The organism is Acinetobacter sp. C15 (assembly GCF_013420645.1).
Lineage (GTDB): Bacteria > Pseudomonadota > Gammaproteobacteria > Pseudomonadales > Moraxellaceae > Acinetobacter > Acinetobacter indicus.
Map to the genome: position 1 here is coordinate 57672 of NZ_VOXR01000005.1, position 57671 is coordinate 115342.

The window sequence follows — 57671 nt, forward strand, 5'->3', positions numbered from 1 at the left end:
AAACGTTCATGTTCCATTTCCGGATCAACCGGTTCAAACATGAGCGCATACGCCAGTTGGGGACTGTTCATGGCACGCTTCACAAAAGTTGTAACAGATTTTTGCAATTTCTGTTTTGGCGATAAATCCGAGCCGGCAATGTGGTTCAAAATTTCAACCTCATGCTGAATCGCATTCGACAACACTTCAATTAAAATCTGGCTTTTGTTTTCGAAATATCGATAGACCAGACCGGTAGATACACCGGCACGTTCCGCAATGGCCTGAATCGACGCCTCTTTAAAGCCCCCTTGAGCAATTAGTTCACGAGCGGACTGCAAAATCGACAGGCGATTCTGTTCCATTCGTTCCTGCATCAATGATGATCTTTTATAACTCATATCTTATTCTCAACCAGATAAAATGAATTGTAAATCATTTTGTGAATTTTAGTTCACTTTTTTAAATTTTCGATGTATGTTAAAAACCAAGCACAACAAAAATGCTTTTTTGGAAACAACAAATATAACCGCAGGATGGATGAAGAAATGAATTTACAAAGCTTGGATTTCGGTTTGGATGAAACACTGATCGCCCTTCGTGATTCAGTTGCTGCATTTTGTGCAAAAGAGATCGCACCCATTGCTCAACAGGTCGACCGTGACAACGAATTCCCTGCTCATCTTTGGAAAAAGTTTGGGGACATGGGTTTACTCGGTCTAACCGTAAGTGAGGAATATGGTGGCACCAACCTCGGTTATCTGGCACATATTATTGCCATGCAGGAAATTTCACGTGCCTCAGCATCTATTGGCCTTTCCTACGGGGCACATTCTAACCTATGTGTGAACCAAATTAAGCGTAATGGTAACGAAGAACAGAAACAGCGCTATTTACCGAAACTGATTTCAGGTGAATATGTCGGCGCATTGGCCATGTCAGAACCGAATGCCGGCTCCGATGTGGTCAGCATGAAACTCAAAGCTGAAGATCAGGGCGATCATTATCTGCTAAACGGTTCAAAAATGTGGATCACCAACGGTGGCGATGCAGATGTGCTGGTGGTCTATGCCAAAACTGATACCCAAGCCGGCGCCAAAGGCATGACCGCTTTCCTGATTGAAAAAACCATGCCGGGCTTTAGCCACGGTACGCACCTGGACAAACTGGGCATGCGCGGCTCGAATACCTATCCACTGTTCTTTGACAACGTGCGCGTACCGAAAGAAAACGTCCTCGGCGGTGTCGGCAATGGTGTAAAAGTGCTGATGAGTGGTCTGGACTATGAACGTGCTGTATTAAGCGCAGGCCCACTGGGCATTATGGATGCCTGCCTAGACACCGTGATTCCGTATATCCACGAGCGTAAACAGTTTGGTCAGGCACTGGGCGAATTCCAGCTGATGCAAGGCAAAATTGCTGATATGTATTCGACCTGGTTGGCATGTAAGGCACTGGTCTATGCCGTAGGTGCAGAATGTGACAAAGCCGAGCATAGCCGCAGCCTGCGTAAAGATGCTGCCAGCGCAATTTTATATGCAGCCGAAAAAGCCACCTGGATGGCCGGTGAAACCATTCAGACGCTAGGTGGGAACGGTTATATCAATGAATTTTCTGCTGGACGTTTATGGCGTGATGCCAAACTCTATGAAATTGGTGCAGGCACCTCGGAAATTCGCCGTATGCTGATTGGCCGCGAACTGTTTAACGAAACTGCCTAAAAAATAAATCACAAGAATAGACAAGGATGTTGGCATGAATCAATTACAGAGCAAAATCAATATTCGCAGCGAAGAGTTCAAAAACAACCACGCAGCGATGCAAACCCTGGTCGATGACCTGAAACAGAAAGTCCAGAAAATTGCCCTCGGCGGCGGTGAAACTGCACGTCAGAAACATCTGGATCGCGGTAAATTATTACCACGTGAACGGATTGACCACCTGATTGATCCGGGTACGGCTTTTATTGAAATTGGTCAGCTGGCTGCCTATCAGGTGTATCAGGATGATGTGCCTGCTGCCGGTGTGGTGGCCGGTGTCGGTCAGGTCAATGGCGTGACCTGTATGATCATTGCCAATGATGCGACAGTCAAAGGCGGAACGTATTATCCGCTGACTGTGAAAAAGCATTTACGCGCTCAGGAAATTGCCGAGCAGAACCATCTGACCTGTATCTATCTGGTCGATTCTGGCGGTGCCTATTTACCGCTGCAAGATGAAGTATTCCCGGACCGTGATCACTTCGGCCGTATTTTCTACAATCAGGCGCGTATGTCGAGCATGGGCATTGCCCAGATCGCCGTGGTGATGGGCAGCTGTACAGCCGGCGGTGCTTATGTCCCTGCCATGTCGGATGAAACCATTATTGTGCGGAATCAGGGTACGATTTTCCTGGGTGGCCCGCCACTGGTGAAAGCTGCCACCGGTGAAGTGGTCAGCAGTGAAGATCTGGGCGGTGGCGATGTGCACACTCGCCTTTCAGGTGTGGCCGATCATCTGGCAGAAAATGACGAACATGCTTTGGCCATTGCCCGCAACATCGTCGCCAATTTAAATAAAAAACCAAATCCGCAGCCGGAAAATGTCGAAGCACCATTATTCGATGCGTCCGAGCTGTACGGCATTGTCCCGACTGATGCACGTAAACCGTTTGATGTGCGTGAAGTAATTGCCCGTATTGTCGATGGTTCACGTTTTGACGAGTTCAAGGCACGTTTTGGGACCACGCTGGTCACCGGCTTTGCCAAACTGTACGGTATGCCAGTCGGCATTATTGCCAATAACGGAATTCTGTTTTCCGAGTCGGCACAAAAAGGCGCACACTTTATTGAACTGTGTACCCAGCGCAATATTCCCCTGCTCTTCATTCAGAACATCACCGGCTTTATGGTTGGCCGTCAGTATGAAAATGAAGGTATTGCCAAAAATGGTGCCAAACTGGTGATGGCGGTGGCGACAGCCAATGTACCGAAACTGACCCTGGTGATTGGCGGTTCTTTTGGTGCCGGCAACTACGGTATGTGTGGCCGTGCCTATTCACCACGCTTTATGTGGACCTGGCCAAACTCGCGTATTTCGGTGATGGGCGGTGAGCAGGCTTCGAGTGTACTCTCGACCTTAAAACGCGACCAGATTGAAAGCAAAGGCGGCAGCTGGTCAGCGGAAGAAGAAGATCAGTTTAAACAGCCTATTCGTGACCAGTATGAGCGTCAGGGTCATCCATATTATGCTTCTGCGCGTTTATGGGATGATGGTGTTATTGATCCAGCACAATCACGTGAAGTATTGGCGCTCAGTCTGGCGGCGGCATTAAATGCCCCAATCCAGCCAACCAAATTCGGCGTGTTCCGCATGTAAGAGGTGACAAAAATGGATTATCAATTTTTACAACTCGAACAGCAAGATCAGGTGGCCACGGTGTGGATTAACCGTGCCGAACTGCACAATGCCTTTAATACGCAGGTCATTGAAGAATTACACGCCTGCTTTCAGCAACTGAATACCCGCGCTGATGTACGTGTGGTGATTCTGGCCGGTCGTGGCAAAAGCTTTTCTGCCGGTGCCGACCTGAACTGGATGAAACAGGCCGGTCAGGCCTCACAAGCCGACAATGAAGCCGATGCCCTGAAACTGGCCAAAATGCTGCAAAGTCTGGCCACCTTGAAACAGCCGACTATCGCTCGCGTACATGGCATTGCCTTTGGTGGTGGTATGGGTCTGGCCTCGGCCTGTGATATTTGTGTGGCCAGCACCGATGCCAAATTTGCCACCTCTGAGGTACGTTTAGGCCTGGCGCCATCCACCATCAGCCCTTATGTCATTCGTGCCATTGGCGCACGTCAGGCATCACGTTACTTTTTAACTGCTGAACGGATTTCTGCAGCACAGGCACACGCTATTGGTCTGGCACATGAAGTGACCGCACCGGAACAGCTGGACAGCAAAATTGATGAAATTGTGCAGGCCTTATTACTCGGTGGACCAGAAGCACAGAACGCCTCAAAACAACTGATTCAACTCGTCGATCAACAGGTCCTGACTGAAGATCTGCTGCTTAAAACCGCACAGCATATTGCCCATGTTCGCCAGGGAGATGAGGCGAAAAACGGCTTAAATGCTTTCCTTAACAAACAAAGCCCGGCCTGGATCAAGACCACGGCATAACAACTAGAAGGATCCTAACGATGTTTGAAAAGATTTTAATTGCCAACCGTGGTGAAATTGCCTGCCGTGTCATTCGTACTGCCCAAAAACTGGGGATTGCAACTGTTGCAGTCTATTCAGATGCAGATGCTCAGGCCCAGCATGTCAAAATGGCCGATGAAGCCGTCTATATTGGTGAATCACCAGCAGCACAAAGCTATTTACAGATTGAACGGATTATCGAAGCCGCAAAAAGCACCGGCGCACAAGCCATTCACCCGGGTTATGGCTTCCTGTCTGAAAATGACCAGTTTGCTTTTGCCTGCCAGGACAACAACATTGTCTTTATTGGCCCGCCAGTTGACGCCATTCTGGCGATGGGTTTAAAAGCCACCTCTAAAGCCTTGATGGAAAAAGCCGGCGTACCACTAACACCGGGTTATCATGGCACCAATCAGGATGCTGCGTTCTTAAAACAGCAGGCGGATGACATTGGCTATCCAGTGCTGATTAAAGCCAGCGCCGGCGGTGGTGGTAAAGGTATGCGTCTGGTTGAGCGCAGTGAAGATTTCCTTAGCGCCCTGGCCTCCTGTAAGAGTGAAGCCCGTTCCAGCTTTGGCAATGAAGATGTGCTGATTGAACGCTATGTGGTGCAGCCGCGTCATATTGAAGTGCAAGTGTTTGGCGATACCCATGGCAATTATGTGCATCTGTTTGAGCGTGATTGCTCGGTACAGCGCCGCCATCAGAAAGTACTGGAAGAAGCACCAGCACCGAAAATGCCGGAAGATAAACTGGAAGCCATGCGTCAAGCCGCAATTGATGCCGCGCGTGCCGTGAATTATGTTGGTGCCGGTACGGTCGAGTTTATTGTCGAGCAAGATGGTACTGCCTACTTCATGGAAATGAACACCCGTCTGCAGGTTGAACACCCGGTGACTGAAATGATTACCGGTCAGGATCTGGTCGAGTGGCAATTACGCGTCGCCTTTGGTGAGCCTTTACCAAAACAGCAGCACGAATTGCAGATTCACGGCCATGCTTTAGAAGCACGTGTTTATGCCGAAGAACCTGAAAAAGGCTTTATTCCGGCGATTGGTCAAATCAGCTATCTGCATTATCCAGCACAAAATGAAGCGGTACGCGTCGACAGCGGTATTGTTGAAGGCGATGAAATTAGCACCTACTACGACCCAATGATTGCCAAACTGATTGTCTGGGGCAAAAACCGTGAAGCGGCATTAACGCAAATGCACCATGCTTTAGGTCAGTTCCATGTTGATGGTCTGGGCAACAACATTGCCTTCCTGGATCGTCTGGTGCTGTGCGATTCTTTCAAAAATGCCAATTTAGATACCGGCCTGATTCAACGCGAAGAAGAGTTCCTGCTAAAACCAGCCACAGAACTGAACAGCACGCTGGTGGTCAGCGCGGCCTTCATCGAATTACTGTCACGTTTGGCACAAAACCCGAGTGCCAGCAATCCGGTGTGGCAGACCAATGCTTTCTGGCGTTTAAATCTGCAATCGGGTCAGACAATCAAATTTCAATGTAATGACAAAACCTTAAATATCCAGTTTGCAGCACAAGAACATGGTTTTGTCGCACAGTATGATGGTCAGACTTTTGAGCTTGAAGGCCAGTTACTGGATGCGCATACCCTGCAATTCAAGCTGGCCGGTAAACAGCAAAAACTGGCCTTTAGCCAGACTGAACATGGCATTACCCTGTTCCAGAATGGTCAGAGCTATAAATTTGCCTATCTAAAACCGGTATTTAACCAGGATGATGAACAAGGTGCTGAAAACAACCTGACTGCGCCAATGCCAGGTGTCATCACTCAGGTACTGGTGGCGGCCAATGACAAAGTCAAAAAAGACGATGTCCTGATGACCCTCGAAGCCATGAAAATCGAATACTCGATTCGTGCGCCACATGACGGCATTGTGGCCAGCTCTTACTTCCAGGCCGGTGATCAGGTTAAAGCTGGCGATGAGCTGGTGGAATTCCAGCCGCTGGCGGAGGAAGTCGCATGAGAGAATTTGTCAAAATTGTTGAAGTCGGGCCACGCGATGGCCTGCAAAATGAAAAAACGCCCTTAACCCTGGATGACCGCAGACAGCTGATTCTGGATTTAATGCAAACCGGATTACAGGCCATTGAAGTTGGTTCCTGTGTATCGGCCAAATGGGTACCACAAATGGCAGACAGCGATGTGCTGTTTGCCGGCTTGCCCAAAGATCCAAACATTCAGTTCAGCCTGCTCACGCCAAATCTGAAAGGTTTTGAATCTGCGCTGGCAGTGGGTTGTACAGAAGTTGCGGTCTTTACCGCAGCCTCTGAAAGTTTTACCCGTAAAAATATCAACTGCTCAATTGATGAAAGTTTTGAAAAATTCAGCGATGTGATGCGTGAAGCCAAAGCGCACAACATTCGTGTGCGTGGTTATGTGTCCTGTATGGTCGATTGTCCGTACGAAGGCGCGATTGATCCACAGCAGGTGGCAAAAGTTTCGCAGCGCCTGCTGGATATGGGCTGCTATGAAGTGTCTTTAGGTGAAACCATTGGCACCGCCACACCCGACCGGGTGAAAAAAGTCTGGGATGCCTGTCTAGCTGAACTGGATACGACGGTGCTGGCCGGTCATTTCCATAATACCTATGGCATGGCCATCGCCAATATTTACCAGTCACTGCTGCAAGGTATTCGCGTTTTTGACTCGTCAATTGCCGGTTTAGGCGGCTGTCCTTATGCCAAAGGCGCATCCGGCAATGTCTCAACCGAAGATCTGTATTATCTGCTGTCCAACATGGGCTATGAAACCGGCATTCAGCTGGATGCCTTGATGCAGGCCAGCCGTAACATCAGCAATGTTTTACAGCGCAATAATCCATCCAATTATGCCAATGCCTACTGGCAAAAAGCCTGCGCTTAATAACCGAATAAAACCCGGCTTGAGCAATGCCCTCAAGCCACTCAAGGATGTAACAGCAGCAATCTGCTGAAAAAAGGATAAAAATAGAGGTGACACATGGCAAATAAAGTCTATGACAGCGCACAAGCCGCCTTAAATGGCGTGGTTCAGGATGGTCAAACCCTGGCCGTGGGTGGTTTTGGCCTGTGCGGGATTCCTGAAGCATTAATTGCCGCGCTAAAAGACACCGGTGCCAAACAGCTGACCTGTATTTCCAACAATGCCGGTGTTGATGGTTTTGGTCTGGGGCTGCTGCTTGAAACCAAACAGATTAAAAAAATGATTTCATCCTATGTCGGTGAAAACAAGGAATTTGAACGCCAGTTCCTGAGTGGTGAACTGGAAGTTGAACTGACCCCGCAAGGTACGCTGGCAGAAAAATTACGTGCCGGCGGTGCAGGTATTCCAGCCTTCTTTACCGCCACCGGTGTCGGTACCGTCATCGCGGAAGGCAAAGAAGTGCGCCAGTTTAAAGGTCAGGATTATATCTTAGAAGAATCTTTAACTGCCGATGTTGCCCTGGTCAAAGCCTATAAAGCCGACAAGGCCGGCAACCTGATTTTCCGTAAAACTGCACAAAACTTTAATCCGGTCTGTGCCATGGCGGGCAAAATCACCATTGCCGAAGTCGAAGAAATTGTAGAGATTGGCGCGCTCGATCCAGATGAAATTCATCTGCCGGGGATTTATGTCAACCGCATTGTGTTAAATGCACATCCTGAAAAACGTATTGAACAAATGACTTTAAAGGCGGAGGCTTAAACCATGGCTTGGACGCGTAATCAAATGGCGCAGCGCGCCGCACAAGAACTGGAAGATGGTTTCTATGTCAATTTAGGGATTGGTTTACCAACTTTAGTCGCTAACTATATTCCAGAAAATATCAACGTTTGGCTACAGTCAGAAAACGGCCTGCTCGGGATTGGGGAATTCCCAACTGAAGCCACGGTCGATGCTGACCTGATTAATGCCGGCAAACAGACGGTCACAGCTCGTCAAGGTGCTTCGTTTTTCTCTAGCGCAGACTCTTTTGCCATGATCCGTGGCGGCCATGTCAATATTGCCATTCTGGGGGCCATGGAAGTCTCTGAACAGGGCGATCTGGCCAACTGGATGATTCCGGGCAAAAAAGTCAAAGGTATGGGCGGTGCCATGGACCTGGTCGCAGGTGTGCAAAAAGTGGTGGTGTTGATGGAACACTGCGCCAAAGATGGGACACCTAAAATCGTTTCACAGTGTAGCCTGCCGCTGACCGGTAAAGCCGTGGTTCATCGCGTAATTACCGATTTGGGCGTTCTGGATATTACCCCAACCGGCGTGCAGCTGGTGGAACTGGCACCGGAGGTCAGTTTTGATGAAATCCAGAAAGTCACCGGGGTGCCTTTAATACGTAATGCAGCTTAATGGCTGGTTTTAAAAGCGGGCATCGGATGGTCGTGAATACATCCCCACCGCTACCTCCGCTTTTCAACTAAACCAAAAAGGACGACTTGACGTCGTCCTTTTCTATTTCCTTAACTCAATCCTTACTCTGCTTTTTTCTCGACAATACCTTGGTCATCGACCGCACGTACCACCCCGGTTTCTGTATTTAATACTTCAAACTCAATACGACGGTTCTGGAACTGCCCTTCTGGGGTTGCATTTGGTTCCATCGGCTGTTGCTGGCCATACCCCACGGCCTGTAACTGGGAAGGATCAACCCCGCGTTGTACCAGATAATCACGTACCGCTTCAGCACGGCGTAAGGACAACAGATTATTGGCTTCATTACTGCCTACTGCATCGGTATGGCCTTTAATGGTCAAATTTACATGCGGCGCACGCTGGATTAAGGCCGCAGCCTGATCCAGAATTGGCTGATTGGCTTCCGGTACAGTCGAAGATGCCGACTCAAAATGAATCGCCTCCAGATTTAAGGCTGTGGCGACATCCAGCGCCTGAATATTATCCGGGTTAATCACGGCCAAGGCTTGTGCTGCGGTCGTGGTCGCTGGTGTGACGGTCTGTACATCGAGATCCTGCTGCACCGTAATGGTCATATTCTTGGCCAAAGGACGCAGCTGATTGGCCACACGCTGCGCATCTGCCGGATTGGTGGACTGAATCGCAATCTGCTCACCCATCCAGGTCATATTGGTATTCGGCACATCTTTCAGGATTTTCAGTGCCGTTGGAATCACATCCTGATCAATAAATTCACTATGATAATTACTGGCGCTATTCACCCCACAACCTGTCGGATGGTTAAAAATCCGTTTAACTTCTGTTTGCAGAATGTCGGTATAAGCCGGATTGTTCAGATACAACTGACAGGTGACCAGATCGCCATTGGAACCGGTATTGACCTGCAAATAGGCCGGTTCCGTCGCTGCTGCCTGGGTAACAGGCACCTCTTCTTCATTACGGTCAGAACAGGCTTTAAATAAAAAGGCCAGTAACAATGCCAGAATAATAAAAATCAGAATCGGCACCCACGGCGAGCGCTTCTGCTCTGGCACCTCTTCATATAACTCAGGCGCCTGATGAATAGTCTGCCCGGCAGTGGCATTGACGCCCAAACCGGCCAGCAGCGCAGCGGCCCATTCCGGCAAAGCAGCCTGAATGTCCGGCATATGCTGATCAAGCAAATGCACAATCGCCTCAGGATCGGTCGAGCCGGCCTCGCTTTCTAAAAAACCTAAGGTTGGTACGATGGCCCGGTTCAGGGTGGATTCAATTTCATCTGCCGGCGCCTGACCGCGGCTAAATTCCAGAAACTGCTGTTTCAGGTTCAGGTTGGTACCAAAAATTTCAGCCAGCCGCGGATTAAGCTGATTTCTCAGGCTGTCAATGAGGGATGGCCGGTGTCTTAACACCGATAAAAATACCGGATAAAAATCATTTAAGGCACGGTTTTTCTCAATGAGGTAATCCGTTTCCCCGTCTAGCACAATGGATGACACGCTATTTTTCAATAATTCTATCAATCTGGTTTGCATGATATGGCCTCATTTTTGTCATTGTTCTACTCGCATTTTTTAGTGTATCTGGTCATTTTTTAGACGTTGTAAATAATTGTATTTTTCTTTATGTACTTAAATTAAAACATAAAAAAGCCAGCAAATGCTGGCTCTTGAACAAGTGAATTTAGGCCAGGAAAGTCTGAATTACCTTGCCTTTCACGGTTTGCTGAATCAGCGGTGTATTCTTGCCTTGGGACAGAATACTGTCTTTGTCCAGCGTCCACTCCAGTTCAGGATCAATCAGAATCCAGCCGGCTTCCTGCATCCAGCGATCTGCCATTTGCGCAACCGTCGCCGGTGCCAGTGTCACGGTATGCACCCATTCCAATGGACTGAACAGACCTTCCTCAACCAGTTGCACACCCAAGGGCACAAAGGTATCAAAAGCGGTAAAGCCCGGTAAGGTTTCAGCAAACGGTGCCATTTTGGCCGAACTGCTTAAGGGTTCATGATGGGTACAGATCGCATCAATTACGCCATCTTTTAAGCCCTGACGCAGCAATTCTTTGTCTTTTTCAGCACGTAGCGGTGGACGTACATGCGCCAGCGAGTTAAAACCATCAATCACCTGATCGGTTAAATGCAGCTGATGCATTGCCACATCACAGGTTACTGGCAGGCCTTTTTCTTTGGCAATTTTAATCAGCTCGACCGAAGCGCCACAGGACAGTAAACCGAAATGCGCACGGACTTTGGTCGCTTCAATCATCAACAGGTATTTGGCAATGGCTACGGTTTCGGCCAGCGCCGGAATCATAGGCAAGCCCTGACGTGAAGCAATAAAGCCTTCATGCACACAGCCATCTTTGGCAATTTGCGGTTCTTCAGCATAGAACACCACGGTCAGGTCCAGACCGGCTGCATATTCCAGCGTGCGAATCACGACATCATCATCAGCAAAGGATGCATTGGCATTGGAAACTGCAGTACAGCCGCCCTTTTTCAGACCGGCCATATTGGCAGGCTGTTTGCCTTGCAAGCCTTGGGTTTGTGCGCCAATCACCTGTAAATAAATACCACCATCCAGCATGGCTTTTTCGACCAGACCGTGAATCAAAGCACCATTGTCCTGCACAATCGGCTTGGAATCTGGTGGGGTAAACACGTGCAGAATGCCGTTTTCACGTGCCGCCTTGCCTTCTGATTTTAAAGTGCCGTGCTGCTGCTGACCCGGCTCACGCATCCGCGCGCACAGATCAACCATGGTTGGCATCAGCCATTTGCCTTGTCCATCAATGGTTTCAGTCACATCTGCTGTTTCTGCAACCAGCTTGCCATTTTCCAGATATACCGTTTGCACGCGATCAGTCTTTTGCATTGGATCAAGAACGCGGACATTTTCAATTTTTATAATACGCATGACTGATTCCTTATACCGCAATCGCTTCAATTAAACCTTGTTCCTGCAGCTGACCCTGCATCGCCAGTGCCAGCACCGCCATACGCACCGCAATACCATTGGTCACCTGATTTAAAATCACCGATTGCGGGCCATCGGCAATGCTGGAATCAATTTCCACACCACGGTTCATCGGTCCCGGGTGCATCACGATACAATCCGGTTTGGCCAGCGCCAGACGCTCTTTGTTCAGGCCATACATTTTGTAGAATTCTGCCGGTGAGGACAGCGCCGGTGAATCAATCCGTTCATTCTGGATACGCAAGGTAATAATCACATCACAGTCACGGATGCCATCTTCCATTTTATTAAACAGGCGTACATCGGCTCCGTATTCTCCAAAACCAAATGGCAGCAAGGTATTGGGTGCAATCACGCGAATATCTTTACAGCCTAAAGTTTGCAACGCCGCCACATCAGAACGTGCCACGCGTGAATGTTTAATATCACCAATAATGGCAATGCTCATGTCAGCAAAGTCTTTTTTGGTTTCACGGCGAATGGTCAGCATATCCAGCATCGCTTGAGTCGGATGGGCATGACGGCCATCTCCGGCATTAATAATTGCGATATTTGGACAGACATCCTTGGCAATAAAATGCGCTGCACCTGAAGAGGAATGACGCACCACAAAAATATCGGCGGCCATGGCTTCTAAATTCCACAGCGTATCGCGCAGGGTTTCGCCTTTAGAGGTACTGGAACGGGCAATGTCAATGTTAAGCACGTTGGCCGAAAGACGTTTGGCTGCAGCTTCAAAGGTGGTGCGGGTACGGGTTGAATTCTCAAAAAACAGGTTCATAACTGTACGACCTTCCAGCAGGTTGTTGGTGATGAGCTGATTTTGGTCATTAAAAAAGGACTGCGCGGTGTCCAAAATTTTGGTGAGGGTTTGTTTGGAAAGCCCTTCGATGGTGATGAAATGTTTTAGATTTCCATCTTTATTGAGTTGAATCTGGCTCGGAGTATGCAATGCCGCCAAGTGCATGAGAGATTCCTTATACGTTAAGTCAACGTATTATACAGAGATTCCCCTAAGATGGCGCTGAAGATTTCAACATTTAAAGCCCTTTTCCTGCCAGTGAATCAAGTTTTCTTCAATCATTACCATAAATTCAACAGGATAATTCAACCGGTTTTGATCAATATTGCTTAGGCTATTTTTGCAGATAGATAAAAAAAGCCCTCAGAATCGAGAGCTTGTTGATGCGGATGATGGCGGTTTTAACGCAAGGCGCCAATATAATGATGCGACACCTGTGCCCGGTAAATTTCCTCCTCGGTAATTTCTGGTTCAACCTGCTCGTCGATGATTTCATCTAGCGGGTTTAGCAACGGTGCATTTAAATCCAGTAGCCTGGTCAGCCGTTCGGCATAACGGCTTAATTCAGCATCTCCCGTGGCTAAGGCCAGCTCAATCACATCTTTGGCATAGCCCGGATGATCGACCAGATACAAGGCATCAATTACCCTGCCGCTGACCCGGCGTAAACGTGTATACAATAAGGTGGCCACTGAAAAGGCTTCATTGTGGGCAATTAACTGATCACTGCTTTCGACTCGCATATTTTCCCCGTTCTCCAATTTTAAAATTAAGGTCATTTTTCGTTATCATTATTTATTGTGCAAAATATATACCAACCGTTGGGAGGCATAGAAAATGGATCAAATTTAAGTGGGTTTTAGTACAAATAAATCTTGTATATCTTCAGCACAACATCCGCCCAAAGCCGTGAAAATACGTTAAAATATCAGATTGCTTTGTTGCTTTTGGAAATTTACATGCATTCGAAACCGCGTCTTTCTACATACTGGGTCACCTGTGCAGATGGACTTGAAACCTTGCTTCAAGAGGAATTAGAAGGTTTAGGGGTTCAAAATATTGAACGTTTACCGGGTCGTTTAATTTTCAAAGGCAGCTTGGAACAGGCGTATCGCATTTGTATGTGGTCACGTTTGGCTTCCCGTGTCTTAATGCCAATTCACACTTATGAGCTGGAACGCCATCACGACGCACGTGATGTAGCTGAAGAGCTTTATGAAGGTGCAATCAGCTTCGACTGGTCACTGATTTTTGCACCACAAAGCACCTTTGCCATTCGCCTGCATGTGGAACGTGAAATCAAGGTCAATACCCAGTTTGCCACCTTACGCACCAAAGATGGTGTGGTCGATTCCTTTATGGAAGCGGTAGGCCGCCGTCCAAGTATTGACACCAAGCAACCGGAAATTACCCTCTATATTCTGACCGGTAAAACCGAGCATACCTATTGCCTAGACTTGTCCGGGGATTCGCTACATAAACGTGGCTACCGCCGTTTTATGACCGATGCGCCAATTAAAGAAAACCTGGCCGCGGCAATTTTGCAAAAAGCCAAACTCAAAGAAAAAAATCCGGACATTATTCTGGACCCAATGTGTGGTTCAGGCACCTTTATTATTGAATCCCTGCTGATTTTAACCGACCGTGCACCGGGTCTGGTACGCCGTTTCGGCTTTAATGGCTGGAATGGCCATGACCATGAACTGTGGATGTCATTAAAGGCAGAAGCGGCTGAGCGTCATCAACAGGCACTGGAACAACCACTGCCAAAATTTTATGCTTTTGATGCCGACTGGGAAGCAGTCAAAGCCACCAAACAGAATATTATTGCCGCCGGTTTTGAACGTCTGCTCGATCATATCCAGATTGAAGAACGCACCTTGTCAGACTGGCCAGATTTTCAGGCCGAAGGCAAAACTGCCTTTGTGGTGACCAACCCGCCGTATGGTGAACGTCTGGGGGATAAAGCCTCAAACCGTGCCTTGTATTTAGGTCTGTCTGCCCTGCTACAAAAACATTTCCCGAACCAATCTGCTGCTGTCATTGCAGCCCAGGTGGAACAGGCCGATGTGCTGGCATTTAATGAGCCGCAAACCTTGCGTTTAATGAATGGTAAGCTGCCAATTTACATTCGTTTTGGTACGGTCAAACCATCGGCAGTAGTAAAACCATTCCTGGCTGACTGGCAGCCACAGCAGTTTGAACCGATTGAAGGTGCCGAAGACTTTACCAACCGTCTGCAAAAAAACATGCAGGCCTTAAAGAAATGGGCGGTTAAAGAAAACGTCTATTGTCTGCGTTTATACGATGCCGATTTACCGGACTTTAATGTCGCGGTCGATTTATATGGTGATCGTCTGCATGTGCAGGAATATGCACCACCGAAGAAAATTGATCCTGAAAAAGCCAAAAAACGCTTTAACCTGGCGCTGCAAGCGATTCGTGCCGTGACCGGTTTAGGCCGTGATGCCGTGTTTATTAAAACCCGTGCCCGTCAGGAAGGTAAAAACCAGTACACCAAACAAAGTACCGCATCGAAACGCTTTATTGTGCAGGAGGGTCAGGCCAAGATTCTGGTTAACCTCACCGACTATCTGGATACCGGCCTATTCCTGGACCATCGCCAGATTCGTTTACGTATTGCCAAAGAAGCTAAAGGCAAGCATTTCCTCAATCTGTACAGCTATACATCGACGGCGAGTTTGCATGCTGCTTTAGGCGGCGCAGCCAGCACCACCAGTGTGGACTTGTCCAACACCTATTTGAACTGGTCCAAAGAAAACTTTGTCTTAAACGGCTTAACCGTCGACCATGCCGATGAACAACACCAGTTCTTTGCCAGCGACTGTTTTGAGTGGCTAAAAGAAGGTCATGAGCAATATGACCTGATCTTTATTGATCCGCCCACCTTCTCCAACTCGAAAAAATTCTACGGCACTTTTGATGTACAACGTGACCATGTTTCGCTAATTAAACGCGCCATGAACCGTTTAACCACAGAAGGCACCCTGTACTTCTCGAATAACTATCGCGGTTTTGAAATGGATGAAACCTTGCCAGCGCTGTTTGATATCCAGGAAATCAGCCATGAAACCATTGGTCCAGATTTCAAGCGTAACCAGAAGATTCACCGCGCCTGGAAAATCCAGCATCCACAAATCTAAAATGTGAATGGTAAAGGATGATTTAATCCTTTTCTATTCACAGTTCATTCGATTAGCAATAAAAAGCCTGCTACCCCATAGCAGGCTTTTTTTACATCGGAAACTTTACGCTGTTATTCATCATCCAGCGTGGACTTACTTTGCAGAGTGAATCGCTACATCTGCCCGGCTTTTTGCTGCAGATACCTCCATAAAAAAACCCGGCCGAAGCCAGGTCTTTGATTAAACAGTTTAGATGAACCGTGTGCGGATTAGTTCAGTTTCAGCTTCTGGAAATCCAGTTGGCCTGCATCTGCCGTAATCACAATGGTATCTCCCGGCTGGAAGTCACCGGCCAGAATTTTCTGCGCCAGATTATTTTCTACCTGTTGCTGGATGGCACGTTTTAATGGACGCGCACCGTAAACTGGGTCAAAACCGGCTTCAATCAGCTGGTCAAAGGCAGAATCATCTACCGTTAACTTGATATCGCGGTCGGCCAGACGGGCACGTAAACGGTCCAGCTGGATATCGGCAATACCACGAATCTGCGCTTTTTCCAGGGCATGGAACACTACCAGCTCATCAATACGGTTGATAAACTCCGGACGGAAATGCTCAGACACGGCCGCCATCACTACATTGCGTACATCATCACGGCTTGGATTATCGCCCAGTTCACGCACATCGCTTGAACCCAGGTTCGAGGTCATTACAATCACGGTGTTTTTAAAGTCCACCACACGGCCCTGCGAGTCGGTCAAGCGACCATCATCCAGCACCTGCAGCAAGATGTTAAATACATCCGGATGGGCTTTCTCCACCTCATCAAACAGCACCACGCTATATGGTTTACGGCGTACGGCTTCGGTTAATACCCCGCCTTCTTCATAGCCGACATAGCCCGGAGGCGCACCGACCAGACGACTGACTGAATGTTTTTCCATAAATTCGGACATATCAATCCGGATCATGGCGTCATCGCTGTCAAACAGGAAATTGGCCAAGGCTTTGGTTAACTCGGTCTTACCGACACCGGTTGGCCCCAGGAACAGGAAAGAACCACTTGGACGGTTCGGATCCGACAACCCGGCACGTGAACGGCGCACCGCATTGGATACCGCAATCACCGCTTCATCCTGCCCTACCACACGCTGATGCAGGAAGCTTTCCATTTTCAGCAGTTTTTCACGCTCGCCTTGCAGCATTTTCGCAACCGGAATACCGGTGGCTGCGCTGACCACTTCCGCAATTTCGTTATCGGTGACTTTATTGCGCAATAACTTCGGTTCTTCTTTCTCTTCCACCAGCTCATCTTGGGCCAGCTGTTTTTCCAGTTCCGGAATCACGCCATATTGCAGACGCGACATCTCGCCCAGATCATTTTCACGCTGTGCTTTTTGCAAGGCAATACGCGCCTGATCCAGCTGCGCCTGAATCTGCTTAGTGCCTTCGACCAGAGTTTTTTCAGACTTCCACACTTCTTCCAGATCGTTATAGTCTTTTTGGACGTCTTCGATCTGTTTTTCCAGATGACTGACTTCTGCACGGCTGCCGGCATCTTCATCTTTTTTCACAGCTTCAAGTTGCAGCTTTAACTGAATCAGACGGCGTTCCAGCTTATCCAGCGCTTCCGGTTTAGAGTCCAGCTCCATCTTGATGCGCGATGCTGCTTCATCAATCAGGTCAATGGCTTTATCGGGCAACTGACGGTCAGTGATATAACGATGTGACATTTTCGCTGCAGCAATAATCGCCGAGTCGAGAATTTTCACCCCGTGGTGGACTTCATAACGCTCTTTCAGACCACGTAAAATGGCAATGGTGTCTTCGACACTTGGCTCATCGACCAGCACTTTCTGGAAACGGCGCTCAAGGGCGGCATCTTTTTCAATGTACTGACGATATTCATCGAGCGTGGTTGCCCCCACGCAGCGTAATTCACCGCGTGCCAGCGCCGGTTTCAGCATGTTGCCGGCATCCATCGCGCCATCACCTTTACCTGCGCCAACCAGGGTATGCAACTCATCAATAAACAGGATGATTTCGCCTTCATGCTTGGCCAGATCTTTCAGGACAGCTTTTAAACGCTCCTCAAACTCGCCGCGATATTTGGCACCGGCCAGCAATGAACCCAGGTCCAGCGATAACACGCGTTTGCCTTTTAAGCTTTCTGGCACTTCACCATTCACAATACGCTGTGCCAGACCTTCTACAATTGCGGTTTTACCGACCCCAGGCTCACCAATCAGTACCGGGTTATTTTTGGTCCGACGTGACAAGACCTGTACGGTACGGCGGATTTCATCATCACGACCAATCACCGGATCGAGCTTGCCAGCCAGCGCACGTTCGGTTAAATCTACAGTGTATTTATTGAGTGAATCACGTTGATCTTCATGATTATTACTCATCACTTTTTCATCACCTCGAATTTTTAAAATCACCTGACGCAGACTGTCTGCGCTGACACCGATACTGTTCAATAAGCTTTTAGTGGCCCCAACTTCGCTCAGGCCCAGTAATACCCAGTCGGTAGACAGGAATTCATCGCCCGCTTTCTGGGCATAGCTATCGGCCAAGTTTAAGGCTTTAACCGCTTCCGGACTTAAATTAATGTCGCCAGTCGGATTGGCTAGCGTTGGCGCATCATTCAGTGCCTGCTGCAACTTGCTCTGCAAATCACGCAACTGGGCACCGGCCTGCTGTAACAAGCTGACATTGGATGCTTCTTCTAACAGAGTGGCCAAGACATGAATGCCGTCAATGGCGGTATGGTCTTTGCCCATCGCCAGCGATTGCGCATCGGAGAGAGCTTGCTGTAAGCGATTTGTAAATTTTTCAAAACGCATTCTTGTTATTCCTCACAACAATTTTTTCACTTGAAACATATATGGGAGTACTTTTGGCAATTTCAAATGATTTTTCATATATTTTTCAAAGTGTTATTTTAATGCAACAGATATAACTCAATTATAATATTGGTCTGTGACCGGCCAATTTCAAGTCAGCATCAGGATTATTTTTATACAGTAATGCAGCTGCGACCTATGTAATAGGAAACACATATTTTGAGAGCTCTGCCCATTGCGGCCAATTTTTTGCGAGGTCTAAAACCATGGAAAAATAAAAAAGCCGGTAATTAACCGACTTTTTACATGACTTTATAGTCATGATTATTCTGCTTCGATAATCTCGAAATCGTGGCTAATTTCAACACCACCATCTGACAGCATTTTGCTGGCTGAACAGTATTTTTCTGCGGATAATTCAACTGCCTTGGCGACCTGCTTTTCCTTGACTGCCTTGCCTGTCACCACAAAATGCAGATGAATTTTGGTGAACACCGCCGGAATCGAATCGGCACGTTCTGCTTTCAGCTGACAAACCACACCAGTCACATCCTGACGTGATTTCTTTAAAATGGTCACAATATCAAACGATGCACAACCACCAAGTCCCATTAAAATGAGCTCCATGGGACGTGGTCCACGGTTTTCTCCACCATACTCGGCAGAACCATCCATCACCACGCTATGGCCACTTTCCGATTTTGCTTCAAAAGCAACATTCTCTAGCCAATGAACACTCGTTTGCATTGCAAGTCCTTCAAAAAAACTATAAATTTACAAGGTGCCTGTACACTAACATAATTTGAGTTGATAAGGAATTTCATCTCTACTGTGTGACAAGTTCATACTAGGTCTTGTGCGATCTATTATTTATCCATTTTCGGAACCGTTAGCATGACTTCAAACTTTTCACAATTAAGCACCGATGCCCTGTCTCCTGGTCAATTACCAGATTCAGTCAAGGCATTATTAAAACGTGCATATATCAACCGTTATCCGAAACGGACCACAATTGTTGATGCGGGGTCTGAATCAAAATCACTTTATTTGATTCTGAAAGGATCTGTTTCCATCATTCTGCGTGAAGATGATGATCGCGAAATTGTTGTGGCGTATTTGAATCCGGGTGACTTCTTTGGGGAAATGGGTCTATTCGAAGCAAATCCACAACGTACTGCAGAAGTACGCACACGTGACGTTTGTGAAATTGCCGAAGTGACTTATGAAAACTTCCACGAGCTCAGCAAGCAATATCCAGATTTAAGCTATGCGGTATTTGCCCAACTGGTGCGCCGTTTAAAAAATACCACGCGTAAAGTGACCGATCTGGCCTTCATTGATGTTTCAGGCCGTATTGCGCGTTGTCTGATTGACCTGTCTGCGCAGCCTGAAGCCATGATTTTGCCAAATGGCCGTCAAATCCGCATTACCCGTCAGGAAATTGGCCGCATTGTTGGCTGTTCACGTGAAATGGTCGGCCGTGTTCTGAAAACCCTGGAAGAACAAGGCATGATCGAAACTGATGGTAAAGCCATTCTGATTTTTGATGCCTCTTTAGAGCAAAATGATGCAGCAGATGAACAGTTTGATGATGAATAAGTCTTAAACTGCTATATGCTTAAGGCAAATCTTCGGATTTGCCTTTTTTATGCCTGTTCGCTATGTGAAAAATATTTACAAACTAACCTAAAATATTGATTTAACAGTCTGCCTGCGATGGTTTAGCCTAGTCCCTATTCGCTTGATGATATTTTGAATAAGGACATCTTATGCAGTTCAATCCCCTTGCTGATACCGGTATTTTATTGCCTGAAATCTGTCTAGGCACCATGACCTTTGGTGAACAAAATACCCAGGATGAAGCCTTTGCCCAGCTGGATTATGCGCTGGAACGTGGCCTGTATTTCTGGGATACCGCCGAAATGTATCCGGTGCCACCGAAACCAGAAACTCAAGGTGCCACCGAAGTCATGATTGGCAACTGGCTCAAGACGCGCGGTGGACGGGACAAGCTGTTTTTAGCCTCAAAAATTGCCGGACCGGCTCAAGGCGGCAGCCATATTCGTGATGGTCAAACCCGTTACAACGCTACCGATATTCGCACTGCCCTGGATGGCAACCTGAAACGCCTGCAAACCGACTATATTGACTTATACCAACTGCACTGGCCACAGCGCCCGACCAACTTCTTTGGCAAACTGGGTTATGGCAATACCGAAGCCCATGCACAGCAGCATGTCACCGACCTTGAAGAAACCCTGACCGCCTTGCAGCAGGAAATCCAAAACGGACGGATTCGCTATATTGGGCTCTCCAATGAAACCCCATGGGGCACCATGAAGTTTTTGCATCTGGCGGAAAAACTCGGTTTAAGCAAATTTGTCAGCGTACAAAACCCGTATAACCTGCTGAATCGCACCTATGAAATTGGCATGTCGGAAATTGCCAAATATGAAGGCGTCGGCTTACTGGCTTACTCTCCTCTGGCCTTTGGTTATTTAACCGGGAAATTCCGGCATGGTGCCCGTCCGACCAATGCGCGTGTTACCCTGTATTCACGCTTTAGCCGCTACAGCAATCCAGAAAGTGAATGGGCCACTGAACAATATGCGCAACTGGCCGAGCAACATGGCCTCAGCTTAACCCAACTGGCTTTGGCTTTTATTAAGCAGCAGTTCTTTGTCACCAGTACCATTATTGGTGCGACTTCGCTGGAACAGCTAAAAGAAAATATTGATGCCTTTGAAGTCAATCTGTCCGATGACATTTTACAAGGCATTGAAGCGATTCACCGTCAGCAGCCCAACCCGGCACCTTGATGACAGGTATTAACAAAACCTCATGCATAAAAAAATGCCTCATCATATGAGGCATTTTTAAATCTATTTTAAACCCAGAAGCTTAACGACGGTTCTGGTTATAAATGGCCTGAGCAGCCGGCAAGTTCTCACGCATCGCTGCAATACGCTGGCTGTTCGATGGGTGAGTCGACAGGAACGATGCCCCGCCACCACCTTCTAAGCGGTTCATTTTTTCCCATAAGGTAATTGCCGCTTGCGGGTTATAGCCACCACGCGCCATCAGCATTAAACCGCCTTCATCGGCACGACTTTCCAGATTACGTGAATATGGCAAGCCCACACCCACCTGTGCACCCAATTGTGCCGCTGCAGCGCCTAACTGGCCAACGTTACTGCCTGCAGCGCTTAAACCGATATTTAAAGCCAGGTTGGTCAGTGCCTGCGCGCCAATTTTACTCTTGGCATGTTCTTCTAGAGCATGCACCATTTCATGGCCCATAATCGCAGCAATTTCGGCATCGGTCAGATTCAGTTTATTGACGATACCGGTATAGAACACCACTTTACCGCCCGGCGCGACAAAGGCATTAATCTGGTCAGATTTTAATACTGCCAGCTGCCAGCTAAATGGCTGACCGGTCTGGTTCATCTGGTTGGCAACCGGTGTTAAACGCTGGAACACCGTGTTAATACGTTTATAGGTACTTGAACTGGTGTCCAGCTGCCCCTTGTTACGCGCATCTTGCACCATCTGGCTATAACTTTGCGCCGCGGTTGCATTTAGGGTTGCGGTATCTGCACCGGCCATATCGGCCACGGTGGTACAGCCTGAAAAAGTGATTGCACTTGCGGCACAAAAACTCAATACCAATTTTTTGTTCATTATAATAATCTCCGCCATTCGGCTATACACATACTCATGAATTATATGAAATCATTTCAATGCTTTAAATCTGAAATGGCTTCATAATCATATCATTTATATAAACAATGGCAGTGCTGTGTAAACTGTAGCTACATCAGCAGCAACGAGCGGAATACGGCCTTAATAGGCAAACTGATAGAAAATCCAGAATACCAGACAGAAAATATTCAGGCCCAGATACATCTGCGAAACCACTTCCATTTTCTCTTCCAGTGCCGGATTTTTACGTTTATAGAATAAATAGGCGTTTTGAATCAGCACCAGTGGCACCAAAATACAGGCAAAAATCACACTCAGACCAATAAAGGCCTGATACATAATATTCGGATCATGCTTTTGTAACAGAATCAGCAACATCGCAATGGTCGGTGCACCGCCCATGGCAAATAATAACGAATAGAAAATGGTGCTTGAAATATTTTTATGCATCCTGCCTGACCCAATGTTTTTGCTGTGTTTTATTCTAGCAAGCACCATCTGAATAGACAGTGCTGATCTGTGCAACTTTAGTCTTGAATTACTTCGCAGCACGGTAATACTGCATTGCTTCCGGCATCATCTGCTGTAACGCGGCAATACGGTCATTATTACTTGGATGGGTCGACATAAACTTGGCCATGGCGCTATTTCCACGGGCATCGTTGGCATTCATTTTCTGCCAGAGCGTAATTGCTGCATTCGGATCATAACCGGCTTTGGCCATTAACAGTAAACCGCCTTTGTCGGCGCGGCTTTCCAGATTACGCGAATAAGGCAACCCTACCCCAAACTGGCTACCCAAATCCAGCAGTAAACCACCATAACCACCTACCGACTGGCCCACATATTGCGAGCCAATACTAACCGCCAGATTGGTCAGGGTCTGGGCACCAATTTTACTTTTGGCATGTTCTTCCAGTGCATGTACCATTTCATGGCCCATGATCGCCGCGACTTCATTGTCAGTCAGTTTCAGGTTTTCAACAATGCCTGTATAGAACACTACTTTGCCACCCGGAGCCACATAGGCATTAATTTCAGGTGACTTAATCACCGCCACTTGCCACTCAAAAGTCTGCCCGGTCTGGTTCATCTGGTCGGCATAGGGCTTCATCTTTAAAAACACGCGATTAACCTTCTTATAGGTGGCAGAACGGGTATCTAGCACCTTTTTCTGCTCGGCTTCCTGCAACATTTGCTGATAGCTCTGGCTGGCGTTTAAGTTTAAAGTCGCTGAATCTGCCCCGGCCAGTTCTGCCACAGTGGCGCAGCCCGTCAAATGCGTTGCCAATACAATTCCAATGGCTAAGTTCTTATATTTCATAACATTCTCTAATTGTTCGAAAGTGCCTAGCACTATAAACAAAATCAGGGAATTCTCAAGATGGTGCGCTATTTTTCTGAGCCAAAAATAAAAAACCCTGTGCAAGCACAGGGTTTTCTCATTTCAGCTTAAACGATTAAGCTTCAAACGGATGACGCAGAATAATGGTTTCTGCACGGTCTGGACCCGTTGAAATGATGTCGATTGGACATTCAATTAACTGCTCAAGACGCTTGATGTAGTTGATTGCATTTTCAGGCAATTGTTCAACACTGGTCGCACCCACAGTTGACTCAGACCAGCCTGGCATGGTTTCGTAAATTGGCTTCAAGTTTTCATAAGCCAGCGCGTCAGAAGAACCGACACAACCTGAATCGGTGTTTTCATAGCCAACACAGATTTTAATTTCTTCTAAACCATCCAATACGTCTAACTTGGTCAGGCAGATTCCAGACAGTGAGTTGACATCCACTGAACGGCGCAGGATTTCTGCATCGAACCACCCACAACGACGTTGACGGCCAGTAGATGCACCAAACTCGTGACCCACTGTACCCAGGTGTTTACCAATTGCATCACCCACATCATTTGCCGCGTCGTAAACCAGTTCAGTTGGGAATGGACCAGCACCCACACGCGTGGTGTAGGCTTTGGTAATACCCAGCACATAGTCAAGATGCAATGGACCCAAACCTGAACCTGAGCTTACGCCGCCCGCGGTGGTGTTTGAAGAAGTCACGTACGGATAAGTACCGTGATCAACGTCCAGCAATGAACCTTGCGCACCTTCAAACATAATGTTGTCACCGTTTTTACGGTAATTATGAATTTCAGTGGTTACATCCACCACTAATGGTGCAATCACTTCACGCCATTGGTCACACAGTGCAATCACGTCGTCCAGTTTAACTTCTTCAACACCGTAGTATTGAGTTAACTGGAAGTTGTGGTAATCCAGCAATTCAGCCAGCTGCGCACGTAATGCGTCACCGCCACGTACCAGGTCAGCCACACGTACTGCACGGCGCGCCACTTTATCTTCGTAGGCAGGGCCAATACCACGACCGGTAGTACCAATTTTGGCATTGCCACGTTTTTTCTCACGTGCCTGATCCAGCGCAATGTGGTTCGGAAGAATTAATGGACAGTTTGGAGAAATACGTAAACGTTCTTTAACTGGCACGCCTTCCTGTTCAAGAATGGTCATTTCCTTGATCAGCGCTTCAGGTGAAAGCACCACACCGTTACCAATTAAGCACAGTACGTTTTCACGTAAAATACCAGATGGAATGAGGTGTAATACAGTTTTCTTACCACCAACCACGAGAGTATGACCTGCGTTGTGTCCGCCTTGATAACGTACTACCGCAGCCGCTTGATCTGTGAGCAGGTCGACGATTTTACCTTTACCTTCGTCGCCCCATTGGGTACCAAGTACCACAACATTCTTGCCCATAATAGCCTCATTACATCATGCTGTTAAAATTGAAAACCAGGCGCATGTGACATGAACACATGCGCTGGCGATTAAATTTTTTCGACCGTCCACTCACCGTTACGATTCACCAGCTGGTGAGTTGCATACGGTACAGAGCTTAAATCATCCTGACCCAATAACTGAATTACACTTAAGCCTTGGGTACGGGTGGCCTGAATTGCAGCCAATAAATCTGCCTGATTGCCCTTTGGTGCAACCACCACCGATTTGGCTTCGAAACGACCGGCGCTGAGCGCATATAAGTCGCAAGAGAAACCGGTTGCCGGACGGGCACGACCAAAATGCTGGCCAATACCATCATAACGGCCGCCTTGAGCCAGTGGTGCTGCACGGTTTGGTGCATAAACGGCATACATTAAACCGGTATGGTAGTGATACGAACGCAGTTCTACCACATCAATCCCGATATGCAGATTTGGCCAGCGTGCCTGAATTTCTGCCTGGGTGGTTTTTACCGCATCAAAGGCATGTTTGAATTCCACATTGGCCAGCACATCGGTGCTTAAATGAGCTTCTAGTGCATCCAGATCACTGGCAAAACGGCCGAGCGCATAGAAATCTGAACCAAAGGCTAAATCCTGGGTAAAGTCCGCCAGTTCTGGCAAGGCTTTACGCTGATATAAATCGGACAGTTGACGCTCAGTGGCTTTGTTCAGACCAGCTTTTTGTACCAGACTGCGGAACAGACCCACATGACCTAAATCCAGATGGATACCATCGGCCAGACCGGCTTCCTGAATCAGGCTGATCATCAGGTCAACCATTTCCACATCGGCATCAATACTGTCGGAACCGAACAGTTCGGCACCCAGTTGCAGAGGTGCACGGGTGGTATTAAAGCCCTGTGGCTTGGTATGCAAAACTGTACCAGCGTAGCAATAACGCGCCACACCATCTACCGGATGTACATGCGCATCAATACGCGCCACCTGTGGCGTCATATCGGCACGCACGCCAAGCAGACGACCAGACAGCTGGTCAATCACCTTGAACGTGGCCAGGTCTAAATCTTGATTCGATTCTGAAAGAGAAGAGAGAGATTCGATATATTCAATAAATGGCGTGTACACCAACTGATAACCTCGAGATGCGAGGAAATCCAGTGAATTACGGCGCAATGTTTCGATGACTTGCGCTTGTTCTGGTAATACATCAGCTACACCATCAGGTAATAACCATGTCTCTGAAATGGGCATGTTGTAAACCTAAATTCTTGTCTGCGCGGAACAAATCCGCATAAAAAAATCGGGAGCACACCCGATTTCTCCTAGTTTAGCACGATCAAATGGGCTGTGCATCGCAAATTTGATAATTTTCTCTGTCTGATCAATTCCATTGCAATCCTGCCCGGCTGGAGCTGTCATTTCGAGAGTAAAAGCTGTTTTCGCTGAGGAAGATAAAGGAGCTAGACACATCCCAAACTCATCATCTTTTTTTCAGGGCAGATGAAAATCATCTTCCCTCTGCCCTGCGTCCATCTGCTTAAAAAGTCTTATTTGACTTTATTCGGATCCAGCACTTGAGTAATTAAATTGACCAGCTCAACATTCTGGGTTTCCAGCTGATGAATTCGCTGCGCCGATTTATCCAGTGCTTCCTGCTGCACGTGCATTTTCTTGGCCAGATCCTGCATGATCTCTAAAGTCTTTTTCAGATTTTCTTCCAGACTGATGACTTTGTTTTCGAGCTGATGATTATCGCTTTGGCGATTCAAATGATCATGCTGGTTTTTAAACTGCAGCCAGATCAGAAAAATCACCGCTACGGCCAACAGTAAAATAAATCCCCAAAGTAGAATAAACATCATGTGTAGTGCTCGACTTATTTGTTTTGTTTTATCTTAACGAAAAATATAGCAAAAAGGCGAAAAATCGCCTCCAACCTGTCAATACTCGGCTGTTATCGCATTTCGCCCGGTTAGACCACCGCCCTGCAGTCCAAGCTTAGACAAAGATTTGGACAGATAGAAATTAATGCGCCTGATGGGCAAAAGATTCACATAAATCCAGTAAACGGTTGGCATAGCCCCATTCATTGTCATACCAGGCAAAGACTTTGGCCTGATGCCCCACCACCATGGTCTGGGTAAGATCGACAATTAAAGAATACGGCGAATGGTTAAAGTCACTCGATACCAGTGGCTCATCGGTGACCTGCATAATTTCGGCATAATCCTGCTGCGCGGCTTTCACCAGCACTTCATTCAATTTATGCACGGTAATGGGTGACTGGGAAATAAAGCTGACATCAATGGCGGCGACATTAATGGTGGGTACCCGAATCGAATAGCCATCAATGCGATTTTCCATTTTAGGCATCACCTGTTTTAAGGCGCCTAAAGCACTTGAGGTGGTTGGAATAATATTCTGACCGGATGCACGTGCGCGGCGTAAATCACGGTGCGCATGATCCAGCACCGACTGATCAGCCGTGACAGCATGAATTTCGGTCATCAGCGCGGTTTCAATACCAAAAGCATCATCCACAATTTTAACCAACGGCACCAAGGCCTGAGTGGTACAGGAAACACTGGAAATAATCTGGTCTGAGGCTTTGACCTCATGATGATTGACCCCGTAAACAATGGCGGCATCAACCGTGTCAAACGGTGCTGCGCCAATAATCACCCGTTTGGCACCGGCATGAATATGCTGGGTTGCGGCTTCACGCGAACGGAACAGGCCGGTACATTCCAGCACCACATCAATATTTAACTGCTGCCATGGCAACTGTGCCGGCTGTGGCTGGCTCAGCACCTGAACTTTCAGCTTGGCCTCACCCGATTGTATGCACAGATAAATCTGTTCCTGTTCCAGCTGGATTTCTACCTGCCCCGGAAAACGGCCATGGGTTGAATCGTATTTAAACAGATGTAGTAGCGTGGCAACATCGGCAACGTCATTAATCGCGACAATATCAAAATGAAATTCTTTAGGATTTTCAAACCAGGCACGCAGTACATTTCGCCCAATTCGCCCAAAGCCATTAATCGCCACTCGTTGCATCCGTATTCCTTCAAACTGCACATCAATCTTGTCTGTGCTTATGTTAAAGGATTTCCGCCAGACACGGCGAATAATTCCTGCCAAACTCAGCAATTAATTTAAACCTGTCCAATATTTAAGCAGTTAGCAGCACTATTTTCTGCTTGATAAAAAGAAGCAGGATGCACGGTAACTGGCTAAACCGCAGCAATGACAACAGCTTGTGATTTCACAGCAGTTTAGATGACTTTAAGGTTTGGGTTTTCGCCGCAGATTTGTCATCAAAACACTTTAAAATCATTGGTGAGTGTGGCTTTTTCCGTTATAATTTGGCGTTTTTAAATTTTAAGCCCGTATAACAGCAGAGAAAATCTTGTCAGACTGTTATGCTTTTAGCCAAATCGAGAATTATGGAGTGACTTGGTTGTGAGTACTCGTTTTATGACATCAGCTGAAATTCGTGAAGCATTTTTGCGTTACTTTGAATCGCAAGGGCATACACGTGTCGCGTCGAGTTCTCTGGTTCCCGCCAACGACCCAACGTTGCTGTTCACCAATGCTGGTATGAACCAGTTTAAAGATTGTTTCTTAGGTCTGGAAAAGCGCGATTATGTCCGTGCCGTATCTTCACAAAAATGTGTACGTGCCGGTGGTAAACACAACGACTTAGATAACGTCGGTTATACCGCGCGTCACCACACCTTCTTTGAAATGTTGGGTAACTTCTCTTTTGGGGATTACTTCAAGCGTGATGCGATCAAGTTTGCCTGGGAATTCCTGACCGGTGATGAATGGTTAGCCCTGCCAAAAGACAAACTGTATGCCACGGTTTACCACACCGATGACGAAGCATTCGACATCTGGAACAAGGAAATCGGTTTAGCACCAGAACGTATTATCCGTATTGGCGACAACAAAGGCGAGAAATACGCATCTGATAACTTCTGGGCTATGGGTGATACCGGTCCATGCGGTCCATGTTCTGAAATTTTCTTTGACCATGGCGATCATATCTGGGGTGGCCTACCAGGCACACCTGAAGAAGATGGCGACCGTTTCATTGAAATCTGGAACAACGTCTTTATGCAGTTCAACCGTACTGCTGATGGCGTATTGCACCCGCTTCCTGCTCCTTCGGTCGATACCGGTATGGGCTTGGAACGTATTTCTGCCGTATTACAGCACGTCAACTCCAACTACGAAATTGACCTGTTCCAGCATCTTTTAAAAGCAGCAGCTGAAATTATTGGTCTAGATACCTCTGCACTTGAAGCGGAAGCCAAAGAAAAAGGCACACCGGTACAATATCCAGCTTCACTTAAAGTGGTGGCTGACCATGCCCGTTCTTGCTGCTTCCTGATTGCAGATGGCGTCAATCCGTCTAACGAAGGACGGGGTTATGTACTGCGCCGTATTATCCGCCGTGCCGTGCGTCATGGTAACAAACTCGGTGCAACCGGTTCATTCTTTCACAAAATGCTGCAACCGCTGATTGAAGTAATGGGTGCGGCGTATCCTGAACTGGAAGCTCAAAAAGCACGTATTGAAGCGCAATTACTGAAAGAAGAAGAACAATTCGCCAAAACACTTGAGCAAGGTTTGAAATTGCTTGAAGGCGAACTGGCGAACTTAAAAGGTTCTGTGATTCCAGGCGAAGTGGTATTTAAACTGTATGACACTTACGGTTTCCCGACCGACCTAACCGCAGATATTGCCCGTGAACGCGACCTAACCATTGATGAAGCTGGCTTTGAAGTTGAAATGGCAGCACAGCGTCAACGTGCACGTGATGCCGGTAAATTTGCCATCGACTATAACAGCGTAGTCAAAGTGGATGGTGAAACCCAGTTTGATGGTTACGATGCCACTGCAGGTCAAGGTCAAATCATTGCCATCTATAAAGATGGCGAACAGGTTGACGAAGTCGCTGAAGGTGATGAAGCACTGATCGTCCTGAACCAGACGCCATTCTATGCGGAAAGCGGTGGTCAGATCGGTGATACCGGTATTTTCAAAAACGACACCGGTATTTTTGAAGTGCAAGACACCAAAAAATCGGGCGGCGCTTTTGTACACCAGGGTATTGTAACCATGGGTAGCCTGAAAGCAGCACAAAACGTGGAAGCAATTGTCAAAGCGGACATTCGTGCTGCGACTGCGCGTAACCACTCTGCCACTCACCTGCTGCACGCTGCGCTGCGTCAAATTCTGGGCTCACACGTACAGCAAAAAGGCTCACTGGTTGCATCAGACGTATTACGTTTTGACTTTGCCAACGACCAGCCGGTTTCATTTGAACAGCTGCAAGAAATTGAGCGTCTGGTGAATGCTGAAGTGATTGCCAATACCGAAGTGACCACTGAGCTGTTAGATATCGAATCTGCGAAAGCCAAAGGCGCGATGATGCTGTTCGGTGAAAAATACGGTGATGAAGTTCGCGTACTGTCTATGGGTTCAGTAATTGAAGAGAAAAACTTCTCGATCGAACTATGTGGCGGTATTCACGTGAAACGCACTGGTGACATCGGTCTGTTCAAAATAACCTCTGAAGGTGGTGTGGCTGCAGGCGTGCGTCGTATTGAAGCGGTGACAGGCACCAAAGCGATTGAAGCTGCGCAAAAAGCTGATCGTGACATCAACACCATTAATGCGCTGTTAAAAGCACAGAAAGAGCAAACCATTGAGAAGGTTGAAGCAATTGTTGAAACAGCATCTAGCCTGCAAAAACAGATTGAACAGCTGAATCAGAAACTGGCCAGCCTGCAAGCGGGTGAACTTTTAAGTCAAGTTCAGACCATTGCTGGCCGTGCAACACTTATTACCACTGTTCAGGGTATGGATGCCAAAGCACTGCGCAACCTGCATGACGGTGTGAAATCAAAATTAGACAACGCAGTGATTGTCCTTGCCGGTGTAGAGGGTGACAAAGTGAGCCTGATTGCATCCGTTGCAAAAGACTTTACCGCGTCTATTAAAGCAGGTGACATCATCAAACACTTGGCCTCTGAGCTTGGTGGTAAAGGTGGTGGTAAACCTGACTTAGCACAAGGTGGCGCGCCACTAAACGAGAAGTTTGCCTCAGTCATGGCTGATTTAACTGCCTGGCTGGAAGCAAAATAACTTCACTTTTGTGTAACTGACCCTGGCGGCAATCAGGGTCATGGCTTATATGGAACAACTATGGCATTAATCGTTCAAAAATATGGCGGTACTTCTATGGGTACGCCCGAGCGCATTTTAAATGTTGCTCGTCGCGTAAAGCGCTGGCATGACCATGGCCACAAGGTGGTCGTTGTTGTATCAGCAATGAGTGGCGAAACCAATCGCCTGCTCGCTCTCGCGAAAGCCATTACCGACACCCCTGACCCACGTGAACTTGACCAGATGGTTTCTACGGGTGAGCAGGTAACGATTTCCATGTTAGCTATGGCGCTCAATTCTATTGGCGTAGAAGCTAAATCTCTAACCGGTCGCCAAGTCGGAATTAAAACTGACAGCGCGTTCACCAAAGCCCGTATTGAAGCGATTGACACCGATGTCATGACTGGTCATTTAGATGCCGGCCGTGTGATTGTGGTTGCAGGCTTCCAAGGTGTAGATGAGCAAGGCAATACCACAACTTTAGGCCGCGGTGGTTCAGATACAACCGGTGTTGCGTTAGCCGCAGCATTAAAAGCAGATGAATGCCAGATCTACACCGATGTTGATGGTGTATACACCACTGACCCGCGTGTTGCGCCAAAAGCAAAAAAAGTGGATCGTATTTCTTTTGAAGAAATGCTGGAAATGGCATCTTTAGGCTCAAAAGTCCTGCAAATCCGTTCTGTAGAATTTGCTGGTAAATATCAGGTGCCTTTACGCGTACTATCTAGCTTCGATAACGACAACGATGGTGCATTTGACGAAGAGTTTAAAAACAACGTCGGAACTCTTATTACTACTGAATTGGAAGACAACATGGAACAGCCAATTATCTCAGGTATCGCGTTTAACCGTGACGAAGCTAAACTGACTATTCTCGGTGTGCCAGATGAGCCAGGTATTGCCTCTAAAATCTTGGCCCCAATTGGCGCTGCCAACATTGAAGTGGATATGATTATCCAGAACGTTGAAGAAGATGGCACCACTGATTTCACCTTTACCGTAAACCGTGGTGAACTGGCCAAAGCCAAAGCGATTCTTGAAGCGACTGCACAGGAAATTGGTGCACGTGAAGTTGCAACCCGTGACGACATCGTGAAAGTGTCAATTGTCGGCGTGGGTATGCGTTCACATGCTGGCGTAGCGAGCAAAATGTTCACCGCACTTGCAGACGAAGGCATCAACATTCTGATGATCTCGACCTCTGAAATCAAAATTTCAGTGATTATTGAAGAAAACTATTTAGAGCTTGCAGTTCGTTCACTGCACACGGCGTTCGGTTTAGACCGCGAGTCAGGTGAATCAAGCGCGCGTGCTTAATCTGTAGTCAGCAATTATTGCAATTGTCAGACAATATTGCGAAAAACTACAAAAAATCAGAGCCACTATAGTATTTTTTATAGTGGCTCTGTTATATTGAAATAATGAGAATTAGAAATCTTAACAGAATTGTATCCGACAAGGTTTTGTCAGGGAGAGTTCTGATAAAATTTCGCTTGAAATATTTTGTGCTTTTCAAAACTTTCAAATCAATGCAGGTTTAGCATTTTGCAAGGAGATAAACATGCTGATTCTGACCCGACGTGTCGGAGAAACATTAATGATTGGGGATCAAGTCAGTGTTACTGTACTTGGTGTCAAAGGCAACCAGGTGCGTATTGGTGTGAATGCGCCAAAAGAAGTGTCTGTTCATCGTGAAGAAATTTATCAACGTATTCAACATGAACGTGCCATGCATGAGCATTTGCAACATCTCGATCAGGATTATCAGCCTTCTTATGAAGATGATAATTACCCACAAAATAACTTTAACCGTTAAGACTTAAAGTTATCTTGTTATAAAGCGGCTCTACGGCCGCTTTAAGTTTTTTTAGCGCTTCAAAATTATTGCTGTTCCAGCAAAGCCAGCGCTTTACGTACTGGTCCAAAACTACGGCGATGCTCTGTAGTTACGCCATGCAAAGCTATTGCTTCAAAATGCGCTTTGGTCGGATAGCCCTTATGCTTGGCAAAACCAAACTGTGGAAACTTCTGGTCCAGTTCCAGCATCTGCCGGTCACGGGTGACTTTGGCCAGAATACTGGCTGCGGAAATTTCGGCGTGCAAGGCATCTCCACCCACCACCGCTTCACACGGCATGTTTAGTCCTTGCGGAATTTTATTGCCATCGACCAGGACCTGATCGGGCTGGACCTGCAAGGCTTCAACCGCACGGCGCATAGCCAGCAATGAGGCCTGTAAAATATTCAGCTCGTCAATTTCAGCCGGACTGGCTTCAGCAATGGCCCAAGCCAAGGCTTTTTCCTGAATCTCAATGAATAACTTTTCACGTTTCTTTTCACTCAGTTTCTTGGAATCATTCAAGCCCGCAATCGGATTGTTCGGATCCAGAATGACTGCCGCAGCCACCACGGTTCCCACCAGAGGCCCGCGCCCTGCTTCATCTACACCAGCAATTTTCATCGACATTATTACCTTCAATAAAATAGGCTGAACCTGTCAGCCTATTTCTTTCATCTTGCGCTTATTGTACTGCTTCTTGCACACAAGCATGAATGGTTTTTGATACAACATTGCTCACAATGGTGGCACGCGCTGCCGGGTCAATCGCTGCTGTCGCCAAGTCTACCGCAGTCACATTTTGTGGTGCTTTTTCGCTGACACAACCACAGATTTCAGTCTGGATATTTTGCTTTTGGGTGCTGGTCATGACTTTGGTGGCCGTTTGCCATGCCGGAATGTTGTTTAGCTCGGTCACACATTTGGCATTAATCGCAATTTTCAGTGCTGCGCCGCCCAATTGCTGGGTCGTTGTTGCCGCTGTAGGCTGAGTGGTGCCTGTAGATGCACATGCGCTTAACAGTAATGCCAGCGGTGCTAAAACATAAGCCAACTTTTTCATGTATTTTCCTTCAGTTTTGCGTCATTTTACCGGCCTATTTTAAGGGCTTTAGCGCGGATTCGGTTTATCTTTTTGACCGCAATGCACAAATAAATGGCAAATTTAAGCATTATCCAGGGCAACTGCCTGCTTCATATCCGCAAATACCGTTGGACAGGCCGATTGCACCCGGTTCCAGCTTGGAATAAAAGACTGCTGGTTCGGATAATTCATAAACTGCTCCCCTGCCTCGACAATACTCTGAGCAAATAATTCCACCACATTTTCTTCGCTGTGCCGGTCATAGTTCAGGCCATTGGTGGTGGCATCATAATAATAGTGATCAATCAGATCCAGCGCATTACGATAATAGGCCGCGCGGATAATCCGAATATTGTCCAGACTGACCTGCACCCCCAGCGCCGCCAGCTTACGGAAAAATGCCAGTGCGATATCCCGGCTCATCCGTTTTAGGCCACCATCCCCATTGGCGGTGGTGACTTCCTGATGTTTATGTTCATAATCATCGGCAATATCGACCTGACAGATGCGCTTGGTGGAATAGTTGCGGTAAATTTCCGAGAGCACGCCAATTTCCAGGCCCCAATCGCCCGACACCTTCAGGTCACGCAGTGCTTCGACATGAATTGCCATCTCTCCAGACAAGGGATAACGAAAGGCTGAAAGATAAAGCAGATAATCCAGCGGTCCGAAGACTTTTTTCAGGGCCTGCAATAAAGGTGACACCAGCAGACGTGACACCCGACCATTCATTTTCCGGTTGGCCACCCGCGCATAATAACCTTTGGAAAACTGGAAGCTGAATTGTGGATGTACCATCGGATAAATCAGCCGGGCCAGCATGTCGCGTTTATAGGTACAAATATCGCAATCATGCATCGCCACCACCTGGCTCTTGCCTTCAGCCATAGCATAACCGGCACAATACCAGACATTACGGCCCTTACCGCGCTGCAAAGGCGCGACATTTAACTGATTTAACTGCTGATGCAGCTGCTGCAAACGCGGTCCATCATTCCATAAAATTACATGGTTTTGCGGCAACACCGAGAAGAATTCCCGCGCATGAGCAAACTGCTCCGCATTGGCCTGATCCAGACCAATAATAATCTGCTGGATATAATCGGCGCCTTTTAATTCCTCGACAATCTGGGTTAAGGCCGGATGCTCAAGCTCGGAATATAAGGAAGGTAAAATTAAGGTGACCGGTTTGGACTTGGTAAATTCGCGAAGTTCCTGTTCGTATTCATGTAGATGGCGCTGTTTTAAATCATGTATTGTTGTAATCATGCCTTCTTGTGCAAAATCGACCATCTTCCTCTCCAGTTTATTGTTGTAAAAAGTGCTGTAATCCTTCTGCCCAACCCGCTGGTGCCTGCTGCCGGGTGAAGTACACAGAATCGTGTTCTAATGCCAATGCTGCTTTATACGGCCGTTTGACCACCACGGCATGCTGACAGGCTTTCAGCATATCGAGATCATTTTCACTGTCCCCCAGCCCAATACACACCATTTGCGCCGGATAAAACTGTTTCAGCCAGTTCACTGCCAGCGATTTATCACAGTCACGGCTTAAAATATGGCTAAAGCGTCCACCATGAACCATATGCAAATTACTGGCCAGATGTTGTGCAAGCAGCGCTTCATCTTCGGCCCGGCTATCCGGTTTCCAGATAATGACTTCGCTATACGGACGTTCTAAAGCCCGGGCTGCATCGTTCAGCGCCAAACCGGTCAATGCTGCAATCTGCGCAGCATCACAGTCACTAAAGCATTGAAAATTTAAGCCATAGTCTGTTTTTAACTGCTGGAGTTGTGCAGCAATGTCGGTATTGGATAAGGGACTTTGATAGTCATGCTGCGCATTAAAATAGATATATGCCCCATTTTCAGCCACAAAAGGCATGCCACTTAAACCGAGCTGTTGCTGCAAATGGCGGATTTCCGCTGCAGTTTTACTGCTACATAAAATAACCGGAGAATCCGGAATTAAACGCTGGATCAGCTCTGTGTTCTGCCCATAGCTGTAATTATCATGATTTAATAAAGTCCCATCTAAATCTGTAAAAATTATAAATTTTGGCATCTGTACTTATATTGGCTTTATCTGTGTAGAATCCTATAAGATTCTCAGCTTAATATTGCTTTAACTTACTTTTTTAAAACAAGAAAGTAACAGGCCTACATGAAGTAGGCCTATTTTTTTCATCATTTTATGAAGCTAGATGCGCTTATAGCGCCTGGATTTTTTCAATCCAGGCCTGTTTCTGCGCTGCTGGCAGGAACGAGGCTTCAAAGGAGTTAATCGCCAGTTGTTTTAGCTCATCTGCACTTAAATCTAACGCTTCGGTAATGGCAATAAAGTTGTCATTCATATAGCCGCCGAAATAAGACGGGTCATCCGAGTTAACCGTCACCTTCACGCCCTGCTGTAACAAACGGCGGATATTGTGCTGCTGCATATCCTGCACAACGCACAGTTTTAAATTACTGAGCGGGCACACCGTAAGCGGCATTTCATCCTGAATCAGACGCTGCATCAGTGCAGGATCTTCTTCAGAACGCACGCCGTGGTCAATACGATTCACTTTCAGTAAGTCCAGTGCTTCCCAGATATATTCTGGTGGACCTTCTTCACCGGCATGCGCCACCACCAAGAAACCGTATTCACGGGCTTTGGCAAAAACGCGGGCAAATTTAGCAGGTGGATGCCCGACTTCGCTAGAATCCAGACCGACTGCAATAATCTGCTCTTTATATGGCAGTGCCTGTTCCAGCGTTGCAAATGCTGCTTCTTCGCTAAGATGACGCAAGAAACACATGATTAAACGGGAACTGATGCCAAGTTTGCTTTGTGCATCATCACAGGCACGTTGTAAACCGTTAATCACCGTTGCAAAGGCAATCCCACGGTCGGTATGGGTTTGTGGATCGAAGAATATTTCGGTATGTACCACCTGATCTTCTGCACACTTTTCAAAATAGGCCCAGGCCAGATCATAAAAGTCCTGCTCATGTACCAGTACATTGGCACCGGCATAATAGATGTCTAAAAACGACTGCAGGTTATGAAAGTTATAGGCTTCTTTTACTTCCTCGACTGACTGATATGGAATGGCAATATTGTTACGCTGCGCGATGGCAAACATCAGTTCTGGCTCAAACGTCCCTTCAATATGGACATGCAACTCTGCCTTGGGTAAGGCGCGAATCAGCTCAAATTGATTCATCTCTCATCCTCATGAAAATAAAAAAGGGTGCAAACCGAGTTTACACCCTCAAAATGGTTGCTGGGGATTAACCGCCAAATAACGCAAATTTTAATGCCCACAATACTGCAATAATCCACACCATATACGGCACAGATGAAGCTTTACCGGTCAACAGCTTAATCAGCGCATAGCTAATAAAGCCCATGGCAATACCGTCTGCAATCGAGTAGGTAAATGGCATAAATACGATGGTCAGGAAGGCTGGAACCGCTTCGGTAATATCTTCCCAGTCAATATGTACAATGCCCTGAATCATCAGCACACCCACAAATAACAAGGCAGGTGCAGTAGCAAAGCCCGGTACCGATTGGGCCAGTGGCGCCAGGAATAAACACAGTACAAACAGCACCGCGACCACTACTGCAGTCAGACCAGTACGACCACCCGCTGCAACACCAGCAGACGATTCAATATACGGTGTGGTTGAAGAGGTACCTAGTGCTGCACCCGCCACAATGGCAGATGAATCGGCAAATAAGGCTTTTTTCAAACGTGGCAATTTACCATCTTTGAGCAGGCCTGCACGGTGTGAAACGCCGACCAGGGTACCGGTTGAGTCAAACAGATCGACCAGGAAGAAAACGAAAATCACTCCAATCAGGCTGGCAGTAAACAGACCTTCAAAGTCCATTTGCATGAATGTTGGCGCGATAGACGGGATTTCACCGACCACACCTTTAAATTCGCTTAAGCCCAAAGCCGTAGAAATAGCCGTTAACACCAGAATACTGATGATAATTGCACCGCGCACCTTGAACTGGTGCATCACCACAATCATCAGGAAGCCAAATAAGGCCAGCAACACTGAAGGCTGTTTCAAGTCGCCCAGACCCACCAAAGTCGCCGGATTATCGACAATAATGCCGGAATTTTTCAATGCGATTAAAGCCAGGAATAAACCAATCCCGCCGCCAATGGCCAGTTTCAGGGACATTGGAATGGCATTGACAATGGCTTCACGAATTTTGAACATGCTGATGGCAATAAACACCAGACCGGATACAAACACCGCGGCCAGCGCAGTTTGCCAAGGCACACCCATGCCCAGACAGACCGAATAGGTGAAATAGGCATTCAGGCCCATACCCGGTGCCAGCGCAATCGGATAGTTGGCAATCAGTCCCATTACCAGACAGCCAATTGCGGCTGCCAGACAGGTTGCAACAAAGACAGCCCCGTGATCCATGCCGGTTTCGGATAAAATCATTGGATTGACAATAATGATGTAACACATAGTTAAGAATGTGGTTACACCAGCAAGAACCTCAGTACGAAAACTGGTCTTGTTTTCGCTTAACTTAAATAAGCGCTCAAGCACATTTTCTGAAGATGGATTAGGAGTCGTCATGACCTCGCCCTTGTAAATAAACTTAAATACCCAACAGTGATGCGAAAGTACGGAGAAAATTCATCCCTACCCCTAGCATTGCCAAGCAACGGATATGCCAAAAGTTACACGCACAGGATAAGTCTATTTAGCCATTATGCTTTGAGCCCTTAACAGCTCAAATCAGATAAATTCTAAACAAAAAAGCCGCATAACTTTATGCAGCTTTACTTACCATAATTAAATCAACTATTTAAAAAATAAATACGCTAATTTAATTGTCTAATGGGTAAATTATATCACACTGATTTTTCATTGTTTCTAAAATTTATCTTTAATTTTCATTCAGAGCATTTCATGCTGAATTAGAATTTTTGGCCTAAACTTCCAGCCCGCTCAATAGAGGGTTCGATCTGTCGCATGTGATCATCCAGCGATGAACGATGTGAAGCCCGATCTTGTTCAATCAGATGCAGAGAGTCGCGTGCCTCCTGCACAATATTCTGCATTTCTTGTTGTCTGCGGTGTTGTTCCTGCTGAAACACCCAGACCATTAACAGGACAACCATGACAATAAAGGTCACGATCAGGATTTGCCTCATGTTCTTTACTATTATTAAACAAATTTAATTTATACTAACAGAAAAATAAACAATATATGAACCATGTCACAACTTTCAGTTTGTGTATTAATCAAATTTTAACAATTCAAGCATTCAATTGGCCTTTAACTCACTCCTACCCTTACCTATTGAAATTTCAATTTCCTGACACCCATAAAAAAGTCCGCACTGGGCGGACTGTTTAGCCTTAACCGCAGGATGCTTGCACAATTTTATTACTGTTCGGATCAATGGTTACTGTGACTCGGTCAGCGCGATAATCCATGGTGACCGGCTGGCCAGGATGGACGCTGCGAACAATTTTGGCCTGGGTCCGCTGCTTGATTTCGCTCTGTGGCAAACTGCCCGATTGCCCGATCAGCTTTTTGGCTTCTTCTGCCACACACTGGCCTGGCTGCTGACGGAACAGCGCCCATTCTTCAACGATACTGCCATCTGGCAAATGGCAATAGCCCACCTGACCACTGTGTTCGTCTTTAATTTCCAGTCGGCCGCCCTGTTCAATACAATATTGACTGGCCGGATTGGCAAGTCCTACCTGTGCTGGGGGTTGCTGTACGGTGCTACAGGCCATAAGCGAGGCTGCAAGCGCAGCAAAAAGAACAATATTTTTCATGGGCAGTATTCTTGTATAAAAAATATTAGCCTAGCAAATTTTACTGGACCTGCTGTGTCTTTTTGCAAAAGAGGGAGAAAGCTTCTTGTTAGTCTTGATGAGGGACAGCTTTGACTTATATAGAGCTATTACTGATAAATTGGTGGATGGAGAAATTACAGAGATAAAAAAAGGCTTATAAGTGTTTCACTTATAAGCCTTTAAAATTTGGTAGGCATATCCAGACTCGAACTGGAGACCTCTACGATGTCAACGTAGCGCTCTAACCAACTGAGCTATACGCCTATATGTGACGCATCATATTCACTTTTAAATTTTATGACAAGCCTTTTCTATGATTTTTCAATGCAGATGCACAAGAATTCAGCAATGCTTTGAATTTTTTCAAATCTGCCTCAGAAACCTGCTCAGATGCATACTGCATCTGCTCATATAACTGCACGGTCTGCTTAAACACATGATGCTGCTGTGACTCAGCCTGAGCCGCCAAACGAGACATCCACATGTTAAACGTTTCAGCAGGCTTTTTCTGTAATTCAGGCGGTAACGGCTTCGAAAACGTCTGCAACAGCTGGGCAAGTTTTGGCTGCCGGCGAAGATGCTGATAATACAACCAGGCCATATATAGCCCCAGCAGACCTAAAATGGTCAGTATCAGCATCAGGATATTGGCATAGCTGGAATGTAGCCCCAGTTTGGCCAGCCAGCCCCGCTGCGACTCGGCATTATAGCCCACCACCTTGCTTTGCCATTGATAGCTGGCATAGTCGCTCCAGATACGCAGTTTATTCATTAAATGATAATGCCGATAAGTCCAGCCACTGCCGCGCTCGCCCAATACCGCCTGATCTTCCGCAATCAGGTTTTGCATGCCCTGCTCAACCCGCTGCGGACTAATCATTGCTGTGGGGTCAAAACGCTGCCATTTGCCGTTTAACAGCACTTCGGTCCAGGCATGCGCATCTAACTGGCGTACTTCCCAACTTTTACCATCTGGGGCCAGCTCTCCACCCTGATAACCGGTGACCACCCGCGCCGGAATTCCGACATAACGCATCAGCATCACAAAACTGGAAGCATAATGTTCACAAAAGCCCTGACGTGACTGAAACAGGAACTCATCAACACGATGTTGCCCTAATCGCCCCGGGGTTAAGGTATATACAAAGCCATTTTCCCGATACCAGCGCAGCACCTGCTGTACATAACGCTCAGGATCTTGTCCGCTGTGCAAAAATAAACGCTGGGCCAGTTGCTGTGCCTGCAAGTCCTGCTGTACCGGAAATTGAGTATTGATGCGTAAATTCAAGTGAGCATTACTCACGGTCTGGGTCTGGATATCGCCAATCCAGCGCAACGGAATCGGCTCGATCCGCTGGGTTAAACGCCGCGGTACAATGCCCCAATCCTGCTGGCTATAATAACGGCGCTCCAACGGAACCGATTTCTCTAGCCCCATCACCCAGCGCACACCCGGGTCAGCCGCCAGATATTGATAATCAAAACTACGCGCCTGCGCCGGCTGCAATACATCGCTACGCATTAACGGCTGCTGGTTAACAAAGCTGCTACTCCAGCGCTGGCCATCATATTCATCCAGCACCATCGCCCGCCAATACAGTTCATGTCGTGGTGGCAGTTGCTGCACATCGCCAATAATCCGAAAGGCCAGTGCGCTGGATTGCGACAGCTCGGCAATATCGCCCGGCGACATGCTGTCACTAATTCCGGTAATGCCTTTATTTTCCGGAATCGGAATATGCCACAGTGGCGGCAGCCGCGGGAAAAACGTAAACAGCAAGACAAAAAAAGGCAGTGCATACAGCACAAAACGCCCCACATGGCGGGCATCGCGCTTTAAGGCCTGTACAGCCGAAGCCTGATATTCAAATTCGCTGGTTTGCAGGCGATACAGCCCGATCAGACAGCTGAGCAGGCTTAAAATGACCATAAAGGCCATCCAGATTGACTGGCTAAACAAAAAGGAACTGGCACTGACAAATAGCGCGAAATTGAACAGGATAATCACATCGCGCCGGGTTCGGGTTTCGAGGGCCTTGGCAAATAAAAAGGTTGATAACACCGCCACGCCGGCCTCTACCCCAATAAAGGCACGGTACTGTAAATAAATACTCAGCAGCGCCAGCGCAATCAGGCTAAAGGTCCAGTATTTGGCAATCGGCTGACGCCCGGGCTGCAGACTGAAATACAGACTAATCAGGATGATGATAAAAATTATACTAAGCAGCACAGGCAGATAGATCAGCTGTGCCAGTAACAGCAGGCCCAGGCTTGAGAGAATCGAAATACGGATACTGGAATTCATCTTTATGCCTGCGCCAACAGTTGTTTGGCGAGCAGCAATTGCTGCTCGCCACAGGCGGCCGGTAATTCTACCTGCGGCAAATACAGGGCATAGGCACATTGCTGCTGTTCACACTGCTCGACTAGGCCCATCATTAGGCTGAGTTTTTCTTCATGCGATGTGCTGGGCATCTGCGCATAGTCAATTTCAAGCTGCTGCTGATTCTGATATTGCTCAAAGACCTTGACGTATAAACCCTGGCCACGCGCCACCTGTTTCCAGGACACCGCCTGCAAGGAATCTCCGAGCTGATAACTGCGCAGCTCCCGGAATTCATCTAAATCAGGTTCTTCATTGTGCCGGTTGTGTTTATTTTCAGTGGTGTGCTGCGCCGCTTTCGGTGCAATCCAGGCAAAGTCATTGAAATACAGATAGGTCCAGGCACGTACCAGACCAAAGGGATAAACCGAATATAACTGGATGGCCGGATAATGAAACTTGCCGCGCTGGGCAGTATAAAAAGCTAAGCTATACTGCTGTTTGGCTTCACTCAGCGCCAGTTTATGTAATTGCTGATCAACCTGAATCCACAGATAACGCAGCTGTGGCGTATCCTGCTGAAAAAACAGGTGCAGCTGGACATTTTCCCCGGCCTGCCCGACCTGCTGTGCCACCACCTCAAGCTGCAAGCCATGCAGCTGCTTAAAGGTCAAATAAAAACTGATACGTTGCAGCAGCTGCTGGGTTTCACCCTCACTTAAACCAATACGATGTGCCACCACCGCCACAAAAACCGCTTGTACATCATCCGGAGTGACAAAACTGCGCTGTTCAATTAACGCATGTGCCTGGGCGGCTTTTTTCAGGGCCAGTACTCCGCGCGTCGATAGTCCATGCCGGTTTTTACGGCTGGCTTCGGCCAGATCCAGAATATAATCCTGTACGGCGTCACTGACATACAGCCGATGCACCTGCTGTTGTAATTCCAGGATTTCATCTTCACTAAACACATGCTGCAAACTGGCAATCAGGCTCTGCCGGGAAGATTGCTGCAGCAATAGTTTTTCTGCATAACGCGATGGATAGCCCAGTGATAAACGCATTAAAAAGCGATCCAGTTGTGATTCAGGCAATGCATAGGTTCCGCTTTGAAACAGCGGATTCTGGGTAGCAATGACCCAAAATGGTTGCGGCAGTTCGTAACGCACGCCATCGACCGTGACGTTGCCCTCTTCCATTGCTTCCAGCAAGGCACTCTGGGTTTTCGGGCTACAGCGGTTAATTTCATCGGCCAATAAAATCTGGGTAAAAATCGGGCCTTGCTTAAACTCAAACTGATGTTCTTTCTGATTAAACATGTTCACCCCAATTACATCACTGGCCAGCATGTCATTGGTAAACTGAATCCGCTGAAATTTCAGTCCGGCCAAATGCGCCAGACTGCTGGATAAGGTAGTTTTGCCCAGACCGGGTAAATCTTCAAACAGCACATGGCCGCCGGCCAGTAAACAGACCAGTGCCAGTTTGGTCTGCTGCTGTTTATCTAAAACAATCTGATTAACCTGTTCAAGGAACTGCTGGATTTTGGGTGCATAGCGCTGCAGCTCGCTCTGGAGCTGCGCCTGATCGTGTACTGGTTCCGACTTCTTATCCTGTTTCATGCCCCAAATCACCTTCATTCCCCAAATAAAAACGGTGTATGCCCTAACATACACCGTTTTGTTTTTTTTCTAAAGAAATCAGATGATTTCTAGATTTTTAACACGGACACTTCTTCAGGTTTCCGGAAGATGGATAACGTGAATCGACACAGTGCCGGTAAAAGGTTTTGGCATCCATCGCTTCCAGATCCGGATGATGCTGCCGCATGTGCTCCAGATAGGTCTGATAATCAGGCACCCCCACCATCAGCCGGAAACTTTGCTGCAAACGCTGCCACAATGTGGCAATCCGCGACCAGTTTTTAGGATTCAGGATTAAATCCTTCTGCGACATCACGGTCATTTTGATGATTTTATAAATCACCATTTTACCCGCTCGAGCAAATTTCAGATTCATCTTCTCGCTCCTTAATGGCCTTTGGCCGGCTGAATATCTTCAGGATTGCGGTAAATTGCTTCTGCTTCATGCACGGTTGGTTCCGGATTGGCCAAGGCACGGCGAATCACCCCAATCGCAGCAAACAGCATCACAAACGCCACAATCATAAAGAAGCCACACAATGCCGCATTAATCTGGTTCGACATTGCCACAGTCTGCATTTCCGCAATACTTTTGGCCGGTGCCAGAATTTCATTATTGGCAATGGCGGTATTGAAACGCTCTGCCTGCGCCAGGAAGCCGATCTTCGGATTTTCGTGGAAAATCTTCTGCCAGCCAGCAGTCATCGAGGTGATAAACAGGAACACGGTCGGGATAATCGTCACCCAGACATATTTCTGTTTCTTCATCTTGAACAGGATGACAGTACCAAGAATGAGCGCCATCGCAGCCAGAATCTGGTTACCAATACCAAACAGTGGCCACAAGCTGTTAATCCCGCCAAGTGGATCGACCACGCCCTGATAGACGAAGAAGCCCCAACCTGCCACCGCAACTGCTGTCCCCAGCAAGTTACCAAAGAAGTTGTGAGATTTTTTCACCGCAGGAATCACAATACCTACGGTATCCTGAACCATAAAACGGCAGGCACGGGTACCGGCATCCACCGCTGTCAGAATGAACAGCGCCTCAAACAGAATGGCAAAGTGATACCAGAACGCCATCATTTCACGGCTATTGAAAATCTCGGTGATGATATGGGCCATACCAATCGCGAAGGTTGGCGCACCACCGGTACGGGACAGAATCGAGTTTTCACCGACTTCCTGGGCCAGCAAGGTCAAGGCTTCAGGCGTGACCACAAAACCAAGGTTACGCACAGCTTCTGCTGCCGTATCTACCGACGTACCCAGTAAAGCCGCTGGCGAGTTAATCGCGAAATACACACCCGGATCAAGCACCGCGGCACAGATCAGCGCCATAATCGCCACGAAAGATTCCATCAACATACCGCCATAACCAATCATACGGATATCGCGTTCGTTGTTGACCAGTTTTGGCGTGGTTCCTGAAGACACCAGGGCGTGGAAACCGGAAATCGCACCACAGGCAATGGTAATAAACAGGAATGGGAACAGCGAACCGGCAAATACCGGACCAGTCCCATCAACAAACTTGGTGACCGCTGGCAGTTTCATTTCCGGCATGGCAAATAAAATACCAATCGCCAGACCTGCAATGACACCAATTTTCAAGAAAGTTGACAGATAATCACGCGGTGCCAATAACAGCCACACCGGTAAAACCGACGCAATAAAACCGTAAATGATCAATGCCCAGGTCAGCTCAGTCCCTGACAAGGTAAAGAACGGTCCCCAGTACGGATGCTGCGCAATGTTTTCACCGTAGATGATGCCAAGCATCATCAGCACAAAACCGATAATCGACACTTCTGCAATTTTACCCGGACGGATAAAACGCATGTAAATGCCCATAAAAATGGCAATCGGAATGGTGGCGGCAATACTGAATACACCCCACGGACTGTTGGTCAGGGCTTTCACCACCACCAGCGCCAGTACCGCCAGGATGATAATCATCACCCCAAGTGCACCCAGCATCACGATAATACCGGCAAAGCTGCCCAGTTCCTGCTTGGCCATTTCACCCAGTGAGCGGCCGTCACGACGGGTCGAAATAAACAGCACCAGGAAATCCTGTACCGCACCGGCCAGCACTACCCCGACCAATAGCCAGATGGTGCCCGGTAAATAACCCATTTGCGCTGCCAGAATAGGACCAACCAGCGGTCCGGCACCGGCAATCGCGGCAAAGTGATGGCCGAACAGGACACTTTTATTGGTCGGCACATAATCTAAACCGTCGGCCAGCCGATGCGCGGGAGTTAAACGCCTGGCATTGAGCTCAAAGACTTTATTGGCAATAAATAAACTGTAGAAGCGGTAAGCAATGCTATAGACACAGGCGGCGGCAAGGACCAGCCAGACTGCGTTTACATGCTCACCACGGCTGAGCGCCAGAATCCCGAAAGACACTGCACCCACAATAGCGACGAGCAGCCAGATAATTTTCGAAGTTAGGCTCGACTTCGTTGGTAATGTTTCCATTCAATCCCTCATATTTTCGATGCATTTAAATCAGCTTGATTGTTGTTGTTCGAGGTACTGCTGTTTTCCTTTGCGACTTTACGCCTGTTATTTTTCTATGCCTCTAAGACTTTGGCATAAAAAAAGGGATGATTGATCATCATCCCTTCGATAATAGTATATTTTTACACCATTATGCACGTTCTAAATATTCACCAGTACGGGTATCTACACGAACGCTTTCTTCTTGCTGAACGAATAATGGAACACGTACCACAGCACCTGTTTCAAGTTTCGCTGGCTTACCGCCACCGCCAGAAGTATCACCACGAACACCTGGATCAGTTTCAACAATTTTTAATACCACGAAGTTCGGAGCGCTAACGTTTAAAGGCACGCCGTTGAACAACATAATGGTACATTTTTCATTAGAATCGTCTTTTAACCATTTTGCAGCATCGCCCATAGCTGTTTTATCAGCTGCGATCTGTTCAAATGTTACAGGATCCATGAAGTTCCACAGTTCGCCGTCATTGTACAAGTAGTCCATTTCTACTTCTACAATGTCAGCAGCTTCTAGTGAATCACCAGATTTGAAAGTTTTTTCTAATACTTTACCTGTTTTAAGGTTACGTAATTTCACACGGTTGAAGGCCTGACCTTTACCTGGTTTTACGTATTCGTTTTCCATGATTGAACATGGGTTACCATCAAGCATAACCTTAAGGCCTGACTTGAATTCATTCGTAGAATAATTGGCCATGACTGGCACACTCCAAACTTACTAACTTTAAGCTATCGATGCTACGGGCTGTTGCGATGTCATTTAGCAAGTCTGACACGAACATTAGTTGCCACATGCACATTCATTTTATGTGACGTATTCTAAATGACCAATATACCTTGCCGCAATGAAAAATTATTGTTTAACCGGCCGCTGCTGCCTAAGTTACAAGCAGATATCCATCTACCGGCTTTATTCCCAACTGGCAGATGCTTAAAATCAGCGCAGCTCGTTTTGGACTCCGCCTGGCCCGGATGTCCTGATTTTTCGCACACAAAGCACATTCCCAGCGCCTGCAAACTGTTAAACTAGCACGATTAGGCCTTGCCCTCCCACTTCCATGATTCTTTTCCGGCATGACAAACTATTTGTATCAACAGCAAAACTGGCAATCACAGCTCAGTGATTTAATTACCGATCCTCAAGAGTTACTGAGTCTTCTGCAACTGTCGCCTGAACAGTTACTCTCCGGCGCAATTCTGGCATCTGAACAGTTTAAATTACGTGTGCCGCGTGCATTCGTCGGAAAAATGAAAGTCGCCGATCCCTTTGATCCGCTGCTGTTACAGGTCTTGCCACATCATCTGGAACTGGAAGATCATCCTGAATTTGTCACCGATCCCTTAGGTGAAGAACAGGCCAACCAGCAACCGGGTGTCCTGCACAAATATAAGTCGCGTTTTTTACTGACCCTGACCGGGGCCTGTGCGGTACATTGCCGCTATTGTTTCCGCCGCCATTTCCCCTATCAGGACAACCTGCCTAAAAATGAAGATTGGCTAAACATCAAACAATATATTGAATCTCAGCCCGACATTAACGAAGTGATTTTAAGTGGCGGCGATCCATTAACGTTAACCAATCGACGTTTACAGAGCTGGATCGAACGTCTGGAATCGCTGCCGCAGATTAAATTTTTGAGAATTCATTCACGCGTTCCGATTGTAATCCCCAACCGTGTCGATGAAACGCTGATTTCCATATTAAAAAACAGTAGGCTACGGATTATTCTGGTGGTACACTCAAATCATGCATCAGAATTGGATGACTTCACTTGCCGTACATTAAATACACTGGTGAAACATCAAATTACCGTCCTGAATCAGGCAGTTTTACTTCGTGGGGTGAATGATTCTGCTCAGGTTCTGGTCGATTTAAGTTATCGCCTGTTCGATGCTGGGGTGATGCCGTATTACTTGCATGTATTAGATAAAGTGAAAGGTGCACATCATTTCGATCTGATGCCACAGGACATCGATCTTATTTATAAAGAGGTTTTAGCGAACTTGCCGGGTTATCTGGTTCCTAAACTCGTTAGGGAAATTGCGGGCGAAAAGAATAAAACACCGCTTTTTGGGGTTTCAACTGCTTGAATTTGAGTTAAATAACAACGATGACTATGAATCATTCAGATATTTTTCAGGTTGCCACTGAGCTGAAATTGGAACAGCTCAGTTTTTGCCAGAATTCTGTCAAAAGTATTCAGGAGTGGGCAGCTGACTTATCCATTTTACAGCTTGGGGACTCGTCAAAAGCCTTGTTCAAAGCCTTACTGGAAATTTCTGAACTCAAATGTCAGGAAACCTTGCGCTTTGACCTGATTCAGGCCATTCACCCGACGCTGGAAAATGTCCTGACCAGCCTGGAAAAACACTTTTTTAACCAGGGTCTGATTAGCAGCGACCGCAATGAGCATATTATCGAGCTGGCGCTGTTGTTACGTAGTCATTTTGCCAAAGTCTATATTGAAATCGCGCGCCGCAGTCACCGCCAGCTGGCCCAGCAGAAGTTTTCCATTTTTGCCTTTAACCTGAAAAAGAACCTGCAGACTGCGCGGACTGTGGCCACCTATTATGCGCTGCAACAACTGACCTTATTGCTGTATCAGCAACAGATGCTATATAGCTCGCCATTTTCCGGGCAATGGCTCACTGCGCATCAACTGTTTAACTGCGCGCTGCAGCACAATTTTCATCAGAACAATATTAACCATCTGCAAGGCACCCAGCATCAGCTGCAAAATATCAGTCAGGCCTATGTGCAATTAATCCTGCTGGATATTTTCAATACCCATCAGATTCGTCCAGCCGAAATTCAGGGGCTGTATCTCTGCAGTTTTGACTGGGTCAAGCTGATTCAGATTTTGCCCAAAGAAACCACCCTGTCACGCTATATTGTCGATACCAATAAAGACTATCCGCCAATTTATAACTCGCATCAATCGGGTGATTTTGAGCCGGGTATTTTTATTTCGACGCAGGCACTGCTGGATCATATTAGTGAAAATCAGGGCCGCAAGGCCGAACATTTCTCCCGCAATGAAAAGCTGTTTTTAACTCCGGCCCTGCATTTTCATATTCATACCCTGCTCACTCATAATCCTGAGCGTCGCCATGAACGTTATGAATATTCGGCCCGGGTCAAAATCTGTTTTGGCTTAAGCGTGGCGCACTTCTATTTGTCTAAAGGCAAGAATTTTCAGGAAACCCTGCAACTGGGTGAAAATTACCAGTTCCAGAGTGAAAGCCAGTTCATCAACCAGATGCACAGTCATGCCACTGCCGACATCAGTAAAATCCAGAATCTGGACCGCGAGGCCAAACAGATTTACGGCGCGGAAGTGCTGGATATCAGTGTGAATGGTTACCGGATTAAATGGGAAGGTGAAACGCCAAAAAACCTTAAAACCGGTGAATTTATTCTGGTGCAGGAAAATCCGCAAAGTCCGTGGCGTGGCGGTGTGATTCGCTGGATTAAACAGTCGACTGACAAAACCCTGGAACTGGGCCTTGAAGTACTGGCGCAGGACATTATTCCATGTGCCGTCTATGTGAAATCTGACCGGCATAGCGGGCATTATCATCCTGCCCTGCTCATGCAGAGCTCACAGCTAAATGAAGTCAGCACTCATCTTATTTTACCGGGGATTCAATTATTAAGAGACAAGCAGACCGTACAGCTGCGTTTAGGGGATGAAGACATTAAAGTCTTTTTAATTAAACCGTTACTCATTACTCAAAGCTTTATGCGTTTTGACTTTGAACTGTTAAATGACCAGCAGCAAGCCACAGTCGATGCCTTTATTCACAAGCAGATGAATGACGTTAAGAATCAAGATTTATGGGAAGCGTTGAAGTGAGAAATCCTTTACTATCTAAAAAATTTAAACGTACCGAAACACGTTTACTCATTATCGATGATAACCAAATCCGTTTTAATCAGATTTGCGAACAGCTGAATGCACAGGAACATACCGTGCAGGCCACCCTGCTCGATGACCTGCAAAATTTTGAAAAACAGCTGAATTTAACCTGGGATGTGGTGATTTTTGGCCGCGCCTACGACTTGAAAATTGATCAGGCCCTGACCCTGATTCGCGCCTCAAAACAGCCGAATTTACCACTGGTATTATTGCAGCCTGAAGACTATGATGCCACCCAATATAGCGCCCTCATCCGCAAAGGCATTTATGATCTGGTCAACCTGAACGATAGTGACAGTTTCTATCTAGGTCTGCTTCGTGCCCTCTCTTTCAGCCGTTTGCAGCAAACCCATGCCCAGCTCAAAGAAGAGCTGGAAAATGCCCAGACGCAGGCGCAGTCTCTGGTGGAAGACAGCAACAAGGCGGTGGCGATTATTCAGGAAGGCATTCATGTACAGGCCAATCAGGAATATTTACAGCTGTTTGGCTTTCAGAATGAAGATGAGATTATTGGTCTGCCTTTGCTTGACCTGTTGCAACCGGAAGATCTGGCTGATTTTAAACTGCGTTTCAAAAAAGTATCGCAAGGTCAGTTTGATTTAGGCCGTTTTAGCTACAGCTCTTTAAATAGTCATGTCGCCGCGCAAAATCCGCTACAGCTGGAATTTTTACCGGCCACTGATGAAGATGCCTTGCAGCTGACCATTGATATTCAGCAAGCTGCTACAGCACCCGCCAAGGCCAGCAATGAAAGCACAGCTGGTCAGCAGCCGACCCATCAGCTGATTAACCGCACCCTGAACAATCAGCCATCCAAAATTAATGCGCTGGTGGTATTTGCCCTGGCCTCCTGCCCTGAAAAAGTCTTGCAATCGGACTGGGTTACGCTGAAAAACTATTTCGGTAATATTAAAACCTTCCTGAAAGAACAGACCAATGTGCCTTTATTCAAGGTCAATTCATCGATCTATATTGGCTTGTTCCAGGCAGAATCAACCACCATTTTGCATTCCAAACTGATTGGTCTCAGCTCACTGAGTAAACCGCAGTTATTGAGCGTCAATGGGCAAAGTTATCCGCTGAATTTCCGTATGGGCTATGCGGTACTAGAAGGTGAAATTGCCGACAGCACCCAGTTTGAACAGCTGATGGAACGTGCCTTTGTAACCGCACTGCCTTATCAGCAAAAAGATGAGCAAAGCCTCGGACTGGATTTATCCATGACCGATCTGTCGCTGGAAATTGTCGAGCCAAAGGTTGCACCTGTGGTCGAAACCGCTGCTTCATCGCTATTAGGCGCCTTACGCCACAGCCTGGATCGTAATGAAATTCATCTGAAATATCAACAACTTTACGACAAGCATGATACTAACTTATATACCTACGAAGTAACCAGCGGCTTTATTTTCAATAACGAATGGCAACCACTGACTGGCTTAATTGACTTAGCAGAAGACCCTGAATTAGCCATTAAACTGGATCGCTGGATTCTGGTCGAAGCCTGCAAACAGCTACATAACTTCATTACCCAATATCCGGAAGCCAAGCTGATTGTTAACCTGAACAAGCATGTGCTGTTACAAGACCGCGCTTTCCCGGAATTTGTGTCCAAACTGATTACCATTGTGGGCAGTCAGCAGGCTTATCCGTTAATTCTGCAATTCTCTGAAGAAGATGTGAGCCAGAACCTGATGGATGCCCAAAAGCAGATGCATTTGCTGCATCAGCATGGCGCGGAAATTTCTATCCGTGAATTCGGCCAGTCGATGTATAGCGAATCCATTCTTAAACAGCTGGATGTGCAATATGTGACCCTGCATCCATCGCTGACCAGCAAACTGATGCAAGATAGCGCAACTCAGGAGCTACAGGAACAGATTCAGCAGTTTAGCGAAATCAAGCCGGTGGAAGTGGTGCTGCATGAACTAAACGATATGAACCTATTTGCCAACGCCTGGAATGTGGATGCCCGTTATATTCAGGGTGATTACTTCCAGAAGAAACTGGATCATCTCATTGATGTACAAGACCAATAAGGTCTTGTACTTTTCACCCGAAGCGCAGGCACAAAAAAACGGGCAAATGCCCGTTTTTTTCATTCTGGGTATTAACCACGTTTGATAGAACGTGACATACCAGCAAAACGTTGTTTGAACTTGTCGATACGACCGCCAGTGTCAACGTTCTTTTGCTTACCAGTGTAGAATGGGTGGCAAGCTGAACATACGTCTAGGTAAAGAGTGTCTTTACCAACAGCTGAACGAGTTTCGATCACGTTACCACATGAACAAGTAGCAACTAATTTTTCATATTTTGGGTGAATATCGGCGCGCATCGTCGATTACTCCATAAGATTAAAGAAGGTTTTGCTGTCGTCGCAATTGATCACTCTCAAGACTGAGGAAAAAAGCTGTTTATTCGAGATAAACCGCAGACCAACACCACAACAGACCATTCTTTTGGCCCACCGAGACGGATACCGTCAGAGCTAAGCACAACAAGTTGGGGCATATTATACGTGAATCTATGCCAATATGCGAATTATTCTTTGTCCTCAATTTCAGGCTGCTTCGACCAGTAATTGGCAATAATGCCGCAGACCATCAGCTGGATTTGATGGAAAATCATGATTGGCAGCACAATCATGCCCAAAGGCTGGCCAATAAACAGAATCTGCGCCATCGGTACACCACTGGCCAGGGTTTTTTTAGAGCCGCAGAAGAAAATCGCAATCTGGTCTTCACGTTTAAAGCCCAGCCATTTCGGGATGTACAGCGCCAGCAGCATGATGATAGTCAGTAGTACCGAACAGGCCACAGTTAAAATCAGTAACGTTGTGCCACTGACTTCATTCCACAGTCCGGCCACCACGGCGCCACTAAAGGCGCCATAGACCACCATTAAAATGGTGCCCTGATCAAAGCCTTTAACCAGACTTGGGAACTTGACCAGAAATGGATAGACCCACGGCCGCAGCAATTGCCCCAGAATAAAAGGCACCAATAACAATAAGGTAATCTGAATAATGGATGAGGTCGGATCATAATCGTGCTGCGACTGGCCAAAAATAAACAGGCTGACCAGAACCGGGGTAATGAACATGCCGGCAATATTGGAAAAAGACGCGCTACAGACTGCACTGGCGACATTGCCGCGTGCAACCGAGGTAAAGGCAATAGAAGACTGCACTGTAGAGGGTAGGAAGCACATAAATAAAAAGCCCCAGTACAGCTCCTGTCCCAGCAACGGCAGTAATACGGGTTTGGCTATGAGACCTAAGACGGGAAATAACAAGAAGGTAAACGCAAACACCAGCGTATGCAGTTGCCAGTGCATGATACCTTGTACCACCGCCTCTCTGGACAGCTTTGCGCCATGTAAAAAAAACAGCACCGCAATAGCCGCCGTGGTAATAACGCCAAAGACTTCAGCGACCTGTCCAGACACCGGCACGATACTGGCCAGTATCACCATCACAATTAACAATATGGTAAAGCGATCCAATGCAAGTAGTTTTAGCATGTCTACATCCTGTGATTTTATTTTTGCATCGACATAAAAAAGCCCAGTCAGCGGGTTTTACCTCACGGTAAAGTTCCATCTTACTGGGCTGGAACAATAAAGCTAGTCTGCTGGCTTAATGTTCACTATTTTGTGGCGCTATACTACTGCGCCAACTTAGTTATTGCGGGCATTGTCATCCTGCTGGATCAGTTCGATTTTATAACCGTCCGGATCTTCCACAAAGGCAATTACGGTCACGCCGCCTTTCATTGGACCCGCTTCACGCACCACATTGCCGCCGCGCGCCTTGATTTCTTCACAGGCTTTGTAAGCATCTTCCACTGCAATGGCAATATGACCATAGCCATTGCCCAGCTCATAGCTGTCTGTATCCCAGTTATGGGTCAGTTCCAGCACGGTATGGTTGTCTTCATCACCATAGCCGACAAATGCCAGGGTAAAGCGGCCTTCTTCGTAGTCACGTTTACGGAGTAAAGTCATGCCAAGTACTTCAGTATAGAACTGCAATGACCGTTCTAAATTGCCTACACGTAACATGGTATGCAGCATGCGCATATTATTCGTCCTTTTGTTGAATTTGAGCGTGTTCATGAGCACGCAATAATTTTGCCACCCACACCACCAGAATCAGAATCGGAATTCCAAGCAGCGTGGTCATGAGGAAGAAACTCGGATAACCGATATTATTGACTATGGTACCTGAATATCCACCTAAAATTTTAGGAGTGAGGGTCATTAGCGAACTAAAGATCGCATATTGTACAGCGGTAAACGACACACTGGTTAAGCTGGACAGGAAGGCAATAAATGCCGCACCGGCCAGACCGGAGGCCAGGTTATCAATAATAATTGCCAGATAGAGCCATAAACTGCTATACGGTTTAATCACCTTACCGCGAACTTCTACCGCTGCATCAGCGTTGACATCTACCGGTGTCAGGGCCTGAATATCAATATCCAGCGCCGGATGTTGCTGTGCCAGCTGATAACCGCGGCTGGCACTGAGCGTACTGCCATCCAGCAATCGGGCCTGCACCTGAATCGTGCTATTTTGCGCTGTCTGTAACTGCTGGCCTTCAATCACGCCACTAAACAGGCCACCTTCTTCCAGCTTGGCCGGATATTCCTTGCCATCCAGAACCAAACTCAGCGGCTGTTCAGGTTGTAGCTGTGCAGCATCAAGACCACTCAACTGCCCGCGAATCACTAGACTTTGCTCGGCTTCCTGTACAGAAATCCGGTCATCCGAGGTAATCGGTAATAACTGGATTTGGGCTGTGCCGGTCTGCTGCAAATACGGCATGCTTAATTGTGCCTGATCGGACTGATTGGCGTATTGTGCCTGTACCTGAATCTGATTGGCCTGAGCCAGCACGTTGCTCGGTACCTGTACGCTCCAGTAACCGGCTTCATCGGCCTGTACCTTATATTGCTGCGCCCCGACATTCATCTGCACATCACTCAGGCTTTGCCCGGATTTGACCAGTCCAATAAAAATCAGGTTGGTCGAGCTGGCCAGCACTGCGCCCAGAAACATCAGTTTCATGATATTCATTTTTTGGGCCAGCAAACCACCCAGGAAGCCACCCACCAACGAGAAAATCACCCCGTAGACTTTGACTGCTTCAGCAATCTGTTCTTTGCTAAAGTTCAGGTCCTGATAAAACACATTGGAAATGACCCCGGCAATAATATCCGAAACCCGATAAAACCCGATCAGCAGCAGTAACACCAAAGCCAGCTTTAAACCATAGCGCTTAAAGAAATCCGCGACCGGATGCACCCAGGTTTCAAAAGCCATCTGTTTATTGACTGCACCCAGTTTGACCAGCACAGTTCCGACCAGTAAAGCCACCGCACCCGAGCCAATAAAGCGAATCGCCTCCAGCGTAAACAGCAGGAAGGAATCCTGAATACTGAGCTGGTTTTTCAGCGCATCCAGCGCCTGACCGGAATAGATATAACTCAGCACAAAACTGATCACGGCAACAAAAAACACCACCACCAGTCGATAATAATCGCTGCGTTTATATTCTTTACGGACACGCTCCACCACCGGCTCACGAATCACCAGCGTGGTACACATCCCGATCAGCATCACCGCCGCCATCACCAGATAGGTGTATTTCCAGGCCTCATAAATATAGTTGCCTTTAGCCGTGCCCAGATACGCCGCCAGAAATAAAGCGCCCGCACCAGCTACAATCATCCCGATACGATAACCGGCGTTATAGGTCGAAGCCAATACAGTTTGCATCTGGGTTTCAGCCAGCTCAATACGATAGGCATCAATCACAATATCTTGCGTGGCCGCAGCAAAACCGAGCAGCACCGCACCCACCGCCATCTGGTAGAGATGCGTCTGCCCTAAGGCCGGATCTGAAAAGGCCATAATACAGATGGCGCATATAATCAGGACCTGGGCAATTAAAAGCCAGGCCCGGCGCCGGCCCAGTTTTTGGGTTAAATATGGCACTGGTAACTCATCAATTAATGGTGCCCAGACAAACTTAAATGAATAACCCAGCGCCGCCCAGCTAAAGAAAGTTACGGCATTACGGCTAATGCCGGCTTCACCTAACCATAACGATAAACTGGAAAAAATAAGAAGAATGGGAATACCGGCCGAGAAGCCAAGAAACAGCATGATCAGCGCACGCCGATCTAAAAATGCGGTAAAGGCAGATTTCCATCCTGTAGATTGTGTTGTCATTACATTATTTTTGTCAAAAAACTGAATGTTGCTATTCAATCGTTTAATGGATTTGGTTTCAACCTGATTTATGCAAACGCCCTGTGATTTTCTGGAGAAATGCAGCGGCCTGGCTTGAAATTTTCTATTAAACCTGTATACCTTAAATCTCTATTGCAATAATTTCGTTTTGGATTTCACAGTGACGCAAAGACACGAGCACATGACCTCTTCTTTATCTGCTTCAATTACCGAACAACAAACATTAGTTTTACAACCAGAACAAACTCTTACCTCAGCCTTCGAACAAGCCGAAATTCAAACGACACTTAATAACACCCGCTTAAGCCCGGAACAGCTGACCCATATTCCGGATCTGGAAAAAATTCCGGCCTCCACCAAACGGATTAAGCCTTTAAATAATTTTCTGGGTCAGGATCGTGCCCGCGCTTCAGTAGAAGCCGGCATTGCATTGCCTTATTCCGGCTATAACATTTTTGCGGTCGGTACGGCAGGACTGGGCAAACGCACCATGATCCGGCGTTTACTGCAGCAACATGCCAAAACCATGGCCACGCCAAATGACTGGGTGTATGTCAATAATTTTAAAAACCCGCGCCAGCCCATTGCCCTGCGACTGCCGGCCGGTCAGGCACCGAAATTCCAGACCCAGCTGCATCAGAGCTGGCAGACCATTTTAAAGCAGCTGGAACGCCGTTTTAGCGCCGAAACCTATCACAACCGCATTGAACAGATTCGCCAGCAAACCGGTGATGAACAGCAACAGGCCCTCATTGAACTGACCAAAGAAGGTGAAACCCTGGATTTAAAACTGGTCTCGCGCAATGACGAGCACTGCTTTATTCCGGTACAGTTTAAAGATGATCAGCTGCAGGAAATGACCCAGGAAGATGTCAATGCCTTAAGCAGCAAAGAGCGCGCCGAAATTGCCGCCAATATGCGCTATATGGATAAAAAACTGGAACGTTTGGGTCTGCATCTGGGTGATCTAGAAGATGATGCACGAGATCGGGTTCAGGTCCTGAATCGTGACATTGCCAAACAGGTGGTGATGCCGCGGATTGATTTATTACTGAATAAATTTTCAGAGGTTCAAGGGCTTGAAGACTATCTGAAATACTATGCCGAAGACATTATCAACAATGTTGAAATGGTGCTGGAACAGGAAGAAGATGACTTCACTCCGGCGGTGTTTAGCCGGGTGCCAGCACGTTATCAGGCCAATATTGTTGTTACGCATAAGCCGAACTCGGGTGCGCCGGTGATCTTTGAAGATTTCCCGAC

At 47.1% G+C, this 57671-nt stretch carries 47 protein-coding genes, 1 tRNA gene and 2 pseudogenes (2 of these 50 cut by a window edge); 17 read left to right on the top strand and 33 right to left on the bottom strand.

Annotated elements, in window-relative coordinates; translation table 11 throughout:
* Positions 1–380, bottom strand: the 5' portion of a protein-coding gene (locus FTT63_RS03430; protein WP_005177074.1) for a TetR/AcrR family transcriptional regulator. The gene continues 250 nt to the left of window position 1, outside the view; 380 of the gene's 630 nt are visible here — the first part of the coding sequence; it begins with the start codon at positions 378–380; the stop codon falls past the left edge of the window.
* A gap of 147 nt (positions 381–527) precedes the next feature.
* Between FTT63_RS03430 and FTT63_RS03435 the strand changes: the two genes are divergently transcribed.
* From FTT63_RS03435 to FTT63_RS03465, 7 genes are all read left to right on the top strand, one after another.
* Complete coding sequence (locus tag FTT63_RS03435; protein ID WP_005177068.1) at positions 528–1700, top strand: isovaleryl-CoA dehydrogenase; 1173 nt, start codon at positions 528–530, stop codon at positions 1698–1700.
* Positions 1701–1734: 34 nt separating this feature from the next.
* A complete protein-coding gene (locus tag FTT63_RS03440) occupies positions 1735–3336 on the top strand; it encodes a carboxyl transferase domain-containing protein (protein ID WP_005177066.1) in 1602 nt (533 codons plus the stop codon).
* Positions 3337–3348: 12 nt separating this feature from the next.
* Complete coding sequence (locus FTT63_RS03445) at positions 3349–4143, top strand: enoyl-CoA hydratase/isomerase family protein (RefSeq protein ID WP_168382986.1); 795 nt, start codon at positions 3349–3351, stop codon at positions 4141–4143.
* A 20-nt stretch (positions 4144–4163) separates the two neighbouring features.
* A complete protein-coding gene (locus tag FTT63_RS03450) occupies positions 4164–6158 on the top strand; it encodes an acetyl/propionyl/methylcrotonyl-CoA carboxylase subunit alpha (protein WP_168382985.1) in 1995 nt (664 codons plus the stop codon).
* Complete coding sequence (locus FTT63_RS03455; RefSeq protein ID WP_168382984.1) at positions 6155–7057, top strand: hydroxymethylglutaryl-CoA lyase; 903 nt, start codon at positions 6155–6157, stop codon at positions 7055–7057. The genes FTT63_RS03450 and FTT63_RS03455 overlap by 4 nt, the downstream gene beginning before the upstream one ends.
* 96 nt (positions 7058–7153) lie before the next feature.
* Positions 7154–7858 carry a CoA transferase subunit A gene (locus FTT63_RS03460; RefSeq protein WP_005177058.1) on the top strand — a complete coding sequence of 235 codons (705 nt, stop codon included), beginning with the start codon at positions 7154–7156 and terminating at the stop codon, positions 7856–7858.
* A 3-nt stretch (positions 7859–7861) separates the two neighbouring features.
* Positions 7862–8500: a CoA transferase subunit B gene (locus FTT63_RS03465; RefSeq protein ID WP_005177056.1), complete on the top strand. Its 639-nt coding sequence runs from the start codon at positions 7862–7864 to the stop codon at positions 8498–8500.
* Positions 8501–8622: 122 nt separating this feature from the next.
* Here the strand turns inward: FTT63_RS03465 and FTT63_RS03470 are convergent, their stop codons facing one another.
* From FTT63_RS03470 to FTT63_RS03485, 4 genes are all read right to left on the bottom strand, one after another.
* Positions 8623–10077, bottom strand: a complete 1455-nt coding sequence (locus FTT63_RS03470) for an OmpA family protein (protein WP_168382983.1) — start codon at positions 10075–10077, stop codon at positions 8623–8625.
* A 148-nt stretch (positions 10078–10225) separates the two neighbouring features.
* Positions 10226–11461: a dihydroorotase gene (locus tag FTT63_RS03475; protein WP_168382982.1), complete on the bottom strand. Its 1236-nt coding sequence runs from the start codon at positions 11459–11461 to the stop codon at positions 10226–10228.
* Between the two features lie 10 nt (positions 11462–11471).
* Positions 11472–12488, bottom strand: a complete 1017-nt coding sequence (locus FTT63_RS03480) for an aspartate carbamoyltransferase catalytic subunit (RefSeq protein WP_152342319.1) — start codon at positions 12486–12488, stop codon at positions 11472–11474.
* 236 nt (positions 12489–12724) lie between these two features.
* Positions 12725–13066 (bottom strand): hypothetical protein, encoded by a 342-nt coding sequence (locus FTT63_RS03485; protein WP_168382981.1) that lies wholly within the window; start codon positions 13064–13066, stop codon positions 12725–12727.
* A gap of 216 nt (positions 13067–13282) precedes the next feature.
* Here FTT63_RS03485 and rlmKL point away from each other — a divergent pair, with 216 nt between their 5' ends.
* Positions 13283–15487: a bifunctional 23S rRNA (guanine(2069)-N(7))-methyltransferase RlmK/23S rRNA (guanine(2445)-N(2))-methyltransferase RlmL gene (gene rlmKL, locus FTT63_RS03490; RefSeq protein WP_180191991.1), complete on the top strand. Its 2205-nt coding sequence runs from the start codon at positions 13283–13285 to the stop codon at positions 15485–15487.
* Positions 15488–15738: 251 nt separating this feature from the next.
* On the opposite strand, the gene clpB is transcribed toward rlmKL, so the two are convergent.
* Both clpB and FTT63_RS03500 read right to left on the bottom strand, forming a co-directional pair.
* Complete coding sequence (gene clpB / locus FTT63_RS03495) at positions 15739–18318, bottom strand: ATP-dependent chaperone ClpB (RefSeq protein ID WP_168382979.1); 2580 nt, start codon at positions 18316–18318, stop codon at positions 15739–15741.
* A 324-nt stretch (positions 18319–18642) separates the two neighbouring features.
* Positions 18643–19065 (bottom strand): OsmC family protein, encoded by a 423-nt coding sequence (locus FTT63_RS03500; RefSeq protein ID WP_005177032.1) that lies wholly within the window; start codon positions 19063–19065, stop codon positions 18643–18645.
* A gap of 147 nt (positions 19066–19212) precedes the next feature.
* Here FTT63_RS03500 and crp point away from each other — a divergent pair, with 147 nt between their 5' ends.
* Together crp and FTT63_RS03510 are read left to right on the top strand one after the other, a co-directional pair.
* Complete coding sequence (gene crp / locus FTT63_RS03505) at positions 19213–19917, top strand: cAMP-activated global transcriptional regulator CRP (protein ID WP_005177031.1); 705 nt, start codon at positions 19213–19215, stop codon at positions 19915–19917.
* A gap of 170 nt (positions 19918–20087) precedes the next feature.
* The gene (locus FTT63_RS03510) at positions 20088–21137 is read left to right on the top strand and encodes an NADP(H)-dependent aldo-keto reductase (RefSeq protein WP_168382978.1); all 1050 of its coding nucleotides are present in this window, start codon (positions 20088–20090) and stop codon (positions 21135–21137) included.
* A gap of 82 nt (positions 21138–21219) precedes the next feature.
* On the opposite strand, the gene FTT63_RS03515 is transcribed toward FTT63_RS03510, so the two are convergent.
* The 7 genes from FTT63_RS03515 to FTT63_RS03545 form a co-directional block, all read right to left on the bottom strand.
* Positions 21220–22002: a M48 family metallopeptidase gene (locus FTT63_RS03515; RefSeq protein ID WP_005177027.1), complete on the bottom strand. Its 783-nt coding sequence runs from the start codon at positions 22000–22002 to the stop codon at positions 21220–21222.
* A gap of 162 nt (positions 22003–22164) precedes the next feature.
* Positions 22165–22473: a hypothetical protein gene (locus tag FTT63_RS03520; RefSeq protein ID WP_005177024.1), complete on the bottom strand. Its 309-nt coding sequence runs from the start codon at positions 22471–22473 to the stop codon at positions 22165–22167.
* An 88-nt stretch (positions 22474–22561) separates the two neighbouring features.
* Complete coding sequence (locus tag FTT63_RS03525) at positions 22562–23347, bottom strand: M48 family metallopeptidase (RefSeq protein ID WP_168382977.1); 786 nt, start codon at positions 23345–23347, stop codon at positions 22562–22564.
* Between the two features lie 136 nt (positions 23348–23483).
* Positions 23484–24803: an adenylosuccinate synthase gene (locus FTT63_RS03530; protein ID WP_005177019.1), complete on the bottom strand. Its 1320-nt coding sequence runs from the start codon at positions 24801–24803 to the stop codon at positions 23484–23486.
* Positions 24804–24874: 71 nt separating this feature from the next.
* On the bottom strand, positions 24875–26041 hold the full coding sequence (locus FTT63_RS03535) for an ATP phosphoribosyltransferase regulatory subunit (RefSeq protein ID WP_104498237.1): 1167 nt from the start codon (positions 26039–26041) through the stop codon (positions 24875–24877).
* 296 nt (positions 26042–26337) lie between these two features.
* Entirely contained in the window at positions 26338–26652 is a 315-nt protein-coding gene (locus FTT63_RS03540) for a hypothetical protein (protein WP_005177014.1), read from the bottom strand.
* Between the two features lie 163 nt (positions 26653–26815).
* Positions 26816–27850 (bottom strand): type I glyceraldehyde-3-phosphate dehydrogenase, encoded by a 1035-nt coding sequence (locus FTT63_RS03545; protein ID WP_075166664.1) that lies wholly within the window; start codon positions 27848–27850, stop codon positions 26816–26818.
* Between the two features lie 405 nt (positions 27851–28255).
* Between FTT63_RS03545 and alaS the strand changes: the two genes are divergently transcribed.
* The 3 genes from alaS to csrA all read left to right on the top strand — a co-directional run bounded on the left by alaS (position 28256) and on the right by csrA (position 32789).
* Positions 28256–30949, top strand: a complete 2694-nt coding sequence (gene alaS, locus FTT63_RS03550; protein WP_180191992.1) for an alanine--tRNA ligase — start codon at positions 28256–28258, stop codon at positions 30947–30949.
* A 60-nt stretch (positions 30950–31009) separates the two neighbouring features.
* Positions 31010–32290, top strand: a complete 1281-nt coding sequence (locus FTT63_RS03555) for an aspartate kinase (RefSeq protein ID WP_005177009.1) — start codon at positions 31010–31012, stop codon at positions 32288–32290.
* A 244-nt stretch (positions 32291–32534) separates the two neighbouring features.
* Positions 32535–32789 carry a carbon storage regulator CsrA gene (gene csrA, locus FTT63_RS03560; RefSeq protein ID WP_016658388.1) on the top strand — a complete coding sequence of 85 codons (255 nt, stop codon included), beginning with the start codon at positions 32535–32537 and terminating at the stop codon, positions 32787–32789.
* Between the two features lie 65 nt (positions 32790–32854).
* Here csrA and rnhB read toward each other — a convergent pair whose 3' ends face one another.
* The 15 genes and pseudogenes from rnhB to efp all read right to left on the bottom strand — a co-directional run bounded on the left by rnhB (position 32855) and on the right by efp (position 46926).
* Positions 32855–33433, bottom strand: coding sequence for a ribonuclease HII (rnhB, locus tag FTT63_RS03565; protein ID WP_104500160.1), 579 nt, complete (start codon positions 33431–33433; stop codon positions 32855–32857).
* 61 nt (positions 33434–33494) lie between these two features.
* Positions 33495–33872, bottom strand: coding sequence for a hypothetical protein (locus FTT63_RS03570; RefSeq protein WP_005177001.1), 378 nt, complete (start codon positions 33870–33872; stop codon positions 33495–33497).
* A 102-nt stretch (positions 33873–33974) separates the two neighbouring features.
* Positions 33975–35186, bottom strand: coding sequence for a glycosyl transferase (locus tag FTT63_RS03575; RefSeq protein ID WP_180191993.1), 1212 nt, complete (start codon positions 35184–35186; stop codon positions 33975–33977).
* Between the two features lie 13 nt (positions 35187–35199).
* The gene (locus tag FTT63_RS03580; RefSeq protein WP_127799245.1) at positions 35200–35958 is read right to left on the bottom strand and encodes a mannosyl-3-phosphoglycerate phosphatase; all 759 of its coding nucleotides are present in this window, start codon (positions 35956–35958) and stop codon (positions 35200–35202) included.
* A gap of 145 nt (positions 35959–36103) precedes the next feature.
* The gene (locus tag FTT63_RS03585) at positions 36104–37102 is read right to left on the bottom strand and encodes an adenosine deaminase (protein WP_127799247.1); all 999 of its coding nucleotides are present in this window, start codon (positions 37100–37102) and stop codon (positions 36104–36106) included.
* Between the two features lie 67 nt (positions 37103–37169).
* Positions 37170–38492, bottom strand: a complete 1323-nt coding sequence (locus FTT63_RS03590) for an NCS2 family permease (protein WP_127799249.1) — start codon at positions 38490–38492, stop codon at positions 37170–37172.
* A 344-nt stretch (positions 38493–38836) separates the two neighbouring features.
* The gene (locus tag FTT63_RS03595; protein ID WP_075166657.1) at positions 38837–39073 is read right to left on the bottom strand and encodes a hypothetical protein; all 237 of its coding nucleotides are present in this window, start codon (positions 39071–39073) and stop codon (positions 38837–38839) included.
* A 208-nt stretch (positions 39074–39281) separates the two neighbouring features.
* A complete protein-coding gene (locus FTT63_RS03600) occupies positions 39282–39710 on the bottom strand; it encodes an I78 family peptidase inhibitor (protein WP_005176977.1) in 429 nt (142 codons plus the stop codon).
* Between the two features lie 208 nt (positions 39711–39918).
* Positions 39919–39995, bottom strand: a tRNA-Val gene (locus tag FTT63_RS03605).
* Between the two features lie 31 nt (positions 39996–40026).
* The gene (locus FTT63_RS03610) at positions 40027–42036 is read right to left on the bottom strand and encodes a DUF3488 and transglutaminase-like domain-containing protein (RefSeq protein ID WP_127799253.1); all 2010 of its coding nucleotides are present in this window, start codon (positions 42034–42036) and stop codon (positions 40027–40029) included.
* Between the two features lie 2 nt (positions 42037–42038).
* A pseudogene (locus FTT63_RS03615) lies at positions 42039–42740 on the bottom strand (DUF58 domain-containing protein); the annotation flags it as partial.
* Positions 42735–43676: pseudogene (locus tag FTT63_RS03620) on the bottom strand (AAA family ATPase); the annotation flags it as partial. The pseudogenes FTT63_RS03620 and FTT63_RS03615, both read right to left, overlap by 6 nt.
* Before the next feature lie 97 nt (positions 43677–43773).
* Entirely contained in the window at positions 43774–44073 is a 300-nt protein-coding gene (locus tag FTT63_RS03625; RefSeq protein WP_127799257.1) for a YbdD/YjiX family protein, read from the bottom strand.
* An 11-nt stretch (positions 44074–44084) separates the two neighbouring features.
* Positions 44085–46184 carry a carbon starvation CstA family protein gene (locus FTT63_RS03630; protein WP_127799259.1) on the bottom strand — a complete coding sequence of 700 codons (2100 nt, stop codon included), beginning with the start codon at positions 46182–46184 and terminating at the stop codon, positions 44085–44087.
* A 172-nt stretch (positions 46185–46356) separates the two neighbouring features.
* Positions 46357–46926: an elongation factor P gene (efp, locus tag FTT63_RS03635; RefSeq protein WP_005176835.1), complete on the bottom strand. Its 570-nt coding sequence runs from the start codon at positions 46924–46926 to the stop codon at positions 46357–46359.
* Between the two features lie 377 nt (positions 46927–47303).
* On the opposite strand from efp, the gene epmB reads away from it, so the two are divergent.
* The 3 genes from epmB to FTT63_RS03650 are packed head-to-tail and all read left to right on the top strand — an operon-like array spanning position 47304 to position 52185.
* Positions 47304–48320 (top strand): EF-P beta-lysylation protein EpmB, encoded by a 1017-nt coding sequence (gene epmB, locus FTT63_RS03640; protein ID WP_127799261.1) that lies wholly within the window; start codon positions 47304–47306, stop codon positions 48318–48320.
* A 20-nt stretch (positions 48321–48340) separates the two neighbouring features.
* On the top strand, positions 48341–50086 hold the full coding sequence (locus FTT63_RS03645; protein ID WP_171499824.1) for a GTPase: 1746 nt from the start codon (positions 48341–48343) through the stop codon (positions 50084–50086).
* Entirely contained in the window at positions 50068–52185 is a 2118-nt protein-coding gene (locus tag FTT63_RS03650; RefSeq protein ID WP_163145936.1) for an EAL domain-containing protein, read from the top strand. The genes FTT63_RS03645 and FTT63_RS03650 overlap by 19 nt, the downstream gene beginning before the upstream one ends.
* A gap of 71 nt (positions 52186–52256) precedes the next feature.
* Here the strand turns inward: FTT63_RS03650 and rpmE are convergent, their stop codons facing one another.
* The 4 genes from rpmE to FTT63_RS03670 all read right to left on the bottom strand — a co-directional run bounded on the left by rpmE (position 52257) and on the right by FTT63_RS03670 (position 56387).
* Complete coding sequence (gene rpmE, locus FTT63_RS03655) at positions 52257–52484, bottom strand: 50S ribosomal protein L31 (protein ID WP_005176824.1); 228 nt, start codon at positions 52482–52484, stop codon at positions 52257–52259.
* Positions 52485–52690: 206 nt separating this feature from the next.
* Positions 52691–53671, bottom strand: coding sequence for a bile acid:sodium symporter family protein (locus FTT63_RS03660; protein ID WP_104489709.1), 981 nt, complete (start codon positions 53669–53671; stop codon positions 52691–52693).
* Positions 53672–53827: 156 nt separating this feature from the next.
* Entirely contained in the window at positions 53828–54229 is a 402-nt protein-coding gene (gloA, locus tag FTT63_RS03665) for a lactoylglutathione lyase (RefSeq protein WP_005176820.1), read from the bottom strand.
* A 1-nt stretch (position 54230) separates the two neighbouring features.
* The gene (locus FTT63_RS03670; RefSeq protein ID WP_180191994.1) at positions 54231–56387 is read right to left on the bottom strand and encodes an MFS transporter; all 2157 of its coding nucleotides are present in this window, start codon (positions 56385–56387) and stop codon (positions 54231–54233) included.
* A gap of 202 nt (positions 56388–56589) precedes the next feature.
* On the opposite strand from FTT63_RS03670, the gene FTT63_RS03675 reads away from it, so the two are divergent.
* A protein-coding gene (locus tag FTT63_RS03675) for a Lon protease family protein (protein ID WP_218953989.1) crosses the window boundary here: on the top strand, positions 56590–57671 show its 5' portion. Its footprint extends 1531 nt past the window's final position; 1082 of the gene's 2613 nt are visible here — the first part of the coding sequence; its start codon is at positions 56590–56592; the stop codon falls past the right edge of the window.

What these genes read in the sequence shown, in the direction of transcription:
- FTT63_RS03435 (WP_005177068.1), top strand. Translation starts at nt 528, where the DNA reads ATGAATTTACAAAGCTTGGATTTCGGTTTGGATGAAACACTGATCGCC.
- FTT63_RS03440 (WP_005177066.1), top strand. Translation starts at nt 1,735, where the DNA reads ATGAATCAATTACAGAGCAAAATCAATATTCGCAGCGAAGAGTTCAAA.
- FTT63_RS03445 (WP_168382986.1), top strand. Translation starts at nt 3,349, where the DNA reads ATGGATTATCAATTTTTACAACTCGAACAGCAAGATCAGGTGGCCACG.
- FTT63_RS03450 (WP_168382985.1), top strand. Translation starts at nt 4,164, where the DNA reads ATGTTTGAAAAGATTTTAATTGCCAACCGTGGTGAAATTGCCTGCCGT.
- FTT63_RS03455 (WP_168382984.1), top strand. Translation starts at nt 6,155, where the DNA reads ATGAGAGAATTTGTCAAAATTGTTGAAGTCGGGCCACGCGATGGCCTG.
- FTT63_RS03460 (WP_005177058.1), top strand. Translation starts at nt 7,154, where the DNA reads ATGGCAAATAAAGTCTATGACAGCGCACAAGCCGCCTTAAATGGCGTG.
- FTT63_RS03465 (WP_005177056.1), top strand. Translation starts at nt 7,862, where the DNA reads ATGGCTTGGACGCGTAATCAAATGGCGCAGCGCGCCGCACAAGAACTG.
- FTT63_RS03470 (WP_168382983.1), bottom strand. Translation starts at nt 10,077, where the DNA reads ATGCAAACCAGATTGATAGAATTATTGAAAAATAGCGTGTCATCCATT.
- FTT63_RS03475 (WP_168382982.1), bottom strand. Translation starts at nt 11,461, where the DNA reads ATGCGTATTATAAAAATTGAAAATGTCCGCGTTCTTGATCCAATGCAA.
- FTT63_RS03480 (WP_152342319.1), bottom strand. Translation starts at nt 12,488, where the DNA reads ATGCACTTGGCGGCATTGCATACTCCGAGCCAGATTCAACTCAATAAA.
- FTT63_RS03485 (WP_168382981.1), bottom strand. Translation starts at nt 13,066, where the DNA reads ATGCGAGTCGAAAGCAGTGATCAGTTAATTGCCCACAATGAAGCCTTT.
- rlmKL (WP_180191991.1), top strand. Translation starts at nt 13,283, where the DNA reads ATGCATTCGAAACCGCGTCTTTCTACATACTGGGTCACCTGTGCAGAT.
- clpB (WP_168382979.1), bottom strand. Translation starts at nt 18,318, where the DNA reads ATGCGTTTTGAAAAATTTACAAATCGCTTACAGCAAGCTCTCTCCGAT.
- FTT63_RS03500 (WP_005177032.1), bottom strand. Translation starts at nt 19,065, where the DNA reads ATGCAAACGAGTGTTCATTGGCTAGAGAATGTTGCTTTTGAAGCAAAA.
- crp (WP_005177031.1), top strand. Translation starts at nt 19,213, where the DNA reads ATGACTTCAAACTTTTCACAATTAAGCACCGATGCCCTGTCTCCTGGT.
- FTT63_RS03510 (WP_168382978.1), top strand. Translation starts at nt 20,088, where the DNA reads ATGCAGTTCAATCCCCTTGCTGATACCGGTATTTTATTGCCTGAAATC.
- FTT63_RS03515 (WP_005177027.1), bottom strand. Translation starts at nt 22,002, where the DNA reads ATGAACAAAAAATTGGTATTGAGTTTTTGTGCCGCAAGTGCAATCACT.
- FTT63_RS03520 (WP_005177024.1), bottom strand. Translation starts at nt 22,473, where the DNA reads ATGCATAAAAATATTTCAAGCACCATTTTCTATTCGTTATTATTTGCC.
- FTT63_RS03525 (WP_168382977.1), bottom strand. Translation starts at nt 23,347, where the DNA reads ATGAAATATAAGAACTTAGCCATTGGAATTGTATTGGCAACGCATTTG.
- FTT63_RS03530 (WP_005177019.1), bottom strand. Translation starts at nt 24,803, where the DNA reads ATGGGCAAGAATGTTGTGGTACTTGGTACCCAATGGGGCGACGAAGGT.
- FTT63_RS03535 (WP_104498237.1), bottom strand. Translation starts at nt 26,041, where the DNA reads ATGCCCATTTCAGAGACATGGTTATTACCTGATGGTGTAGCTGATGTA.
- FTT63_RS03540 (WP_005177014.1), bottom strand. Translation starts at nt 26,652, where the DNA reads ATGATGTTTATTCTACTTTGGGGATTTATTTTACTGTTGGCCGTAGCG.
- FTT63_RS03545 (WP_075166664.1), bottom strand. Translation starts at nt 27,850, where the DNA reads ATGCAACGAGTGGCGATTAATGGCTTTGGGCGAATTGGGCGAAATGTA.
- FTT63_RS03555 (WP_005177009.1), top strand. Translation starts at nt 31,010, where the DNA reads ATGGCATTAATCGTTCAAAAATATGGCGGTACTTCTATGGGTACGCCC.
- csrA (WP_016658388.1), top strand. Translation starts at nt 32,535, where the DNA reads ATGCTGATTCTGACCCGACGTGTCGGAGAAACATTAATGATTGGGGAT.
- rnhB (WP_104500160.1), bottom strand. Translation starts at nt 33,433, where the DNA reads ATGAAAATTGCTGGTGTAGATGAAGCAGGGCGCGGGCCTCTGGTGGGA.
- FTT63_RS03570 (WP_005177001.1), bottom strand. Translation starts at nt 33,872, where the DNA reads ATGAAAAAGTTGGCTTATGTTTTAGCACCGCTGGCATTACTGTTAAGC.
- FTT63_RS03575 (WP_180191993.1), bottom strand. Translation starts at nt 35,186, where the DNA reads ATGGTCGATTTTGCACAAGAAGGCATGATTACAACAATACATGATTTA.
- FTT63_RS03580 (WP_127799245.1), bottom strand. Translation starts at nt 35,958, where the DNA reads ATGCCAAAATTTATAATTTTTACAGATTTAGATGGGACTTTATTAAAT.
- FTT63_RS03585 (WP_127799247.1), bottom strand. Translation starts at nt 37,102, where the DNA reads ATGAATCAATTTGAGCTGATTCGCGCCTTACCCAAGGCAGAGTTGCAT.
- FTT63_RS03590 (WP_127799249.1), bottom strand. Translation starts at nt 38,492, where the DNA reads ATGACGACTCCTAATCCATCTTCAGAAAATGTGCTTGAGCGCTTATTT.
- FTT63_RS03595 (WP_075166657.1), bottom strand. Translation starts at nt 39,073, where the DNA reads ATGAGGCAAATCCTGATCGTGACCTTTATTGTCATGGTTGTCCTGTTA.
- FTT63_RS03600 (WP_005176977.1), bottom strand. Translation starts at nt 39,710, where the DNA reads ATGAAAAATATTGTTCTTTTTGCTGCGCTTGCAGCCTCGCTTATGGCC.
- FTT63_RS03610 (WP_127799253.1), bottom strand. Translation starts at nt 42,036, where the DNA reads ATGAATTCCAGTATCCGTATTTCGATTCTCTCAAGCCTGGGCCTGCTG.
- FTT63_RS03625 (WP_127799257.1), bottom strand. Translation starts at nt 44,073, where the DNA reads ATGAATCTGAAATTTGCTCGAGCGGGTAAAATGGTGATTTATAAAATC.
- FTT63_RS03630 (WP_127799259.1), bottom strand. Translation starts at nt 46,184, where the DNA reads ATGGAAACATTACCAACGAAGTCGAGCCTAACTTCGAAAATTATCTGG.
- efp (WP_005176835.1), bottom strand. Translation starts at nt 46,926, where the DNA reads ATGGCCAATTATTCTACGAATGAATTCAAGTCAGGCCTTAAGGTTATG.
- epmB (WP_127799261.1), top strand. Translation starts at nt 47,304, where the DNA reads ATGACAAACTATTTGTATCAACAGCAAAACTGGCAATCACAGCTCAGT.
- FTT63_RS03645 (WP_171499824.1), top strand. Translation starts at nt 48,341, where the DNA reads ATGACTATGAATCATTCAGATATTTTTCAGGTTGCCACTGAGCTGAAA.
- FTT63_RS03650 (WP_163145936.1), top strand. Translation starts at nt 50,068, where the DNA reads ATGGGAAGCGTTGAAGTGAGAAATCCTTTACTATCTAAAAAATTTAAA.
- rpmE (WP_005176824.1), bottom strand. Translation starts at nt 52,484, where the DNA reads ATGCGCGCCGATATTCACCCAAAATATGAAAAATTAGTTGCTACTTGT.
- FTT63_RS03660 (WP_104489709.1), bottom strand. Translation starts at nt 53,671, where the DNA reads ATGCTAAAACTACTTGCATTGGATCGCTTTACCATATTGTTAATTGTG.
- gloA (WP_005176820.1), bottom strand. Translation starts at nt 54,229, where the DNA reads ATGCGCATGCTGCATACCATGTTACGTGTAGGCAATTTAGAACGGTCA.
- FTT63_RS03670 (WP_180191994.1), bottom strand. Translation starts at nt 56,387, where the DNA reads ATGACAACACAATCTACAGGATGGAAATCTGCCTTTACCGCATTTTTA.